Origin of the sequence: Phenylobacterium sp. (assembly GCF_030697925.1) — a bacterium.
GTDB lineage: Bacteria > Pseudomonadota > Alphaproteobacteria > Caulobacterales > Caulobacteraceae > Phenylobacterium.
Genome location: NZ_JAUYOJ010000152.1, coordinates 1 through 40868, shown reverse-complemented (window position 1 = coordinate 40868; position 40868 = coordinate 1). Strand labels below are relative to the sequence as shown.

Sequence of the window (40868 nt, the reverse complement as noted above, 5' to 3'; positions counted from 1 at the left end):
GCCCAAGGCCGCCGCGCCGAGGCCCGCAGCGCCGCGCCGCGCCGCGCCCGCGACCCCGCCGCCGGCCGCCGCCCCGACGCCCGAGCCCACGCCGCCTCCGCCGGAGGTGCCGTTTTGAGCCTGGCCGGCGCGCGTCCCCTGAACCCGGTGATGTGGCTGGGCCTGCCCATGCTGCAGGCCCTGGCGCTCACGGTGCTGTTCGGCATCCCCTTCCGGGTGTTCGGGCTGCAGCTGCCGGAACCGATCTTCGCGCTTGCCCCGGCCTTCGCCTGGGCGGTGATCCGGCCTTCGATCCTGGCCCCCTTCGGAATCCTGGCCATGGGGCTGTTCCTGGACCTGTTCTGGGGCGGGCCGGTCGGCCTGTGGGCCCTGTCGCTGCTGACCGGGTACGGCGCGGTGCTGGCCGGACGCACCCTGATCGTGGGGCAGAGCCGGTTGATGATGTGGGTCTGGTTCGGCGCCTGCTGCGCCATCACCCAGCTCGCCGCCTACCTGTTCACCATGGCCGACGCCGGGGGCATGGCCAGCATGGTCTCGGTCGGCTGGCAGTTCCTGGCCACTGTAGTCCTCTTTCCGTTCGCCGATCGCCTGATCGACCGGTTCGAGGACGCCGACGTGCGATTCCGCTAGGATCGGACCCATGAGCGAACCGTCGATCTTCTTCTCCGAGGTGAACGAACGGCAGGGGGTCTTCCATCGCCGGACGTTCCTGCTGGGCGGCTTCGCGGGGCTGGGTCTGGCGGCGCTCGGCGGACGGCTCGCCCACCTGCAACTCGTCGAGACCCAGCGTTACGAGAAGCTCTCGGCCTCCAACCAGTTCAACTTCCGCCTGGTGGCCGCGCCGCGCGGCCTGATCGTCGACCGCAACGGCGCGATCCTCGCGTCCAACCGCCCCAACTTCCGGCTGCTGGTCAGCCGCGAGGAGGACCTCGACCCCAAGACGACGCTCAAGACCCTGGCGGCCTTCGTGCCGCTGGACGAGGCGCGTCAGGCGCGCCTGGCCAAGGACATCGCCCGGGCGCCCAAGCGCTCGCCGGTCTCGGTCATGGAAGACATGAGCTGGGAGGAGTTCTCGGCGATCAATGTCCGCGCGCCGGAACTGCCCGGGGTGACCGCCGACATGGGCGAGGTGCGGGTCTATCCGCACGGTGGCGCCTTCGCCCACGTGATCGGTTACGTGGCCAAGGTCAACAAGGAGGACCTAGCGCCCACCGGACCGAACTCCGATCCCATCCTGCTGCATCCGGGCTTCAGGATCGGCCGCCAAGGTGTTGAAAAGGCGTTCGATCTTGACCTGAGGGGCAAGCCTGGAGCCCGCAAGGTGGAGGTGGACGCCAACGGCCGCGAGGTCCGCCAGGACGAGGGCGGCGACATCGCCGCCATTCCCGGCAAGGAGATCCAGCTCACCCTCGACGTCGATGTCCAGAACCGCGCACTGGAGGTGATGGGCGACGAGAGCGGCGCGATCGTCGTCATGGACTGCCGCACCGGCGACTTACTGTGCATGGCCTCTTCGCCCAGCTTCGACGCCAACCGGTTCGTGCGTGGCCTGTCGGGTCCGGAGTACCGGGCGCTCGCCCTCTACGACCGCAAACCGCTGCTCGACAAGGTCATGAACGGCACCTATCCGCCCGGCTCGACTTTCAAGCCGACGGTGGCCCTGGCGGCCCTGGGGGCCGGTATCGATCCCGAGGCGCGGGTGAACTGCTCGGGCGGCTGGTACTATGGCGGGCGCACCTGGCGGTGCTGGAAGCGTGGCGGACATGGTTCGCAGAACATGCACGACGCCATCAAGAACTCCTGCGACGTCTATTTCTACCAGACGGCGCTGAAGATCGGCCCCGACCACATCGCCAAGGCCGCCCATGCCATGGGCTTCGGCCAGACCTTCGACATCGGCGTTCCGGGTAACCAGAAGAAGGGCGTGGTCGGATCCACCGAGTGGAAGCGCAAGGCGGTGAAGCGCGAACCGGTCTGGCAGCCGGGCGACTCCGTCAGCTACGGGATCGGCCAAGGCTATGTGGCGGTGAACGCCCTGCAGCTGGCGGTGATGACCGCGCGCCTGGCCAACAGCAAGAAGGCGCTCAATCCGCGGCTCATCAAGTCGGTGGGCGGGGTGGAGATGCCCCGCGGCGACGCCGCGATCGATCTGCCGTTCGCCGCCGAGCACCTGAAATATGTCCGCGGCGGCATGGAGGCCGTGGCCAACGACACGAGTGGCACCGCCTTCCGCCAGAGCCAGCTGGGCCTCGGCGACATAAAGATGGCGGGCAAGACCGGGACGGCCCAGGTCCGCAGCTTCGACAAACTGGCCTCGCGCAGCAGTGTCGGCGTGACCTGGAAGCTCAAGGACCACAACCTGTTCATCGCCTTCGCGCCATATGACGATCCGCGCTACGCCCTGTCGGTGATCATCGAGCACGGTGGAATGGGCGGCGCCACCGCCGCCGCGCCCCGCGCCCGCGAGGTGATGCGCGTGGCCTTGCTGAAGGACCCCGAACTACGGGCCCGGATCGAGAAGCCGCTGCCCCTGCCCGAGGTCCCCGAAAGCGTGATCATGGAGGGCGCGGCGCCCGAAGCCCCGATTGTCACCCCACCACCTCCGGCCCCGCCGGGAGAGCCCACATGACCGTCAGCGCCCTGACCCGGCCCGGCGAACGTGACCGGGCCATCGTCAAGTTCAGCGAGATCGACTGGCTGTTCGCCCTCGCGCTCTGCCTGATCGCCGGGACCGGCGCCCTGATGATGTTCTCCATCGCCGGGTCGTCCTGGGAGCCGTGGGCCGGCAACCACCTGATCCGCTTCGGCCTGTGCTTCCTGGCGATGGTCATGCTGGCCATGGTGGACCTGCGGGTCTGGTCGGCCCTGGCCTATCCCATCTATGGCGTAGGACTGCTGCTGCTGGTGGCCGTCGAGGCGGTTGGCGACGTGCGGATGGGCGCCCAGCGGTGGCTGGCGCTCGGCCCGTTCAGTTTCCAGCCGTCGGAGGTGATGAAGCTGGGCATCGTGCTGGCGCTCGCCCGATTCTATCACGGCATGTCGGCCGACAGCGCCCGGCTCTCCTGGTGGCTGCTGATCCCGCTGGCGATGATCGCCGCGCCCGTGGTGCTGGTGGCCCACCAGCCCGACCTCGGCACAGCCATGCTGATCGCCATGACCGGGCTCTCCATGGTCGTCCTGGCGGGGTTGTCCTGGAAGGTGATCGCCGCGGGCGTGATCAGCGTGGTCGCCGCTGTGCCGCCGATGGTGATGTTCGTGCTGCACGACTATCAGCGCAAGCGGGTGCTGACCTTCCTCGATCCCGAGAGCGACCCTTCGGGCTCCGGCTATCACATCATGCAGTCGAAGATCGCGCTCGGTTCGGGCGGCTTCTTCGGCAAGGGCTACGGCCTGGGTTCGCAGAGCCAGCTCAACTTCCTGCCCGAGAAGCAGACCGATTTCATCTTCGCCACCCTGGCCGAGGAGTTCGGATTCCTGGGCTGCATCTCGGTGCTGTTCCTCTACGGGGCGGTGATCTTCATGGCCCTGCGCATCGCCTCCATCTCCCACTCCCACTTCGGGCGGCTGGCGGCGGCCGGCACGACGGCCACCTTCGCACTCTATGTGCTGATCAACGGCGCCATGGTGATGGGCCTGGCGCCGGTGGTGGGCGTGCCGATGCCGATGCTGTCCTATGGCGGCACGGTCATGGTGACGGTGATGATCGGCTTCGGCCTGGTCCAGGCCGTGCGCGTGCACCGCTATTCCGAGGTCACCAGCGGCAGCGGCGCGCTGCTCTAGACCCGCAGCGCTTGGTCCGTCGCCCGGACCAGGCCGTCGACGATGCCGGGCTCGGTCGAGGCGTGGCCGGCGTCCCAGACGATGTCGAACCGCGCCTCCGGCCAGGCGCTCTTGAGCGCCCAGGCGCTTTCCATCGGCGTGACCACATCGAAGCGTCCCTGAACGATCCAGCCAGGGATATTCCGTATCTTTTCGATGTTCTTCAGGATCCAGCCGTCCCCATCGAAGAAGCCGTGGTTGGCGAAGAAGTGGCACTCGATCCGGGCGAAGGCGATGGCGAAGTCGATCTCGTTGAACTTCGAGGGCCGAGCCTCCGGTCCACGGATGGAGATGGTGTCGCCCTCCCACTGGCTCCAGGCGGCGGCGGCCTCGGCCTGGACGGCGCGGTCGGTGGAGGTCAGGCGGCGGTGATAGGCGCCCATTAGGTCGCCGCGCTCGGCGGCCGGGATCGGGGCGGTGAAGCGGGCCCAGGCGTCGGGGAACAGGATCGAGGCGCCATCCTGGTAGAACCACTTCAGCTCGCGCGCGGTGAGCAGGAAGATGCCGCGCAGGACCAGGCCGTCGACCCGCTCGGGATGGGTGATGGCGTAGGCCAGGGCGAGGGTGGAGCCCCAGGAGCCGCCGAACACGGTCCATTTCTCGACGCCCAGATGGACGCGCAGGCGCTCGATGTCCTCGATCAGCGACCAGGTGGTGTTGTCGTCCAGGCTGGCGTTGGGGCGCGACTTGCCGCAGCCGCGCTGGTCGAATAGCGCCATGCGCCATTTCGACGGATCGAAGAACCGCCGCATGGTCGGGTTGATCGCTCCGCCCGGGCCGCCGTGCAGGATGACGCAGGGCTTACCGTCGGGGGTTCCGCACTCCTCGTAGAAGATCTCGTGCGGGCCGCCGGTGGCCAGCCAGCCCTGGGCGTAGGGCTCATTCTCCCGGAAGAGACCCCGCCTGTGCGCGGACGACGAGACGACGGGCGAGGGCGTGTTGCGTTCCATGCCCCCTGTTTACTGCGGGAAGCGGCGATCCATCCAGTCCAGGATGAGGCGATTGACCTCGTCCGGCTTCTCCTGCTGCGTCCAGTGGCCGGATTCCCTGACCAGGACCTTTTCCAGGTCGCCGATCACCTCCTCCATGCCGTCGGCCATCGCGGGGGAGAGCACCACGTCCTTCTCGGCCATGATCATCAGGCAGGGGATGCCGTCGACTCGAGTCGGGAGGGTCGCCGACTTCTCCCAGTTGCGGGTGAAGTTGCGGTACCAGTTGATCGCGCCGGTGAAGCCGGTGCGTTCGAAGGACTCCACGAAGGCCGCCAGTTCGTCGGGGCTGAGCAGCTGGTGGGCTGTGTCGGACTTGTCCCAGGCCTTGAGCGCGTCGCCGAACGCGAAGGTCGGGGTTTCGGGCGTCGGCTGCCCGGAGAGGGTCAGGCCGGATCCTGCCCCGTCGCCGATCGCGGCCTCCACGGCCGCCGGGGTGCGCATGAAGAAACGCATGGTCTTGTCGACGTCGGCGCCAAGCGCCGCGTCGGCCACGCCCGGCTTCTGGAACCAGACGATGTACATGTCCTCCCCGAACATCATCCGCATGCCGGCGATGGGATCCATGGGCGGGCGGCGCATGAAGGGGGTGTTGAGCCCGACGATCCCGGCGACCCGGTCGGGATGCATCAGGGGCATGGCCCAGACCACGATGCCGCCCCAGTCGTGGCCGACGAATACCGCCTTCTCGACCCCCAGGTGGTCCAGCAGACCCACGAGATCGCCGGTCAGGTGCTCCATATCGTAGTCCGTGATCGCCTCCGGCGCCGAGGTCAGGCCATAGCCGCGCTGGTCGGGGGCGATGGCCCAGCGGCCGGCGGCCTCGCAGGCCTTGAGCTGGTGGCGCCAGGAGAAGGCCACTTCCGGGAAGCCGTGGCAGAAGACGATGGGCACGCCTTTTCCTCGCGGCCCCACCTCGTAATAGGCCATGTCGACGCCGTTGACGGCGGCATGCTGGACGGGGGGCATCTGGCGGGCGAGGGCGGACATGGGCGGCTCCCTGACGGTTCTCGGGCAGACTGGCAGGCTTCCTCGCGCGGAAGGCAAGCGCCGCTTGGCTGTGACGAGAACCGCGCTAGAAGGACGCCATGACCGACCCGCGCCCCGCCGAAGAACCCACGCCCTGGGGGCTGGTGATCCTGCTGGGAGCGCTGACCGCCTTCGCGCCGATGTCCATCGACATGTACTTGCCCAGCCTGCCGGCCATCGGCGTTGCGCTGGGCGCCAGCGCGTCGCAGACCCAGGCGACGGTGGCCGCCTTCTTCGCCGGCATGGCTATCGGCCAGTTCATCTATGGCCCGGCGTCCGACCGTTTTGGCCGGCGCGCCCCAATCATGGTGGGCATCGCGATCTTCATCGCCGCCTCGATCGTCTGCGCGCTCGCGACCTCGCCGGAGATGCTGATCGTCGCGCGGTTCGTCCAGGCCCTGGGCGGCTGCGCCGGCGGGGTGGTGTCGCGCGCCATCGTCCGCGACCAGTTCAACCACACCGAGACGGCCCGGATGCTGTCGCTGATGATGCTGATCATGGGCCTGGCGCCGATCCTCGCCCCGCTGCTGGGCGGGGTGCTGCTGGCGCTCGGCGGCTGGCGGTGGAATTTCTGGGTGCTGGCCCTGTTCGGCCTGGCCTGCGCCGCCGCCGCCTTCTTCCGGTTGAAGGAGTCCCGCTCGGATGAGACCGCGGCCCAGGCCGCTTCGGAGAATCCCCTCCAGGCCTATCTCGCCCTGCTGCGTCAGCCGCGGCTGGTGGGATACGTCCTGGCCGGCAGCCTGAACGGCGCCACCCTGTTCACCTACATCTCGGCCTCGCCGGAACTGCTGATGGTGACCTACGGCATCTCGCCCTCGGCCTTCGGCTGGGTGTTCGGTCTCAACGCCGCGGCGGTGATCGGGGCCAGCCAGGTCAATCGCTACGTCCTGCGGCGCTGGACGCCGGACGAGGTGCTGGCGCGGGCTAGCGTGGTCGCCGTCGCCGCGGCCCTGGCCCTCGCCGCCGCGGTGCTCACCGGCTTCGGCGAGCGCTGGAGCGTGCTGCCGCTGCTGTTCGTGCTGCTGGGCAGCTACGGCTTCATGCAGGGAAACACCGTGGCCGGGGCGCTCAATGTCGATCCGAAGCGGGCCGGATCGATCTCGGCCCTGACCGGCGGGGCCTCGTTCGGGGTCGGCGCCCTGGCCGCGAGCCTGGCGGGCGCCTTGCACGACGGGACGCCGCGGCCGATGGCCCTGGTGATGCTGGCGGCCCTGGTGGGATCGGCGCTGACGCTGCGGTTCCTGGCGCTGCCGAAGCGGGCCTAGGCTCGGTCCACGTCCCGGGCGGCCCAGGCCAAGGTCGCCCAGCCGATCAGGAACAGCAGGCCTCCGATGGGCGTCACCGCGCCCAGCCAGCGCGGCCCGCCCAGGGCCATCACGTAGAGCGAGCCTGAGAACACCACCATGCCGGCGAGGAAGAAGGCCGGAGCGCGCCGGGCCTCCTTCGCACCGATGTTCATGAAGGTGGCGCAGGCGAAGGTGGCCATGGTGTGCATGAAGCCATAGGTCGAGCCGGTGCGCAGCCACTCCTGGGCCTTGGGATCGGAGACCCCGTGGGCGGCGAAAGCCCCGATGGCGACGGCGACGAACCCGCCGACCGCGGCCAGCGTCATCCAGGTGCGGCGGGTCCAGATCATCTCAGCCCCATACCTGGGGCCGGCGATCCTTCCAAGGCGCTTCCTTCTCCAGTTGGGCGGCGAGGCGAAAGAGGGTCGCCTCGTCTGCGAAACGGGCAGTGAACATCATGCCAATGGGCAATCCGTTGGCGGACATCTCGAGCGGCAGGGACATGGACGGCTGGCCCGAAAAGTTGAACGGCGGGGTGTAGGGGAAGGCCGCGCCCTGGCGGCGGTTCACCTCGCGCGGCTCCAGGTTCACCGGATCGATGTGGCCGACCTCGGGAACGGTCGTGCCCAGGACGGGGCAGAGATAGACGTCCCAGTCCTCGAAGAAGGCCAGGGTCTTGCGGTTCAGCACCCGCAGGTCCTGCCAGCCGCGCCAGGCCTGTTCCCCAGTCACCTTGCGCCCGCCCTTCAGCGAGGCCCAGGTCAGGGGCTCCAGCTCGTCGGGCTCGGGCTCGCGGCCGATCTGCTCGATCAGCCGCGCCATGTCGGCGGCGAAATTGGCGCCCGAGACCGGTCCGCGCGCGGCGTAGAGGGCGCGGTAGTCGATGCCGAGGCCCTTCTCCACCACCTCGTGGCCCAGGCGCTTCAGCAGGTCGGCGGTGCGTTCGAGGGCGGCCTGGATCTCCGGGTCGATGGGCCGACCCGAGGCGGTCTCGGACGACCAGGCGATGCGCAGCTTGCCGGGGCTTCGCTCGACCTCCTGGACATAGGGCCGCTCCTTGGGCGGGGCGGCGAAGGGGGCGTCGGCTCGGGGCGTGCCGGTGGCGTCCAGCATGGCGGCGCTGTCGCGCACGGTGCGGGTCACCACATGGTCGACGGTGAAGCCCATGGCGTAGGCGGTGTCGTCCGGACCGTTGGGATTGCGGTCGCGGGTGACCTTCAGGCCCACGAGGCCGCAGCAGGCCGCGGGGATGCGGATCGAGCCCAGGCCGTCGCTGGCGTGGGCCAAAGGCACAATGCCGGCGGCCACCGACGAGGCCGCGCCGCCCGAGGATCCGCCCGAGATGTGATTGGGGTTCCAGGGATTGCGGCAGGCGCCGAGGTGGGCGCCCTCGGTCGTGCCGGTGATGCCGTATTCCGGGGTGTTGGTCTTGCCCAGCGGCACGACCCCGGCGGCCCGATAGCGCGCCGTGAGGTCGCCATCGTCCGTGTCCACCACACTGGCGGCGAACTTGCTGCCATAGCTGCGCGGCCAGCCGGCCACCGGCATGCCCAGGTCCTTGATCAGGAACGGCACGCCCCGGAACGGCCCGTCCGGCAGGGGGCCTTTCGCCACGTCGCGGGCCTCGTCATAGGCCTTGTAGACCACGGCGTTGAGCGTCGGGTTGTGGCGCTCGATCCGCTCGATGGCGGCGTCGACGAGCTCCAGCGGCGTCACATCGCCCTTGGCCACCAGGGCGGCGAGCGAGAGCCCGTCGTGTTCGGAATAGTCGCTGATCGGCATGTCGCTCTACCTCTGGCCGGCGGAAAGGAATGCGAGCTTCTCGACGGGCGCCAGGCCCGCCGCCTCGCGTTTCAGCACCGCGAAGGCGCCCTCGGCGGCCTCCAGGGCCTGGTCGATGTCGGCCTCTGTCATCGCCGCGCAGAGGAACATGTTGTGCCAGGGATGCATGTAGACCCCGCGCGCCAGCATCTGGCTGACGAAGCAGAAGCCTTTCCGCAGGTCCGGGTCGTCGTCGAACAGGTAGAGCGGCATCTGGGTCGGACCCGAGCAGCGCAGGCCAAAGCCCGCGGCGGCGGCGCGTTCGACCAGGCCGCTGGCCAGCCGGTCGCCGAGGGCCTCAATGCGCTCCAGATAGTCGGTGTCGCGGACCAGGCGCAAGGTCTCCAGCGCCGCGGCCATGGGGGCGGCCTGGAACCAGAAGGAGCCGGTGACATAGATCGAGGCCGCGGCCGTGCGGGCCTTCTCCGAGCCGAGCAGGGCCGAGATCGGGTGGCCGTTGGCGATGCACTTGCCCCAGGTGGAGAGGTCGGGCTCGATTCCTAGCAGCGACCAGGAGCAGTCCCGCGCCATGCGCAGTCCCGCGCGGACGTCGTCGACGATCAGCAGGGCGCCGGTCTGGTCGCACAGCTCCCGCGCGCGCCGGGCATAGGCCGGATCCGGCGCGGCCTGGTCGATGAAGGCGTCGTGCTTGAAGGGGGCGGCGAAGATGGCGGCCAGGTCGTCGCCGGCCCGGGCCACGGCGTCCTCGAGGCTGGCCACGTCGTTGTAGTCGCAGAACAGCTGGTGGGCGCGGTCGCTGTCCACCGTCCCGGCGGGCCTGGGCGTGCACCAGGGCGCGGCCCCGTGATAGGCGCCACGGGCCCGGATGATGGTCTTGCGCCGGGTGTGGGCGCGGGCGGTGACCAGGGCCATCGAGGTGGCGTCGGTGCCGTTCTTGCAGAACATGGCCCAGGACGCGTGGGTGACCATGGCGGTCAGCTCCTCGGCCAGCCGTACCATCAGCTCGGTGGGGCCGGTGAGGGTGTCGCCCAGGCTGAGCTGGCGGACATAGGCCGCGTCGATCTCGGGATTGGCGTAGCCGAACAGGTTCGGCCCATAGGCGCACATCAGGTCCAGATAGCGATTGCCGTCGACGTCCCAGATGTGGGCGCCCTCGGCCTTGGCGAAGAACTGCGGATAGTCGTCGGGCAGCAGGCCCACGGCCTGGTGGCCGTACATGCCGCCGGGGATCACCGCGCGGGCGCGTTCCCGCAGGGCTCGGTCACGGCTGTTGGTGCGGTCCATCGCAGTCTCCCTCCGCCCACACATTGTCGAGCGAACGAGACCTTACCCCGACCCCGCGCCTCGGCAACCATGAGGCGCGGGATAGGAGCACATCAGACCGGCTGGGCGCCGGCCAGGAAGTCCATCTTGCCTAGCGGCACGCCCTGATTGCGCAGGACGCCGTAGGCGGTCGTGACGTGGAACAGGAAGTTGGGCAGCGAAAAGCGCAACAGGAAATCGGTCGCCGTGAAGGTCATGGTCCGGCCGGGGGATTTCAGTTCGATGGTGCGGTCCTCGCCGCCGTCGATCTGCTCGCGCTTGATGGTTTCCAGGAAAGTGATGGTCTTGGCGACCCGCTCCTTGAGCTGCGGATAGCTCGTTTCCTCATCTCGGAAGCTGGGCGGGGTGATGGCCGCCAAGCGGGCGCCGCCACCCTTGGCCGCGTCGCTGGCGAGCTGGATCTGGCCGATCAGCGAATGCATGTCGGGCGCCAGCCGAGCCTCGGCGAGGGTTGAGAGAGCAACGCCGTTGGCTTCGGCGTGGGCCTGCGCCTTGTCGAGCATGGCCGACAGGTTGCGCAGCATGTGCAGGTAGCCGGGGATCGAGGCGTCGTAGAGGGACAGGGACAAGGCGTTCTCCAGTGGCAGAGGTTGTGCAGGCCACATAGGGGCTCGCGACCTCCGCCGCCACGCTCGCCTAGAACATCCCGACCAGGGTGGTGAAGAAGGCGATCACCGCGGCCAGGATCGCCTTGGAGAAGATCCACAGCACCGCGATCGAGATGATCGCGAAGATCCAGCCGATGATCGCCGCCAGGCCGTCGCGCTCGGCCCCGCCGATGGCGAAGGCGGCGATGGCGAATGAGGGCAGCATGTTGCCAAACGGGATCGGCAGGAAGACGATCAGCGACAGCCCGAAGCAGAGAAGTCCCACCAGCCGGTCGCCGACGGGATTGTACATGAAGGTCAGCCGGGGCCGCAGACCGCGCTCGATCCGCGCCAGATAGGGCGCCATCTTGGCGGCGAGCGCGCGGAAGTCGGTCATGCTCATCTCCCGCTCCAGCAGCGCCTTGGGCAGCCACAGGGTGCGGCGGCCCAGCATCCACTGGGCGGTGATGAAGATCAGCGGCGCGCCGAGCACGGCCGAGACCCCGGGGGGCATGGGCAGGACCAGAGGGGCGGCGAAGATGAACATCAGGGCGCCGAAGGCCCGGTCCCCGAAGGTCTCCACCACGTGGGCGACCTTGATCTTGCGCGCCGAACGCTTGCCGACCTCCTCGAGGAGTTCGGAAACGCGCGCGGCTCTGGAGGGTTCGGACATCGCAGCTTGGCGCTAGCACGCGTCGAGGGCGTTGCGGAAGACAATGCGCGCGAGTCTTTGGAGATGTCGCAAGAATGGCGCAGACGACTCGCGGTAGCTCACGTGCGACATGAACCAGCCCGTGCGCCTTGGTCTGTTCTACGCCGCCCTGTTCGTCGGCACCGGGGCAAGTTCGCCCTATATCCCGGTATGGTTCGCCAGCCGTGGCCTGTCGGGGGCGGAGATCGGGCTGATCCTCTCGGCGCCCATGCTGGCGCGCGCGGTGACCGCGCCGGCCATGGCCATGTGGGCCGACAGCTTCAAGCTGCGGCGTACGCCCCTGATCCTGATGGCCCTGGCCTCGGCGGGCGCCTACGGCCTGCTGGCCGCGCCGTTCGGCTTCGCCTGGTGGTTCGGCGTCTGGTTCTTCGCCTCCAGCGTGTTCGCCACCGTCGCGCCGCTGACCGATGTCATCGCCTTCGCCCGAGCGCGGCTGGACGGGTTCAATTTCGGCTGGCCGCGTGGGATCGGCTCGGTGGCCTTCGTCATCGCAAACATCGTGGTGGGCGCGCTGCTCGTCCGGTTCTCGCCTGAGCTGGTGGTGGTCTGGATCACCGCGGCGGCGATGCTGGCGGCGCTGGGCGCCCGTGCGCTGTTGCCGCCCGATCCCGTGCGCGAGGGCGGGGCTGTGAGCCGGCTCTCCGAGCGGTTCGCGGGCCTCAAGGATCTGCTGCGCGACAGCGACTTCATGCTGGCGGTGATCTCGGCGGGCCTGATCCAGTCGGCCCACGCCTTCTACTATTCGTTCTCCACGCTCGCCTGGAAACAGCAGGCCATCCCCGAGAGCCTGACGGGGATCTTGTGGGGGGTGGCGGTGACGGCCGAAGTCGCCTTCCTCTGGTTCCTGGAGCCGTGGCGCCGCCGCGTGGGACCGCGACACCTGCTGGTCATGGGGGGCGTCGCGGCGCTGGCGCGGTGGACGATCCTGTCGCTGTCGCCCCCGCTCTGGCTGGTGTTCCCGCTGCAGGCCCTGCACGTCTTCACCTACGCGGCGACCTTCCTGGCCTCGCTGCAGATCGTGGAGCGGCTGTCGAGCCCGGCCAACGCCTCCGCCGCCCAGACGATCAATTCGGCCCTGTCCGGCGGCCTGCTGATGGGGGCGGCCACCATCGGCTCAGGCTGGCTGTTCGACGCGGTCGGGGCCAAGGGCTATCTCGCCATGGCCGTCATGTCGGGCCTGGGCCTGATCGGCGCCCTGCGGCTCTACGGCGTTCGGCGACTGGACGCCTGAGCTTACGCGGGGACAGTCTTGCGGGCGCCGGCGAAGGCGCGACTATGACCCAGCGAACATGCTGGGAGACGAACCATGCGGGCCTTGCAAGCCGCCGCGCCGTGGGGCGCGGACAATCTGAAGGTCGCCGAGCTGCCCGATCCGACGCCAGGGGCGGGCCAGGTCCTGGTCCGTATGAAGACGGTGTCGCTGAACTTCCGTGACCTGCTGATGATCAACGGCATGTACGGCCGCGGATCCACCGACACGAAGGACGTGATCACGCCCTTCTCCGACGGCTGCGGGATCGTCGAGGCGATCGGTCCCGGGGTGAACCGGGTTGCGGTCGGAGACCGGGTGGCCAGCCTGTTCTTCCAGAACTGGACCTCGGGGCGTCCGACGCTGGAAAAGCTGTCGTCGGCCCTGGGCTTTCCGATCCCCGGAGCGGGCCGCGAACTGGCGGTATTCAGCCAGGAGGGGGTCTCCAAGGTTCCCGACTTCCTGACGGACCAGCAGGTGGCGACCCTACCATGCGCGGCCCTGACCGCCTGGCGCGGGCTCTTCGAGGACGCCGATCTGGAGCCGGGCGACACGGTGGTGCTGCAGGGGACGGGCGGGGTGTCGATCTTCGGCCTGCAGTTCGCCAAGGCGGCCGGCTACCGGACGATCATCACCTCGTCCTCCGACGAGAAGCTCGAGCGGGCGCGGGCGCTCGGCGCCGACCACCTGATCAACTACAAGACCACGCCGGAATGGGGCCGGGCGGTCCGCGAGATCGCGCCCGACGGCGCCGATTTCATCATGGAGGTCGGCGGCGGCGGCACCATCCAACAGAGCCTGCGCGCCGTCCGCATCGGCGGCCACATCGCTGTCATCGGTGTTGTCGCCGGGGCGGGGGACATCAATCCCGCCGTCCTTATCGGCAATTCGGCGAGGCTGCAGGGCCTGTCGGTCGGCTCGCGCGAGATGTTCGAGGCCATGTGCCGGGCGATCGAGCTGCACCGCATCTCGCCCGTGGTGGACAAGGTCTTTCCCTGGACCGAGGCGAAGACGGCCTTCGCGGCCATGGCCGCCGGCGAGCACTTCGGCAAGATCGTGTTGGAGTTCTGACCGGCCGCGCCAGACGGTTTAGTTGTTGCTACAGTGATCTTGCCTGCGAGCGCGGGGGGCGTTAGTGAAGTCGTCCCTTAAGCAAAGGAGCGTGACATGACCCTTCGCCTGCACCAGCACCCGTTCGCCTCGTACTGCCAAAAGGCGATCATGGCCTTCTACGAGAACGAGACGCCGTTCGAGGCGGTCCCCGTCGACCTGGGCGACGAGGCCGGGCGGGCGGCGTTCTACGCCCTGTGGCCGATGGGCAAGATGCCGGTCCTGGAGGACACGGCGCGGGGCGTCGTCCTGCCCGAGGCCAGCATCGTCATCGAGCACCTGGACACCTTCTATCCAGGCAAGGTCAGGCTGCTGCCGGAGGATCCGGCCCTGCGGCTGCGCGCGCGGCTGCTCGACCGGCTGTTCGACAACTATGTTCAGGACCCTCTGCAGCGGATCGTCGGCGACCGGCTGAGGCCGGAGGGCGCGAAGGACCCGGCCGGCGTCGTCCTGTGGCGCGGCATGCTGCGCACCGCATACGGCGTCCTCGACGACCAGATCGGCGAGGGCCCCTGGGCACTGGGCGGGGTGTTCAGCTTCGCCGACTGCGCGGCCGCGCCGGCGCTGTTCTATGCGGACGCCCTGGAGCCCATCGCCCAGACCCACCCGCGGCTGGCGGCCTACTACAAGCGCCTGCGCGCCCGCCCGTCGTTCGCGCGCGTGGTCGAGGAGGCGCGGCCGTTCCGGGGGTTCTTCCCCGGCCCGGAGCTGGCTCAGATCGAGTAGTCGAGTTCGCCCTCCAGCCAGGCGACGATGCGCTCGGCCGCCTCGGTCGGCGACATGGCGGTGGTGTCGACCACGATCTCCGGGTGCTCCGGGGCTTCATAGGGACTGTCGATGCCGGTGAAGTTCTTCAGCTCCCCCGCGCGGGCCTTCTTGTAGAGGCCCTTGACGTCGCGCTGCTCGGCGACCTCCAGCGGGGTGTTCACATAGACCTCGACGAAGTCGCCCTCGGCCTGCAGCTCCCGCGCCATGCGCCGCTCGGCGCGGAAGGGCGAGATGAACGAGACCAGCACGATCAGGCCGGCGTCGACCATCAGTTTGGACACTTCGGCCACCCGGCGGATGTTCTCCACCCGATCCTCGTCGGTGAAGCCCAGGTCCTTGTTCAGGCCATGGCGGACATTGTCGCCGTCCAGCAGGGAGGTGTGGCGGCCGTTGGCGTGCAGGCGCTTCTCGACCAGGTTGGCGATGGTCGATTTGCCCGAGCCCGAGAGGCCGGTCAGCCAGACTACGCGCCCGCGCTGGCCCTTCTGCGCCGCGCGGGAGGTCTTGTCGACGTCGAGCGCCTGCCAGTGGATGTTCTGGCTGCGGCGCAGGGCGAAATGCAGCATGCCCGCCCCGACCGTGCGGTTGGAGATCCGGTCGATCAGGATGAAGCCGCCCAGATCGTGGTTGTCGGCATAGGCGTCGAAGGCGATGGGGGCGTCGAGGGAGAGGTTGCAGACCCCGATCTCGTTGAGCTCCAGCCGCTTGGCGGCCAGGTGCTCAAGGGTGTTCACATTGACCTTGTACTTGGGCTCCGTGATCTGGGCGGCGACCGTACGGGCGCCCAGCTTCATGAGATAGGGACGGCCCGGCAGCATGGCCTCATCGTCCATCCAGACCACCGTGGCCTCGAACTGGTCGGCGACCGGCGGCGGCGAGGCGGTGGCGGCGATGACGTCGCCGCGGGAGATGTCGATCTCGTCGGTGAGGGTGAGCGTCACCGACTGGCCGGCTACCGCCTCGGGCAGATCGCCGTCCTTGGTGACGATGCGGTCGATGAGGCTCTCGCGACCGGAGGGCAGGGCCTTGATCTTGTCGCCCGGCCGGATGACGCCGGCCGAGACGAAGCCCGAGAAGCCGCGGAAGTCGAGATTGGGCCGGTTGACCCATTGGACCGGCATGCGGAAGGGCTTCCCCCGCTGGTCGTCCTCGACGGGCAGGCTCTCCAGCAGTGGCAGCAGGGCCGGGCCATCGTACCAGGGGGCGGCGTCGCTCTGGGCGGTGATGTTGTCGCCCTTCAGCGCCGACATGGGGATGGCGGTGAAGTCCTTGATGCCGATCTGGGCCGCGAACGCCCGATACTCGGCCAGGATCGTGTCGTAGGTCTCCTGGCTCCAGCCGACCAGGTCCATCTTGTTGATCGCCAGGACCACGTGGCGGATGCCGAGCAGGCTGACGAGATAGGAGTGGCGCCGCGTCTGGGTCAGCACCCCGCGGCGCGCATCGATCAGGATGACGGCGGCGTCGGCGGTCGAGGCGCCGGTGACCATGTTGCGGGTGTACTGTTCGTGGCCGGGGGTGTCGGCGACGATGAACTTGCGCTTGTCGGTGGAGAAGAACCGGTAGGCGACGTCAATGGTGATGCCTTGCTCGCGCTCGGCGGCCAGGCCGTCGACCAGCAGGGCGAAATCGATCTCGCCGCCCTGGGTGCCGACCTTCTTGCTGTCGGCTTCCAGAGCCGCGAGCTGGTCCTCGAAGATCATCTTGGAGTCGTAGAGGAGGCGGCCGATCAGGGTCGACTTGCCGTCGTCCACCGAGCCGCAAGTGAGGAAGCGCAGCAGGCTCTTGTGCTGGTGGGCCAGCAGATAGGCCTCGATGTCGGCGGCGATGAGATCGGACTGGTGAGCCATCAGAAATAGCCCTCCTGCTTCTTCTTCTCCATGGAGGCCGCCTGGTCGTGGTCGATCATGCGGCCCTGGCGCTCGCTTGTGGTGGTGAGCAGCATCTCCTGGATGATCTCGGGCAGGGTGGCCGCCGTGCTCTCGACGGCGCCGGTGAGCGGGTAGCAGCCCAGGGTGCGGAACCGCACCGACTTCATCGCCGGGGTCTCGTCGGGACGCAGGGGCATGCGCTCGTCATCGACCATGATCAGGGCGCCGTCGCGCTCCACCACCGGCCGGACTTCGGAGAAGTAGAGCGGCACGATGGGGATGTTCTCCAGGTGGATGTATTGCCAGATGTCCAGCTCGGTCCAGTTGGAGATCGGGAACACCCGGACGCTCTCGCCGGGGTTCTTGCGGGCGTTGTAGAGCTTCCACAGTTCCGGCCGCTGGTTCTTGGGATCCCAGCGGTGCTGGGCCGAGCGGAACGAGAAGATGCGTTCCTTGGCGCGGGACTTCTCCTCATCGCGCCGTGCGCCGCCGAAGGCCGCGTCGAAGCCGTACTTGTCGAGCGCCTGCTTCAGGCCCTCGGTCTTCCAGATGTCGGTGTGCAGCGCGCTGCCGTGGTCGAACGGGTTGATGTTCCGCTCGACGGCCTCGGGGTTCTTGTGGACCAGCAGCTCGAAGCCCAGCTCCTTGGCCATGCGCTCGCGCATCTCGTACATGGCCCGGAACTTCCAGGTCGTGTCCACGTGCAGCAGGGGAAAAGGCGGCTTGGAGGGATAGAAGGCTTTGGCCGCCAGATGCAGCATCACGGCCGAGTCCTTGCCGATGGAATAGAGCATCACCGGGCGTTCGGCCTCAGCCGCCACCTCGCGCATGATGTGGATGCTCTCGGCCTCCAGGCGCTGGAGATGGGTCAGGGTCTCGGTGGAGATCGCCGGCGCCTGCGCCTGCATCAGGGCTGAACCTTGCACATGAACCTCGGGCGGATATCCGCCGCTAATCGCGAAACGTCCGCGCGCCACCTGGCGCTCGGATTGGCCCTGGCGGTGGATTAGGGGACCCGACCCACCGTGACGATAGAGATTTACTGACAGCGTCCCAAGGAAATTGCTGCGGAGCGGTCACGTGGCCCGCGACCACGGTGATGTCCGAAAACCGCGAAACCTCGGCGGGCAATGTCCGAAAACCGCGAGACTTTCGTGTCCGCCGACCCCATCTTCCCGGCATGGATATGGATGACGACGCCTGCTACCGCGCCTTTCAGACCCGCGACGCCCGGTTCGACGGACGGATCTTCTGCGGCGTGAAGACCACGGGGATTTACTGCCGGCCGATCTGCCCGGCGCGGACCCCCAAGCGCGAGAACATGACCTTCCACCGCTCGGCCGCGGCGGCCCAGGAGGCGGGGTTCCGACCCTGCCTGCGCTGTCGGCCCGAGACCTCGCCCGACCTGGGATCGTGGCGCGGAACTTCCAACACCGTCTCGCGGGCCCTGGCCTTGATCGAGGCCGGGGCGATGGACATCGGCGACGTCGACGCCCTGGCCGGGCGGCTGGGGGTAGGCGAGCGTCAGCTTCGCCGGCTGTTCCAGCAGCATGTGGGCGCCTCGCCCGTGGCGGTGGCCCAGACACGGCGGGTGCTGCTGGCCAAGCAGCTGCTGCACGAGACCCGCCTGCCCATGGCCGAGGTGGCCCTGGCCGCTGGCTTCGGCAGCGTGCGGCGGTTCAACGAGACCTTCCAGCAGCTCTTCCGACGTCCGCCCGGCGCCCTGCGGCGGCTGGGCGGGGCCGAGATCGCCGCGGGCGAGGGAGGGGCCGCGACGATCAAGCTGCCCTATCGCGCGCCATATGACTGGCAAGCCATGCTGGCCTTCCTCACCGCCCGGGCCATTCCCGGGGTCGAGGTGGTCGCCAATGGACGCTACGCCCGCACGCTGACTGTGGGAGATGCGCGCGGAGTGGTCATGGTCGAGCCCGGCGAGGGGGCCTATTTGAAGGTCACACTGCGGTTCCCGAAGGTCCAGGCTTGGCCCACCATCATCGCCAAGGTGCGCCGGGTGTTCGACTTGGCCGCCGACCCGGCGATCATCGAGGCGCATCTCTCCGAGGATCCCGACCTAGCGCCGCTGGTGGCGGCGCGGCCGGGCCTGCGGGCCCCGGGCGCGTGGGACGGGTTCGAGTTGTCGGTCCGCGCGGTGCTGGGCCAACAGATCACGGTCCATGCGGCGCGCCAGTTGGCGGGCAAGATCTCCGCGGCCTATGGCGAGCCCTTGCTGGATGAGGCGGCCAACCAGATGGGCCTCACACAGTTCTTCCCGACGCCGGAATGCCTGGCCACGGTGGATGTCGAGACCCTGGCCATGCCGCGCGCCCGCGGTCGGGCCCTGGTGGGTCTGGCGGCGGCCGCCGCGGCCGACCCGGACCTGTTCGGAACCCGCCGTAGCCTGGACGAGGCCGTGGCGGCCTTGCGCGCCTTGCCGGGCATCGGCGAATGGACGGCTCAGTACATCGCCATGCGCGCCCTGCGCGAACCCGACGCCTTCCCCAGCGCCGACATCGGCCTGATGCGGGCGCTGGAGACCCCCGACGGCGTGCGGCCAACCCCGGCCGAACTGCTCATCCGGGCCGAGCGCTGGCGACCCTGGCGGGCCTATGCGGCTTCGCATCTCTGGGCGGCCGATCCTAAGAATCCCTCGGAGACCAAGCATGCCCAAGCCGCCTGAATCCCTGTTCCTCGATCGTATCGACACCCCGGTCGGGGTCGGGCTGGTGGTGTTCGACGCCGATGGCGCGCTGCGCGTCTTCGACTGGGTCAGCCATGAGGCGCGGATGCACCTGCTGCTGCGCCGGCAGAACGGCCCGGTGACCCTGACGGACCGCGCCGCGCCCAAGGCGATCACCGAGGCTTTCGCGGCCTATTTCGGCGGCGACCTGGGCGAGATCGACCGACTGGTCTGCCGCACGGGCGGCACGGTGTTTCAGAAGAGCGTTTGGGCCGCCCTGCGCGCGATTCCGGCCGGCGAGACCGTGAGCTACAAGATCCTGGCCGAGCGGATCGGCAGGCCGGCCGCCGTCCGGGCGGTGGGCCTGGCCAATGGGGCCAACCCGATCGGGATCGTCGTGCCCTGCCATCGGGTTATCGGCAGCGACGGCAGCCTGACGGGCTATGGTGGCGGTGTCGAGCGCAAGCGCTGGCTGTTGGGACACGAGGGCGCCGCCTTCCGCGATCTCGCCGCCTGAGGAGCGGCGAGGCGCCAAGGTCACATGACCGAAATTTCATGTTACCCCGGATCGTCCAACGGCGGCGCTTATCGTATAACGCCGCTCGCCGGAATCGTGTCGGACGACCGGGGAGAGCTCCGATGCAGACCTTGACCGAGATCGTCGCTGCCGTGGTGGTGCATTCCTCCGCCGTCGCCTATGCGCATTTCGGAGTTCCGCTCGAGGCTCACCAGGTCGAGAAGCCCGTGCCCGCAGAGCGGACGATCGCGCGCACCACCGCGCCGAAGCCGGCCGCCAAGGCCTCGGTGAAGCTCACCGCAAAACCCGCGAAGACCGCGACGGGCGCTATCAAGGACTGCCCCGAACAACGCGCCATGGTGATCAAGACCTAGGCCCGCGGCGTTCCGCGACAATCCGACCCTTCCGCCAAGATTCCCACCGATGCCGCTTTGCGCCGACGAGGTTCGCCGGTAATCCTTTCGTCGAGGCGCGAACTCGGGGTGACGCGCAGTGTGGGAAGGCCGCCGAAGTCGGACCATGAAGATTAAAAAGCGGCACCAACCTGTTGATTTTCAAACACTAGATGACGAGGCTCCGGCCCCGTCCAGAGCCTTCGCCGAAATGCCTGAACTGGACATCTCCGCCGAGGAGGAGCTGTTCGCCATGCCGCCCCTGCCGCCGACTCGGGACCCCGAGCCGCAGGCCGCCGCGCCGCTGTCGCCGATTCCGCCGCAGGCCGAGGTCGCCGTCGCCTCGCCGCAGACCTTGGCGCGTCGACCGCAGGCGCCCGAGGCCGCGGCGACCGACGCGCCGTCGGGCTGGCCGATCTACCTGGCCGCCTTCGTGGTCTCGGTGCTGTGGGCCGCGGCGCCCATCGCCTTCGCCTGGGGCTATCGGCGCGCGGTCGCGCCCTTCGACTATGACCCCTTCGCCCTGACCGTCTTCGCCCTGATGGCGGTTGGCCCGGCCCTGTTCGTCTGGCTGGCCGCCTACATGGTCCGCCAGGGTCAGAAGTTGAGCGCCGAGACCCACCGCGCCAAGCAGCTGGCCGACGAGATGGTGACGCCGGTCCTGGCCGCCGGCGCCCAGACCTATGACGTCGTGACCAATATCCGCGAGGAGATCGCCCGGGCCGGCGTGGCCGCGCACGAGGCGCGCGAGACCCTCGTGGCCCTGCGCGACGCCCTGGCTGTGGAGACCGAGCATCTGGTGGTGGCCGCCGCCAACTCCGCCCGCACCGCGGCCGAGCTCGCCGAGATCCTGGGCCGTGAGCGCGACGAGATGGGCGGCCTGTCCAAGACCCTCGACGCCCAGGCCACCGCGGTCTCCGACACTATCACCCAGCAGGCGCGCATGGTGGCCGAGGCCTCCGACCTGGCCGAGACCCAGCTACGCGAGGCCGAGGCGGCGCTCGCCGCCCGCGCCGCCGACCTGGCCGCCGCCGCGGGCGAGACTAGCGACGCCGCACGGACCGCCGCCGAGGATCTCACTCGCCACATCGCGCGCCTGGAGACCGCGGGCCTGGGTGTGGCCGAGCAGATCAGCGCCGTGGAGACCGGGCTCACCGAACAGCGGGCCGGCCTGGTCACCGCGGCGCACGCCCTGCGCGGCGACCAGGAAACCTTCGCGGTCCAGGCCGAGGGCCACGCCGCGCAACTGGCGGAATTCATCAGCCAGGCGCGGCTGTCGACCGTGGAGATGGGCGACCGGGCGGTGAAGGGCGGCGAGAGCCTCCGCCAGATGATCACCGAGGCGGCGGAGCAGTTTCGAGAGCTGGCCGAGCAGGCCAGGGCCGAGCGCGACGAATTCGGCCAGTCGACCCTGCATGCCATGGAGGCGGTCTCCCAAGCCGCGGCCGCCGAGCGCGCGCGGCTGGAGGAGCAGACCCGGGTGACCATCGAGGCCCTGGGTCGCGCCGCCGAGGAGACCCGTCAGGCCGCCGAGCGCCACGCCGAAACCGCCCGCAACCAGGTGGACCAGCTATCTGAGGCCGCCTTCACCGCGGGCCAGCAGGCCAACAAGGTGTTCGAGACCCGGCTGGCCGAGGCCCGCGCCCTGATCGAACAGTCGACCCAGATGGTGGAACAGGCCGGTGCGGCGACTGCCGGTAAGCTGGAGGAGGGCGCCAGAACCGCTCGCGCCACGCTGGACGAGCTCGCCGCCATGCTGGTGGAGGTGGAGGCCCGCGCGGCCCAGATGCCGGCCACGGCGCGCGGCCAGGCCGAGCAGGTCCGCAAGGCGGTGGCCGAGAGCATCGACGACATGATGGACCACGCTCGGCGCACGGCCGACGAGACCCAGGCCATCGACGAGGTGTTCCAGGAGCGCGTCCGGCGGAATTACGAGATGCTGAGCGAAGCCGTCCGGATGATGGGCGCGGTGGCCAGCACCAGCGCCATGCCTCCGCCGGTCGCGACCCTGCGCGAACGGCTCGCGCGCCCCGAACCCAAGGCCGCGCCGGCTCCCGTGCCGGAACCGGAGCCGGTCGCGGTCGCCCCGCCCGTGACCGAACCCGCGCCCGTGGTGGAAGTGGTCGCGGAGGCGGAGCCCGACCTGGAATTGACCGAGCCGGTGAAGGCGGCGGACACCCAGGCCAGCCTGCGTCAACGCCTGCGCCTCACCCCAACCGCCACCGACTCGGAGTTCAGCCAGGTCTTCGGACAGGCCGGCGGGCGGACCGGGGACGGCCAGGGCGGCGATGGCTGGACCTGGAAGGACCTGCTCTCGGCCATCGATGAGCAAGATGTCGAGACGCCCCAGCAGCATGCGCCGCTCGAGGACATCCTGGCCGGCGAGATCGGGGCCATGGGCATCGATCCTGCGGCCCTGCTGCCGCGCAGCCGCGTCGACGAACTGGCCGCCGCCATCCAGGCCCGCGACCTGGACGGCGCCCGCGAGGTCGTACGCCGCCTGGCGCCGGCCGCCACCCGCCGCCTGGCGCGGCGACTGGCCACCGACGAGGCTTTGAAGGGCCAGGTGGTGACCTATCTGGCGCGCTACCATGGCTTGCTCGACGACGCGGCGAGCCGTGACCATGAGGGCTTCCAGGTGGCGAGCCTGCTCAGTTCCGAGGCTGGCCGGACCTATCTGCTGTTCGACGCCGCGGTCGGCGACCTGGCTTGAGGCGACGGCTCAGCCTTCGCGACGAGCGTTGGCCGACCCGCGACGCCTTCGTCATCGCCCGTGGGGCGAAGACCGAGGCCCATGTGCTGCTGGCGCAGATCGAGCAGGATGGCGTCGTGGGCCGCGGCGAGGCGGTGCCCTATGCCCGTTACGGCGAGACCATGGCCGGCGAACTGGCCAGCGCGGAGACCCTGCGCGACGCCATGGAGCGAGGCGCGAGTCGGCAGGACCTGCAGGATCTCGCGCCGGCCGGCGCCGCGCGCAACGCCCTGGACTGCGCTCTATGGGACCTGGAGGCCAAGCTGACGGGGACGCCCGCCTGGGCGCTGGCGGGGCTCCGGGGGCTGGAGCCGGTCACGACGTGCTTCACCCTCAGCCTGGACGAGCCCGCCGCCATGGCCGCGGCGGCGCGGGCGGCGGCTCACCGGCCGTTGCTGAAGCTGAAGATCGGCGGCGCGGGGGACTTCGACCGGGTCGCGGCGGTCCGCGAGGCCGCGCCTGCGAGCCGGCTGGTGGTCGACGCCAACGAGGCGCTGGGGTTCGAGGATCTGCGGCGGCTTGCGCCGGAGCTGGCGAAACTGGGGGTCGAGCTGATCGAGCAGCCCCTGCAGGCCGGCGAGGACGCGGCGCTGGAAGGCTACGACTGCCCGGTCCTGCTGTGCGCCGACGAGAGCCTGCACACCCGCGCCGAGCTGGCCGACTGCGCGCGGCGCTACGGGGCGGTGAACATCAAGCTCGACAAGTGCGGCGGCCTGACCGAGGCCCTGGCCTTGGCGGCCGGGGCCCGCGCCATGGGCCTGCAGGTGATGGCTGGCTGCATGGTCGCCACCTCGCTCGCCATGGCGCCCGCCATGATCCTGGCCCAGGGCGCCGAGGTGGTGGACCTGGACGGTCCCTTGCTGCTAGCCCGCGACCGGGAGCCGGGACTGGTGTTCACCGGTTCGGAAATCGCCCCGCCCTCGCGGGACCTCTGGGGGTAGCGTCGGACGGCGTCCCAGGCGCAAGGTGGAGCCTCACGCGGAGCTCGGCGTTCTCGCACCATGGAAGTCTCCAAGGACAGGGCTCATCGAGCCTGGCGGCACGCCGAACGCATCAAACGCCTCTCCGACCGGCTGGTGAGCGTCGGGCCGATCGGCGTCGGCCTGGACGGCGTCCTGGCCTGGGTTCCCGTGGCGGGGACGGTCTATAGCCTCGGCGCCGGGGCGCTGCTGATCGCGGAGGGGATCGCGGTCGGCGCCAAGCCCGTCACCCTTGCCCGGATGGCCGCATATATCGCGCTCGACTCGGCCAGCTCCGTGCCGCCGGTGGTGGGCTGGATCGTCGACACCCTGTTCCCCGGTCACCTGATGGCGGCCAACGCGTTGCAAAAGGACATCGAGGCCCGCCACGGGCCGTCCGAGTTGGCTGAAGACTGGCGGCGGGGGACGAAGGGGCGGCGCGGCTGGCGGGCGCTCTCGCCGAAGCTCTAGTTTTCAGGCGTCACGATTTGCGGCAGGTCAAGGCCCGTTGACCCGCCACGGCGATGCTTGCCTACTGGCTGGCGACACTCAGGAGACAGGGATGGCCGATATCGCGGCGTCGCGCGGAGCGAAGCTGTTCACCCCGAAACTGGCGGACATGCTGCGCGAGGGCTATAGCGGCGCCCAACTGCGGGCCGACGCCATCGCCGGCCTGACCGTGGCCATCGTGGCCCTGCCTCTGTCCATGGCCATCGCCATCGCTTCGGGCGTGTCGCCGGATCGCGGGCTCTATACCGCCATCGTCGGCGGGTTCCTGGTGTCGGCGCTGGGAGGAAGCCGGTTCCAGATCGGCGGTCCGGCCGGGGCGTTCATCGTGCTGATCGCCGCCACCGTGCACCAGCATGGGGTCGAAGGCCTGGTCCTAGCGACCTTCCTCTCCGGGCTGATGATCGCCACCGTCGGCGCACTGAGGCTGGGCGCCTTCATCCAATACATCCCCTATCCCGTGACGGTGGGCTTCACCGCCGGCATCGCGGTGATCATCCTGGCCAGCCAGATCAAGGACCTGCTGGGTCTGCGCCTGGGCGGACCCGAGCCCGGGCCCTTGCCGGACAAGCTTGGCGCGCTGGCCCAGGCCCTGCCAACGGTCAGCCTGCCGGCGGTCCTGGTCGCTGGCGGGGTCATCGCCACGATCCTGGCGGCTCGGCGCTGGCGGCCCCATTGGCCCGGCATGTTGATCGCGGTGACGCTTGCGGCGGCGGGCGCGGCGCTGTTGGGCCTTTCGGTCGAGACCATCGCCACGCGGTTCGGCGGCATCCCCCGGGGGCTGCCGCTTCCGGGCCTGCCGGAGATCACCCTGGCAAAGGTCCAGGCGGTGCTGCCAGCGGCGTTGTCCTTCACCCTGCTGGGCTCCATCGAGAGCCTGCTCTCGGCGGTGGTCGCCGACAGCATGACAGGACGGCGGCACCGTTCCAACATGGAGCTGGTGGCGCAGGGCGTGGCCAATGTCGGGGCCTCGATGTTCGGCGGCATCCCGGTCACGGGAACCATCGCGCGGACCGCAACCAATGTGCGCTCAGGCGCGGCCGGACCGATCTCGGGCATCCTGCACGCTCTCTACCTGCTGGTCTTCATGATCGTCGCCGCGCCGCTGGCCGGCTACATCCCGCTCGCCGCCCTGGCCGGCGTACTGGTGGTGGTGGCCTGGACCATGGCGGAGAAGCACGAGTTCGTGGGCCTGCTGCGGGCGTCGCGGGGCGACGCCGCGGTGCTGCTTATCACCTTCTTCCTGACCATCTTCCGCGACCTCACGACCGGCATCGTGGCCGGGTTCTCGGTGGGCGCGCTGCTGTTCCTGCATCGGCTGGCGACGGCGGTCGAGGTGGGGCGGGCGGCCTCGCAGGGGCGCGATGAGGACGACGGCTATGACACCGCCCTGACCCACGACCCCGACGTGGCGCTGATCCGGATCTCCGGCGCCTTCTTCTTCGGGGCCGCGGCGGCGGTGGGCACGGCTCTGGACGAGATCGGAGAGCAACCCAAGGCGTATGTGCTGGACCTGACCGACGCGCCGATCCTGGACTCGACGGCCGCCGCGGCGGTGGCCAACTTCGCCCGGCGGGCCAAGGGGCGAGGCGCCTTCGTCTACCTGGCTGGCGCCCGCAAGGCGGTTGTGCGGACCCTGCTGGCCAACGGGGTGCGACCGCCTTTGGCGCGGTTCAAGGCCGAGGTGGCCCAGGCGGTGGTTTCCGCGCGGCGATCCATCGCAGAGGGACGGCTGGTCGCCTGAGGAGCTACTGAGGGGTCTCGACCTGGGCGTAGCCCATCTGTTCGTTGAGCCGCTCCATGACCTCGATGGCGGCCTCGGGCACCACCGTTCCGGGGGTGAATATGGCGGCGACGCCGGCGTCCTTGAGGGCCTGGAAGTCCTCGGGCGGGACGACCCCGCCGACCACCACCAGGATGTCGGCGCGGCCCAGCTTGGCCAGCTCTTCCTTCAGTTCGGGGACCAGGGTCAGGTGGCCGGCGGCGAGCGAACTGGCGCCCACCACATGCGCGCCCTCGGCCACGGCCTGGGCGGCGGCCTCGGCCGGGGTCTGGAACAGGTTGCCGATATCGACCTCGAAGCCCAGGTCGGCGAAGCCCGAGGCGATGACCTTCTGGCCGCGGTCGTGGCCGTCCTGGCCCATCTTGGCGATCAGCACGCGAGGTTTGCGCCCGTCCGCCTGGGCGAAGGCCCCCGTCATCGCCTTGGCGCGTTCGGCCTGGGGCGTGGATCCCGCCTCGCGCAGGTAGACGCCGGTGACAGCGGAGGCCTCCGCGGAATGGCGGTTGAACACCTTCTCCAGGGCCAGGCTGATCTCGCCGACCGTGGCCTTGGCGCGGGCGGCGTTGACCGAGAGTTCCAGCAGGTTACCGTTCCCGCGCGCGCCGTCGGTGAGCGCCGCGAGCGCGGCCTCGACCTGCGCCGGATCGCGCTCGGCGCGCAGGCGGGCGAGCTTTTCGAGTTGGCGCTCGCGCACCGCGCTGTTGTCGACCTTGAGCATCGGGATGACCTCGGCGCCATCGGGACGATAGCGATTCACCCCCACCACGCTCTGGCGACCGCTATCGATGCGGGCCTGGGTGCGGGCGCTGGCCTCCTCGATACGGCGCTTGGGCAGGCCGTCCTCGATGGCCTTGGCCATGCCGCCCAGGGCCTCGACCTCGGCGATGTGTTCGAGCGCGCGGGCGGCGAGATCGGCAGTCAGGCGCTCGACGTAGTAGGAGCCGCCCCAGGGGTCGATAACCCGGGTCTGGCCGCTCTCGAGCTGCAGGAAGAGCTGGGTGTTGCGGGCGATCCGGGCGGAGAAGTCGGTGGGAAGCGCCAGGGCCTCATCCAGCGAATTGGTGTGGAGGCTCTGGGTCTGGCCGCCGACCGCGGCCATGGCCTCGACCAGGGTGCGCGGCACGTTGTTGTAAACGTCGTGGGCCGCGAGGCTCCAGCCGCTGGTCTGGGTGTGGGCGCGCAGGGCGAGCGAGCGGGGATCCTTGGGATCGAACTCGTCCCGCATCAGCTTGGCCCAGAGCAGGCGGGCGGCGCGCTGCTTGGCGATCTCCATGAAGGCGTTCATGCCGGCGTTCCAGAAGAACGACAGGCGGGGCGCGAACTGGTCGACGCTCATCCCGGCGGCGACCCCGGCGCGGACATATTCGATCCCGTCGGCCAAGGTATAGGCCAGCTCCAGGTCCAGCGTCGCCCCGGCTTCCTGGATGTGATAGCCGCTGATCGAGATCGAGTTGAACTTCGGCATTTCGCGCGAAGTGTATGAAAAGATGTCCGAAATGATCCGCATCGAGGGGCCGGGCGGATAGATGTAGGTGTTGCGGACCAGGAACTCCTTGAGGATGTCGTTCTGGATGGTGCCCGACAGTTTCTCGTGGGGAACGCCCTGTTCCTCGGCGGCGACGATATAGAGCGCCAGGATCGGCAGGACCGCGCCGTTCATGGTCATAGACACGCTCATCTTGTCGAGCGGGATGCCGTCGAACAGGGTCCGCATGTCCAGGATGGAGTCGATGGCGACGCCGGCCATGCCGACATCGCCCTTCACCCGGGGATGGTCGCTGTCATAGCCGCGGTGCGTGGCCAGGTCGAAGGCCACCGACAGGCCCATCTGACCGGCCGCCAGGTTGCGCCGGTAGAAGGCGTTGGAGTCCTCGGCCGTGGAGAAGCCCGCATACTGGCGGATGGTCCACGGGTTGGTCAGGTACATGGTCGGATAGGGGCCGCGCACATAGGGCGCGAGGCCGGGGAAGCCGGAATCCAGGCCCTCGATGTCGGCCGGGCTGTAGGCGGGTTTCACCGCGATGCCTTCCGGCGTCTCCCAGACCGGGCCGGCCAGCAGCGGCGACGCGGCGCGGGGACGGTCGAAGGGCAGGGCGGCGAAGTCGGGGAACGGGCTCATCGGGCGGCCTCATGGGGCTCGGCGAGACGGATGGGGGCCAGCGACGGGCAAGCGCCGTCGGGACCCGGCAGGCGGACGGACGGCGCCTCGGCGGCGCGCGGCGCGGCGGACGCGACCTCGACAGCCGCGGCCTGGGTCGGGGGAAAGGCGGTGACGCCGACGATCTTGGGCAAGCCGGCGGCCTGGCGGGCCTCGCGGACCTTGGCGACCTCGGCGGCGATGTGGCCGCCGGTGAGCGCGCCGATCAGGCCGCCCTGGGCCTCGATGGCCTGGAACTCCGCCCAGGCGGCGCGGGCCATTTCATCGGTCAGGGCCTCGACATAGCCGGACCCGGCGGCGGGATCGGCGACACGCCCAAGGTGGGCCTCTTCCATCAGCACGAACTGGGTGTTGCGGCTCTGGCGCCGCGCGAAGGCGATGGGCAGGCCGATGGCGTCGGTGAAGGTCCCGAGCACCACCGCGTCGGCGCCCCCGACACTGGCTCCGAAGGCGGCGGCGGCTAGACGCAGCATGTTGGTCCAGGGATCCTGCACCGTGAGCATGCGGCCCGATGAGCGGCTTTCGATGCGGGCTGGGACGGTCACACCGCAGGCCTGGGTGACGCGGGTCCAGAGGACACGGGCGGCGCGGTGCTTGGCCAGGGTGGCGAAGTAGTCGGTGTCGGCCGAGAGGCCCAGGACGATCCCGGCGAAGGCTTCGGCCATCGGAACGCCGGCGCGGACCAGGGCCTTGGCGTAGGCGACAGCGGCGGCGATCGCGAAGGCCAGTTCGCCGGCCTCGCCGCCGCCAGCCTCGTGGACGACCCGGCCGGAGGCCAGGAAGAGGCTCGCCTTGGGGTGGGCCTGGGTCAGCCGCGCGGCGACCGTGGCGGCCGAGATCAGATGGCTCTCGATGGGGCCAGGGCTCACGCCGGTCCGCGCGAAGGCGCTCAGCGGATCGAGGTGGAGGGCGAGCAGGGCGGTGGGCGAGCCCTTGGCGGCGGCGGCCAGCCAGTCGGCGGCCTTGGGGCCTAGGAACCCGGCGTCGAGCGCGATCGGCGCCATCTCAAGCAGGACGCCGTCGAGGACCCGAGCGAGGTCGCCGGCCGATCCCACGGCGATTCCGGCCTGGCCGGTCGGGTCGAGGGAAACGACCGCCGAGGTCGCGCCGCCCGCTAGGTCGGCCAGCAGGTCGGCGTTGGCGCGGGCCGGCTCCGGATGGGCGACGGCGGCGCGGACGTCCCAGGGCTGTTCGGGATCGTGGGCGCGGGGCGTGAACGCCGCCTGGGTCAGGGCCGCCGGATAGAGCGGCTCGATGGCCAGGCCCTCGGCCGTGGTCCGGCGCAGGGTCTCGAAGGAGGCGTCCTTGAGGGTCTTGGCCACCAGCGCGCGCCAGTCGGCGTCGCTGGCGGACGGAAGGGCGTCGGCGAGTTGCGTCATCGTGCGCCATTGGGCCGCGTGGGTCGCGTGCGTCAAGTTCACGCGGCGTGAGCGGTGACGGCGGCTTGCGCGTCGGCTATTCTTGTATATACGTTGTAAAAATTAGATCGACGCCCATTCAACCAAGGATGCGATTCCCATGGCCCTGCCTCCCGTCCTCGCCGAGCGCCTGCGTATTCCGGTCATCGGTTCGCCCCTGTTCATCATCTCGGGTCCCGAATTGGTCATCGCCCAGTGCAAGGCCGGCGTGGTGGGTTCGTTCCCGGCGCTGAACGCCCGGCCGGTGAGCCAGCTGGACGAATGGCTGGCCCAGATCACCGAGGAGCTGGCCGACTGGGACCGCAAGAACCCCGATCGCCCCTCGGCCCCCTTCGCGGTCAACCAGATCGTCCACAAGACCAATGACCGGCTCGAGCAGGACGTCGAGCTGGCCGTGAAATACAAGGCGCCGATCACCATCACCTCGCTGGGCGCCCGGGAAGACGTGAACAACGCGATCCACTCCTATGGCGGGATCGTGCTGCACGACGTGATCAACGACCGCTTCGCGCGCAAGGCGGTGGAGAAGGGCGCCGACGGCCTGATCCCCGTGGCGGCTGGAGCTGGCGGCCATGCAGGCCACCTGTCGCCCTTCGCCCTGGTCCAGGAACTGCGCGAGTGGTTCGACGGGCCGATCGCGCTCTCGGGCTCCATCGCCAACGGCGCCGCGGTGCTGGGCGCCCAGGCCATGGGCGCCGATCTGGCCTATATCGGCTCGGCCTTCATCGCGACCCAGGAAGCGCGCGCCATGGAGGGCTACAAGGATATGATCGTGGCCTCGCGCGGCGACGACATCGTTTATTCCAACCTGTTCACGGGGGTGCACGGCAACTATCTGCGCCCGTCCATCGAGGCCGCCGGCCTGGATCCGGACAACCTGCCGGAAGCCGATCCCTCTAAGATGAACTTCGGCTCGGGCGGCAACCAGAAGGCCAAGGCCTGGAAGGATATCTGGGGCTGCGGCCAGGGCATCGGCGCCATCAAGGACATCCCCACCGCCGGCCAGCTGGTCGACCGCCTGGCGGCCGAGTACGAGGCGGCCAAGGCCTCGCTGGCCCGCAAGACCTCGCTCACCCGCGGGAGCGCGCTCGCCATGGCGGCGGAGTAGGGCTCAGCTCCCGGTCGAGGTGTATTTCGACACCCCGAACCTCCAGGCCAGGAACGAGACGGCCAGGAAGATCAGTCCTGCCGCTGGGGTCAGCGGCAGGAGCCAGGCCGGCGCGCCCAGGGGGTCGGGCTTGTCCAGGATGGCCAGGACCGGGAAATAGGCGACGCAGCCCAAGGGCACGATGAAGATCAGCAGGTTCCTGAACCAGCCGGCATAGAGGCTGAGCGGGAACTGGGCGGCCTGGACGCCGCCATAGGTGAGCACGTTCATGACCTCCAGGCTCTCGACGGTCCAGAAGGCCAGGGTGGCCTGGAAGACCATCAGGCCCACGAACAACGCCACCCCGCCGACGATGGTCCACAGCGCCAGGCCAACCTTGGCCGCATCCCATTCCAGCGAGAGGCTGGCGGTGGCCAGGCCGATGACGATCAGGCCCTGAGCCAGCCGCCCGATCCGGGCCAGGCGGAAGTCGTAGCCGATGAGCTGCAGGGCGGCCGAACGCGGCCGCAACAGGACGCGGTCGAAGTCGCCGGTCTTGATGAAATGGGCGCCGAACATGTCGAAGCCGCGGCTGAGGAAGTCGGCGATGGCGAACGAGACGCTGATCATGCCGAAGAACATGGCGATGTCGCCGAAGGTCCAGCCCTGGACAGGGCCGAAACGGGCGAACAAGGCCCAGGCCGCGACGATGTCGATGATGGTCGTGAAGAACTGGCCCGCCGCCAGCAGGATGGTCGAGCCAGGGTACTGAAGCTGGCCGCGGACCGAGGCGGAGAAGTAGCGAGTGAGCAGGAAGAGCGCGGTCATCGCACTAGCCACCCTGCATCTGGAGGCGCGCCATGACCCGGACCATCCAGGCGCGGCCGATCACGATCATCACCACGGTCCAGAAGGCCTGCAGGGCCAGGCCCGCGGCGGCGCCCCAGCCGGTCAGGCCGCCGAAATAGATGCGGAACGGGATGTCCAGGAAGCTGGCGAAGGGCTGGATCAACAGGAAGGTCTGCATCCAGTCCGGATAGAGCGCCAGGGGCAGGAGGTTGCCCGAGAACGCGATGAGCAGCGAGGCGACCAGGGTGTTGATCCCCCGCTCGTCCAGGGTCACCACCGCACTGATGTTCAGCAGCATGACGAAGGCCGAGGAGACCAGGACCACCAGCACCATCGAGAGGGCGAAGAGCGCGAAGGCCAGGGCGTCGGCGGGCGGTCGCCAGGACCAGGCCTCCAGGCCCAGCAGGGGAAAGGCCACGCCGGCCACGGCCAGCATCAGCAGGGCGCGGGGCAGGGCCCGGGCGGTCATCCAGGCCGCGGCGCGGACGTACCACCAGTTATAGGTGTCGATGGGGCGCAGGCGCTCATAGCCGATGGCGCCGGTGCGGACGGCCTGGCTGATCTCCGGATCGCCGCTCCAGGGCGAGAGCACGAGAAGGGCTTGGGCCAGCCAGGTGTAGGTGATCACCTGCGACAGGGTGATCGGCGTTTCCCCTGGGGCCGCATTGGCGAAGAAGGCCGCATAGACCATGACCTTGATCCCGCCCCACCAGCATTGGGTCGCGAAGCCGGCCACGGCGGCGGCGCGGTACTGCAGCATGAGCTGGAACCGAGCGGCGAAGGCGGCGGCGTAGGGGCGGATGGCGTCGGGCACGGCTCAGGCCTCCGCCGCGCCGTGCAGGTCGTAGAACTTGGCGATCACCTCTTCGATCGCCGGCTGCTCGACGTGGATGTCCTCAACCGCATAGTCGGCGGTGATGGCGGCGATCAGCCGGGGCGCGCCGACGACGGCGGGATCGAAGGCCAACTCCAGGGATCGGCCGTCGCGGGCGCGGACCTCCACCCCGGGCAGGTCGATTTCGGGCGCCTGGTCGACGAAGTCGATGAACAGCCAGCGTTCGCGCAGGACATCGCGCCGCAGAGCCTCGAACGGGCTGTCGGCCAGCACCTGGCCATGGCCGATGACGATGACCCGCTCGGCCAGGGCCTCGATGTCGTGCATGTCGTGGGTGGTGAGCAGGACGGTCACGCCGCGCTCGCGGTTCAGGCGCTTGACGAACTCGCGCACCGCCAGCTTCGAGGGGGCGTCCAGGCCGATGGTCGGTTCGTCCAGGAACAGGACATCGGGCTCGTGCAGCAGGGCCGCGGCGATCTCGGCGCGCATCCTCTGGCCCAGGGAGAGCTGGCGGACAGGCTGGTCGAGCAGGCGCTCCAGGCGTAGCAGGGCCACCAGTTCGTCGCGGGTCCGAGCGTAGCAAACCGGGTCGATGCGATAGATGTCGCGCAGCAGGTCGAAGCCGTCGATCACCGGCAAGTCCCACCAGAGCTGGGTGCGCTGGCCGAACACCACGCCGATCCTGGCTACGTGCTTGATCCGCTCCTGGTAGGGCACGAGGCCGCCCACCTCCACCCGGCCGCTGTCGGGACGGAGGATGCCTGAAAGGATCTTGATGGTGGTCGACTTGCCGGCCCCGTTCGGGCCGATGAAGCCCAGCAACTCGCCGGCTTCCAGGGAGAAGGAGACGTCCTTAAGCGCCTCCACCGTGCGCCAGCGGCGATGGACGAGCCCCTTCAGCGCGCCCAGCACGCCGGGATCGCGTTCGGCGACGCGATAGGTCTTCGCCAGGTCCTGAACCAGGATCTGGGGCATGGGACACCGCCGCGATTTCAAAGAGAGAGGGAGGCGGACGCTAGGCGGCGCGAAGGCGAGGGTCAATTGCGGAGCTTGGCCCGGACGCATCCATTCGGCCCGTCGCGACTTTAGGGAGACACGGACAACCGGGAGCCGCGACATGTGGAAGACTTTTTGCGGCCTCGCCCTGGCGGGGTTGCTAGCCAGCGCCTGCGACGATCCCGCCACCCATCCGCCGGAAGTCTATGTCCCGCCCATCCCGGCCCCGCCGACCGATGTCGCGCTCGTGGCCCTGCGCGGCGCGCTCGGGCCCTGCGAGGCGGCCATGGACGAGGCGGCCGATCCGATCGGACAGTTGGCGGCCGGCGGTCGCGCCTCAACGGAAGGACGCGCAGCCATCGAGCGGGCGCGGTTGATCTGCGGCGGGGCGACGGCGGAGATCCGCGCGCTGGGGGTCTGGGGTCGGCTTAAGGATCCCTGCGCCCAGGCGGCCCAGGCGCGGGAGGTGGTGGCCACTGGAGCCCTGGACATCCTCGAACTGCGCGGATCCAAGCTGGGCGTGCCTGCCTTGCGGGACAAGATCGCCGATCAGGCCGCGGTTTCGCGCGCCTGCGCTGGGGAGATCGTGGTGGCCGAGAGGCAGTCTCCGACGGGCTGACGCGCCCTTAGGCATCCAGCTTTTCTAATGGCCCCGCCAGGGCAAAACCGCTGGCGCGCCTGAGGCCGTGCGGCCATGCTCGCCCTCGCGGACGATCAGGAGCTGACATGGCGCAAACGCACGGCAGGCGGCGGGGATTGCTGGGATCCTTCGGATTCCAGGTCCTGGCCGCCATGGTGATCGGGCTGGCCCTAGGGCTGGCGGCGCGCAATCTCGGCACGGAGGAGGGGCAGCAGGGCTATGCGCTGTCCGAAACCCTGAAGCTGGCCGGTTCGACCTTCGTCCAACTGCTGCGGGTGCTGGTGCCGCCGCTGGTGTTCACGGCGATCGTGGCCAGCATCGCCAACCTGCGCGAACTGCAGAACGCCGCGGCCCTGGTCTGGCGCACGCTCATGTGGTTCGCGATCACCGCACTGATCGCCGTCAGCATAGGCATCGCGCTGGGCCTGATCCTGCAGCCTGGCGTCAACACCAGCGTCGCCGTGGCGGCGGCGGAGGCGTCGAACACCCAGGGCTCCTGGATGGATTTCCTCAAGGGGCTCGTGCCGTCGAACATGCTGGGGCTGTCGGCGTCCACCAAGATCGCCGACGGGGGAGCCACTACCTCGCTGTCGTTCAATGTGCTGCAGATCGTGGTGATCTCGCTGGTGACCGGGATCGCGGCCCTGCGCTGCGGCGCAGCGGCTGAACCCTTCCTGGCGTTCAACGCCTCGGCGCTCGCCATCGTGCGCAAGATTCTATGGTGGGTGATCCGCCTGACCCCGATCGGCACCGTCGGCCTGCTGGGCAACGCCGTAGCGCACTACGGCTGGGACGCCCTGGCCCAGCTCGGCGCGTTCGCGGCGGCGGTCTATATCGGCCTCGGACTGGTGCTGTTGGTCGTCTATCCGGCGCTGTTGGCGCTCAACGGGCTCAATCCGGTGAAGTTCTACCTGGCGGCCTGGCCTGCCATCCAGCTGGGCTTCGTGTCGCGCTCGTCCATCGGCACCCTGCCGGTGACCCAAACGGTGACCGAAACCGGTCTGGGCGTGCCGCGCGCCTATGCGGCCTTCGCCGTGCCGCTGGGGGCGACCACCAAGATGGACGGCTGCGCCGCCATCTATCCGGCCATCGCGGCGATCTTCGTAGCGCAGTTCTATGGCGTACCGCTGGCCTTCACCGATTACCTGCTGATCGTCTTCGTCTCGGTGATCGGATCGGCGGCGACCGCCGGCCTGACCGGGGCGATCGTGATGCTGACCCTGACCCTGTCGACGCTCGGCCTGCCGCTGGAAGGCGTCGGTTTGCTGCTGGCCATCGACCCGATCCTGGATATGGGCCGCACGGCCACCAATGTCGCCGGCCAGGCGCTGATCCCGACGCTGGTGGCCAGGCGCCAGGGCATATTGGATCAGGCGGTCTACGATTCAGCGGGCGTCGAGCCGGTGATCGAGGACCAGCCTGCGGCCTAGACCCTTTCCGGTCAGATGGACTCATCTGACCGGATGAAAAGGGTCTATCTTCAAAAGTTTAGACCGTGACGGCCGCCTGAACCGGTATCCACTTCAGGCTGTCACGCCCTAGGCCCACGGGCGTCAACCCGCTAGCATGCCGCGACGTCTGAATCGCGGGAGGCCAGCGCCGATGGCCGACGAAGAGGGCGCCGACCGCTGGTCCGGGATCGGTGGCGCGGCGCTGCTGAAGGCGATGTTCGACGCTGCCGACGTGGTCGCCGGCGTGTTCGAGCTGCTCGACGACGACTACCGATATGTGACTGCCAATCGCAACGCCGCGGCGTTCTACGGCCGGGGCGAAGGCGGCCTGGACGGCCTGACCGGCCGCGATTTGGGCCTGACGCCGGCACAGATCGAGGCGCGGCTAATCACCCTGCGCGCCTGCTGGACCGCCCAGGAGACGCAAACGGCCGAGTATCCATTTTCGCTGGAGGGCGGCCGGCGAGGCTGGTTCCTGGGCACGTTCTCGCCCATGCCGGGGGACCGGCCACGGGTCGCCTTCGTCGTTCTCGACGTAACGGCGCGCCACCAGGCCCAGCGCGACGCCGACCGTGAGAAGGCGCGGCTGACCCTCGCGCTCGACGCCACCGCGCTCGGGCTTTGGGAGTACGACCTGGCGGCAGATCAGGTGGAATGGGATGCGCGGACCCGAATCCTGTTCGGCGTGGAAGCCGAGGCCACCATCGACTTCGCCACCTATGCGGCGGCGGTCCATCCCGACGACTTCCATCTGGTCGAGGCGGCCTATGGCGGCGCCTTGGCGGGTAAGGACGGCGGGGCCTATGTCGTGGAGCATCGGACCACCGCAGGCGGCGCGCGCGGCTCGGCGGCCTGGGTGCGCGGCGCCGCCCGGGTCGTGTTCGCGAAGGACGGTCGCCCCCGCCGAGTCATCGGCACCGCCCAGGACATCACCACCCAGGTCGTGGCGCGGGAACGCCAGGAGCTGTTGCTGGCGGAGCTGAATCACCGGGTGAAGAACAACCTGGCCACCGTGCAGGCCATCGCCGCCCACGCCTTCCGCAGCGCCGGGGACGATCCGGCCGCATTCCGAAGGGCGTTCGAGGAGCGTCTGCAGTCCCTGGCGCGCGGGCATGACCTGCTGACGCGCAACGTCTGGGAGACCGCCGAGCTCACCGAGATCTTCGCCGCGGCCCTGGCGCCCTTCGACCAGGCCCACGTTCGCCTGCATGGTGAGGCGGGCTTCGTCCGCTTGAAGCCGGACTTGGCCGTCAGCCTGGTGATGGTGCTGCACGAGTTGGCCACCAACGCCGCCAAATACGGCGCACTGTCGGCGTCGGGCGGAAAAGTGGAGATCGACTGGAGCCTGGAGCCGCAAGGCCTGCGGATCGTCTGGCGCGAGACTGGCGGGCCGCCGGTCTCGCCACCCGAGCGCGAGGGTTTCGGATCTCGACTGATCAGGACCGCGCTCGGCTCTTTCGGCGGTGCGGCGACCCTGGCCTTCCCCGCCGAGGGACTGGTCTGTCAGATGAGCGCGCCGCTCGACGCATAGGCCGCCGGTTCGGCTAGGCCTTGAGCCGGCCGTTCATCTCGTCGCCGGCGTCCTTGGGAAGCGGCATGAAGAAGAACAGCGAGACAAAGGTGAGTAGGCCGATCACCATGAAGGCCGGCGAGATCGCCCCAGCGGTCAGATGGGCCTCGCCGCGGGCGACCATGAAGAAATGCATCAGGGTGGCGGCCAGCCCGATGCCGATCGACTGGACGAGCTGCTGCATCATCGAGGAGGTGGTGGAGGCGCGGCTCATTCGGTCCTGGTCGATGTCGGCATAGGCCATACCGTTCAGGCTGGTGAAGTGCAGGGAGCGGAAGAACCCGCCGACGGCCAGGACGATCATGATCAGCCAGTGCGGCGTGGTGGGGGTGAACAGGCCGTAGGCCATGAAGCTGACCCCCACGATGACGGCGTTGACCACCAGCACCGTCCGGAAGCCGAAGCGGCGCAGGATGGGCGGGGCGGTGGTCTTCATGACCAGGGCCCCGGCCGCGGAGATGAAGGTCATCAAGCCGGCCTGGAACGGCGACATGCCGAAGCCGATCTGCAGCAGCATGGCCAGCATGAAGGGCGTCGCCCCCATGGCGATGCGCATGAAGGCCCCGCCGACCACGGAGGCCGTGAAGGTCTGGATGCGGAACACAGAGAGATCGATGATGGCGTGCGGATTGCCTCGCGCGTGCCGCCAGTAGAGGCCGAGCGCCGTGAACCCGCCCAGGAACAGTCCCGCCACCAGGCCGTCGGGCAGCATGCCTCGGCCCAGATTCTCGAAGCCGAAGATCAGGCCCGCGAGGCCCAGGCCGGTCAACAGGATGCCGATCCAGTCGATGGGCGAGACCTGCTGCTCGCTGACATTGGGCACGTAGCGGAAGACCAGGAATACGCCCACCACCGCTACGGGCAGGTTCATGAAGAAGATCCAGCGCCAGTCGGCGAAGGTGACGATGGCGCCGCCTACCACCGGGCCGATCACCGGGCCCAGCAGGGCCGGCATGGTCATGACCGACATGGCCCCGATCAGCTCGGCCTTGGGCGTGGTGCGCAGCAGGACCAGACGGCCGACGGGGGCCATCATGGCGCCGGCCATGCCCTGGAAGATGCGCGCGATGACCAACTGGGTCAGGTCCTGGGCCAGGCCGCAGGCCGCCGAGGCCAGGGCGAAAAACACCATGGCGATCATGAAGATGCGCTTGGCGCCGAACTTGTCGGCCACCCAGCCGCTGATCGGCAGGAAGACCGCCGAGGCCAGCAGGAACATGGTGATGGCGAGGTTCAGCCGCAGCGGGTCCTCGTGCAGCGCCACGGCCATGGTCGGCAGGGCGTTGGAGAGCACCGTGGCGTTCATGGTCTGCATCAGCATGGCCGTGCCGATAATGGCCGGGATCACCCAGCCGCGCGCCATGGCCACGTCGGTCTGGCGCTCGAGAGGACTGTCGACCGGGCTCACGGCTCGAGCGCCAGGAGCTGAAGGAGGGGCGCGATGGCGCCGCTCAAGTCCTCGCGCGCGGCTGGGTCGAGCTTGGCGATGCGGGCGGCGAGCCAGTCGTTGCGGTGCTGGCGGATGGCCTCCAGCTGCCGGGCGCCGGCCGGGGTGACCGCCAGGCCGGAGCGCCGTCCGTCGTCGGCATGGTCTGCGCGGGCGACCCAGCCGGCCGCCTCCAGGCGTTTGACATGGCTGCTCATGGTGGGCCGGGACATCTGTTCAGCGTCGGCCAGCTCGCAGACTCCCACGCCGGGAACACGCATGATCTGGCCAAGGATTAGGGCGTCCAGGGCCGAAACCCCCGCGCGCTGGGCTTCCTGCCGCAGGCGGCGCGAGACGCGCAGCAGGACAGGCCGCAACGCCTCGGCCAGTTTCGTCGGTTCGGGACTGTCGAGCTGCGCGGTCATCCGGTCTCAAAAATAGTTAGGTTGCCGAACTACCTATCTGAACCGCATTGAACCGGCGGTCAAGCGAGGCGGCGGCGCCTGCCCGGTTTGCGGGAACTTCAGGCCGAATTCCCCGTTGAGGCGAGTGGGCCGAAGCGAGGGCCCAGCAGATGTCAGAGCAACAAGACAGCCTGCCGTCGGAAGCGATGGCGCAAGTGACCGCCGAGATCCGCGCCATGACGCGGCGCATGTCGCGCGACCAGGTCCTGGACCTGGCCGATCTGCTACATGAGGTGGTCCGCGAGCGCCAGTTCGAGCAGATGACCTGGCGTCGCCGCGTCAGTCTCCAGGCCGAGACAGCTCAGCAAGCCTGACGGCGGCGTTGCGAGCGGCCTGGGCGCTAGCCAGAAGCGTATGGGCATGGGCCGCCAGCTCCTCTGCGGCCGACGCGCAGGCGGCGGCTTCGCCCATCGCATCGCGCGAGCAGGCGGCGCGGGCGCGCTCGGCGGCCTCATGCGCCATGCGGGCTGCGAGCTGCGCCTTCACGACAGCCGACAGGAACCCGCCCGCCGCACCCTCCAACCAGGCTTGGCGTCGTGCGAGCTTGTCCTTGGCCTCGTTCAGGAGCGCGTCGCGGTCACGGGGTTCATAGGGCGCCGGACCGAGTCCGGACCAGCAGACACCGGCATGGCGAGCGGCAGCCTGACGCGCCCACGCCTCGCGCCGCTGCTCCGCCTGCAACTCTGCGGCGAACAGGGTGGCGATTTCCGTAACTTCGGACGCATGCATCGGCGAAATGTATTTCACATACACATGATCGCCAACTTGAATCGTAGAAAAATTACACCAGACCCTAACGGTCGCGAGTGATGATGCGGCGGGCCTGGTAGGGCGGGATAATCGCGGTGATATGGGCTGCCCAGCGGAGCCGCGCGTCGCGCCGGGTGGGGCCAGCGATGCTCTCCAGGCCATAGAGGCCGGGTCTGCTGCCGCGCAGCAGGCGCTTGACCAGGACCTCATCGGTGTCGGTCTCCAGGACCACCACATCGCCCAGCATGTCGGCGCTGGGGGCGCTGCGCTGATCTTCGAAATAGATCAGGGCTCCGTCATCAGCCAGGCCGCGCATGGAATGGGTACATGTCAGCTTCGATCCCCGATCCCGGCGCCAGGTCCTCACCAAGGCGCCGGGCGGCGGATACCAGAAGGGACTGACGCGATGATGAGCGCCCGCCTGGCCCTGTCCCTCGGCGCCCTGGCCGCCGTCGTCCTGGTCTGCCTCGGCTTCTACTGGAGCGGTCGCCGCGATGGCGCCGCCGCGGAGCGGCCACGCACGGAAGCCGCGCTCGCCCGAGCTGAGCTCGCCGACCGCGAGACCGAAGGCGCGCGCGCCGGCGCCGCTCGCGTCGATGTGGTGGCGCAAAGGCGCGAAGCCGTGGCCGAGATCGCGGCGAATATTATCCCCCAAGCCCTGCAAGCGGAGGACGCCGATGCGCCCCTGGATGCCAATCGCGCCGCTCGCCTTGGCCGCGCTGACCGCGAGCTGTGCGAACTCGCCCCGGATCTCGACGGATGCGCCGCGGATCGAAATGCCCGCTGAGGCCAGGCGACCCTGTGGCCTACGCGTTCTGCCGCCGAGCCCCTCGGCGGCAGACTTGGAAATCGCGTACGTGCAGCGCGGCGTTCAGATCCTAAATTGCGACGCCGCTCGGCGGCTCGCCGTCGAGACGCATGACGCCGAGCACGAATTGGAGGCGAGGCCGTCCGGTCGGCGACGATAGGTGTCTAGAGCGTGACCGCTCTTAGCTGAATCGGGATTCCGGATATCTGCGGATCATGATTCAAGGTCCAGGCTGGGCAGGAGGCCAGCTTGGATGGGTCGGCCGTATTCTCTGGATCTTCGGGATCGCGTGGCTCGGTTCGTG

At 69.3% G+C, this 40868-nt stretch carries 38 protein-coding genes; 20 read left to right on the top strand and 18 right to left on the bottom strand.

Translation table 11 applies throughout. The features are described from left to right. The 3 genes from Q8Q88_RS14585 to rodA form a co-directional block, all read left to right on the top strand. The coding region (locus Q8Q88_RS14585) for a hypothetical protein (protein WP_371129866.1) at window positions 1-630 on the top strand (630 nt) is incomplete at its 5' end. A 10-nt stretch (window positions 631-640) separates the two neighbouring features. Next, window positions 641-2629 (top strand): penicillin-binding protein 2, encoded by a 1989-nt coding sequence (gene mrdA / locus Q8Q88_RS14580; protein ID WP_305675912.1) that lies wholly within the window; start codon window positions 641-643, stop codon window positions 2627-2629. Beyond that, window positions 2626-3780, top strand: coding sequence for a rod shape-determining protein RodA (gene rodA / locus Q8Q88_RS14575; protein ID WP_305675911.1), 1155 nt, complete (start codon window positions 2626-2628; stop codon window positions 3778-3780). The genes mrdA and rodA overlap by 4 nt, the downstream gene beginning before the upstream one ends. Here the strand turns inward: rodA and pip are convergent. Then, a complete protein-coding gene (pip, locus tag Q8Q88_RS14570; protein WP_305675910.1) occupies window positions 3777-4769 on the bottom strand; it encodes a prolyl aminopeptidase in 993 nt (330 codons plus the stop codon). The genes rodA and pip overlap by 4 nt on opposite strands. Before the next feature lie 9 nt (window positions 4770-4778). Next, on the bottom strand, window positions 4779-5798 hold the full coding sequence (locus Q8Q88_RS14565; RefSeq protein ID WP_305675909.1) for an alpha/beta fold hydrolase: 1020 nt from the start codon (window positions 5796-5798) through the stop codon (window positions 4779-4781). A 98-nt stretch (window positions 5799-5896) separates the two neighbouring features. On the opposite strand from Q8Q88_RS14565, the gene Q8Q88_RS14560 reads away from it, so the two are divergent. Then, complete coding sequence (locus Q8Q88_RS14560) at window positions 5897-7102, top strand: multidrug effflux MFS transporter (protein WP_305675908.1); 1206 nt, start codon at window positions 5897-5899, stop codon at window positions 7100-7102. Here Q8Q88_RS14560 and Q8Q88_RS14555 read toward each other — a convergent pair. The 5 genes from Q8Q88_RS14555 to Q8Q88_RS14535 form a co-directional block, all read right to left on the bottom strand. Then, complete coding sequence (locus tag Q8Q88_RS14555; RefSeq protein ID WP_305675907.1) at window positions 7099-7473, bottom strand: DUF423 domain-containing protein; 375 nt, start codon at window positions 7471-7473, stop codon at window positions 7099-7101. The two genes, Q8Q88_RS14560 and Q8Q88_RS14555, sit on opposite strands and share 4 nt — an antisense overlap. Before the next feature lies 1 nt (window position 7474). Continuing rightward, the gene (locus tag Q8Q88_RS14550) at window positions 7475-8905 is read right to left on the bottom strand and encodes an amidase (RefSeq protein WP_305675906.1); all 1431 of its coding nucleotides are present in this window, start codon (window positions 8903-8905) and stop codon (window positions 7475-7477) included. Between the two features lie 6 nt (window positions 8906-8911). Further along, on the bottom strand, window positions 8912-10189 hold the full coding sequence (locus Q8Q88_RS14545; RefSeq protein ID WP_305675905.1) for an aminotransferase class III-fold pyridoxal phosphate-dependent enzyme: 1278 nt from the start codon (window positions 10187-10189) through the stop codon (window positions 8912-8914). A gap of 92 nt (window positions 10190-10281) precedes the next feature. Continuing rightward, window positions 10282-10797 (bottom strand): DUF1993 family protein, encoded by a 516-nt coding sequence (locus Q8Q88_RS14540; RefSeq protein ID WP_305675904.1) that lies wholly within the window; start codon window positions 10795-10797, stop codon window positions 10282-10284. Between the two features lie 67 nt (window positions 10798-10864). Then, window positions 10865-11488, bottom strand: coding sequence for an exopolysaccharide biosynthesis protein (locus Q8Q88_RS14535; protein WP_305675903.1), 624 nt, complete (start codon window positions 11486-11488; stop codon window positions 10865-10867). Between the two features lie 109 nt (window positions 11489-11597). Here Q8Q88_RS14535 and Q8Q88_RS14530 point away from each other — a divergent pair, with 109 nt between their 5' ends. The 3 genes from Q8Q88_RS14530 to Q8Q88_RS14520 all read left to right on the top strand — a co-directional run bounded on the left by Q8Q88_RS14530 (window position 11598) and on the right by Q8Q88_RS14520 (window position 14612). Next, the gene (locus Q8Q88_RS14530; RefSeq protein WP_305675902.1) at window positions 11598-12758 is read left to right on the top strand and encodes an MFS transporter; all 1161 of its coding nucleotides are present in this window, start codon (window positions 11598-11600) and stop codon (window positions 12756-12758) included. Between the two features lie 75 nt (window positions 12759-12833). Beyond that, window positions 12834-13847 (top strand): NAD(P)-dependent alcohol dehydrogenase, encoded by a 1014-nt coding sequence (locus Q8Q88_RS14525; RefSeq protein ID WP_305675901.1) that lies wholly within the window; start codon window positions 12834-12836, stop codon window positions 13845-13847. A 96-nt stretch (window positions 13848-13943) separates the two neighbouring features. Continuing rightward, a complete protein-coding gene (locus Q8Q88_RS14520) occupies window positions 13944-14612 on the top strand; it encodes a glutathione S-transferase family protein (protein WP_305675900.1) in 669 nt (222 codons plus the stop codon). On the opposite strand, the gene cysN is transcribed toward Q8Q88_RS14520, so the two are convergent. Together cysN and cysD are read right to left on the bottom strand one after the other, a co-directional pair. Further along, on the bottom strand, window positions 14600-16504 hold the full coding sequence (gene cysN / locus Q8Q88_RS14515) for a sulfate adenylyltransferase subunit CysN (protein ID WP_305675899.1): 1905 nt from the start codon (window positions 16502-16504) through the stop codon (window positions 14600-14602). The two genes, Q8Q88_RS14520 and cysN, sit on opposite strands and share 13 nt — an antisense overlap. Further along, on the bottom strand, window positions 16504-17433 hold the full coding sequence (gene cysD, locus Q8Q88_RS14510; RefSeq protein WP_305675913.1) for a sulfate adenylyltransferase subunit CysD: 930 nt from the start codon (window positions 17431-17433) through the stop codon (window positions 16504-16506). The genes cysN and cysD overlap by 1 nt, the downstream gene beginning before the upstream one ends. 278 nt (window positions 17434-17711) lie before the next feature. Between cysD and Q8Q88_RS14505 the strand changes: the two genes are divergently transcribed. The 7 genes from Q8Q88_RS14505 to Q8Q88_RS14475 all read left to right on the top strand — a co-directional run bounded on the left by Q8Q88_RS14505 (window position 17712) and on the right by Q8Q88_RS14475 (window position 26073). After that, complete coding sequence (locus Q8Q88_RS14505) at window positions 17712-19202, top strand: AlkA N-terminal domain-containing protein (RefSeq protein WP_305675898.1); 1491 nt, start codon at window positions 17712-17714, stop codon at window positions 19200-19202. Beyond that, window positions 19186-19719: a methylated-DNA--[protein]-cysteine S-methyltransferase gene (locus Q8Q88_RS14500; protein WP_305675897.1), complete on the top strand. Its 534-nt coding sequence runs from the start codon at window positions 19186-19188 to the stop codon at window positions 19717-19719. The genes Q8Q88_RS14505 and Q8Q88_RS14500 overlap by 17 nt, the downstream gene beginning before the upstream one ends. 131 nt (window positions 19720-19850) lie before the next feature. After that, window positions 19851-20093: a hypothetical protein gene (locus Q8Q88_RS14495; RefSeq protein WP_305675896.1), complete on the top strand. Its 243-nt coding sequence runs from the start codon at window positions 19851-19853 to the stop codon at window positions 20091-20093. A gap of 229 nt (window positions 20094-20322) precedes the next feature. Next, the gene (locus tag Q8Q88_RS14490; RefSeq protein WP_305675895.1) at window positions 20323-22824 is read left to right on the top strand and encodes a polar localization protein TipN; all 2502 of its coding nucleotides are present in this window, start codon (window positions 20323-20325) and stop codon (window positions 22822-22824) included. Then, entirely contained in the window at window positions 22821-23804 is a 984-nt protein-coding gene (gene dgcA / locus Q8Q88_RS14485) for an N-acetyl-D-Glu racemase DgcA (protein WP_305675894.1), read from the top strand. The genes Q8Q88_RS14490 and dgcA overlap by 4 nt, the downstream gene beginning before the upstream one ends. Window positions 23805-23864: 60 nt before the next feature. Then, on the top strand, window positions 23865-24293 hold the full coding sequence (locus Q8Q88_RS14480) for a DUF4112 domain-containing protein (RefSeq protein ID WP_305675893.1): 429 nt from the start codon (window positions 23865-23867) through the stop codon (window positions 24291-24293). Window positions 24294-24384: 91 nt separating this feature from the next. Next, on the top strand, window positions 24385-26073 hold the full coding sequence (locus Q8Q88_RS14475) for a SulP family inorganic anion transporter (RefSeq protein WP_305675892.1): 1689 nt from the start codon (window positions 24385-24387) through the stop codon (window positions 26071-26073). Window positions 26074-26077: 4 nt separating this feature from the next. Here Q8Q88_RS14475 and scpA read toward each other — a convergent pair whose 3' ends face one another. Next, window positions 26078-28231 (bottom strand): methylmalonyl-CoA mutase, encoded by a 2154-nt coding sequence (gene scpA, locus Q8Q88_RS14470; protein WP_305675891.1) that lies wholly within the window; start codon window positions 28229-28231, stop codon window positions 26078-26080. Continuing rightward, complete coding sequence (locus tag Q8Q88_RS14465) at window positions 28228-29649, bottom strand: methylmalonyl-CoA mutase family protein (RefSeq protein ID WP_305675890.1); 1422 nt, start codon at window positions 29647-29649, stop codon at window positions 28228-28230. Before Q8Q88_RS14465 ends, scpA begins: the two co-directional genes overlap by 4 nt. A gap of 139 nt (window positions 29650-29788) precedes the next feature. Here Q8Q88_RS14465 and Q8Q88_RS14460 point away from each other — a divergent pair, with 139 nt between their 5' ends. Beyond that, complete coding sequence (locus tag Q8Q88_RS14460) at window positions 29789-30796, top strand: nitronate monooxygenase family protein (RefSeq protein WP_305675889.1); 1008 nt, start codon at window positions 29789-29791, stop codon at window positions 30794-30796. Between the two features lie 3 nt (window positions 30797-30799). Here Q8Q88_RS14460 and Q8Q88_RS14455 read toward each other — a convergent pair whose 3' ends face one another. The 3 genes from Q8Q88_RS14455 to Q8Q88_RS14445 are packed head-to-tail and all read right to left on the bottom strand — an operon-like array spanning window position 30800 to window position 33434. Next, window positions 30800-31603 carry an ABC transporter permease gene (locus Q8Q88_RS14455; protein WP_305675888.1) on the bottom strand — a complete coding sequence of 268 codons (804 nt, stop codon included), beginning with the start codon at window positions 31601-31603 and terminating at the stop codon, window positions 30800-30802. 4 nt (window positions 31604-31607) lie between these two features. After that, complete coding sequence (locus Q8Q88_RS14450; protein WP_305675887.1) at window positions 31608-32438, bottom strand: hypothetical protein; 831 nt, start codon at window positions 32436-32438, stop codon at window positions 31608-31610. Window positions 32439-32441: 3 nt separating this feature from the next. Further along, window positions 32442-33434, bottom strand: coding sequence for an ATP-binding cassette domain-containing protein (locus tag Q8Q88_RS14445; protein WP_305675886.1), 993 nt, complete (start codon window positions 33432-33434; stop codon window positions 32442-32444). Between the two features lie 142 nt (window positions 33435-33576). Between Q8Q88_RS14445 and Q8Q88_RS14440 the strand changes: the two genes are divergently transcribed. From Q8Q88_RS14440 to Q8Q88_RS14430, 3 genes are all read left to right on the top strand, one after another. After that, complete coding sequence (locus tag Q8Q88_RS14440) at window positions 33577-34074, top strand: hypothetical protein (RefSeq protein WP_305675885.1); 498 nt, start codon at window positions 33577-33579, stop codon at window positions 34072-34074. 107 nt (window positions 34075-34181) lie between these two features. Beyond that, window positions 34182-35525: a dicarboxylate/amino acid:cation symporter gene (locus Q8Q88_RS14435; RefSeq protein ID WP_305675884.1), complete on the top strand. Its 1344-nt coding sequence runs from the start codon at window positions 34182-34184 to the stop codon at window positions 35523-35525. Window positions 35526-35697: 172 nt separating this feature from the next. After that, the gene (locus tag Q8Q88_RS14430; protein WP_305675883.1) at window positions 35698-37077 is read left to right on the top strand and encodes a sensor histidine kinase; all 1380 of its coding nucleotides are present in this window, start codon (window positions 35698-35700) and stop codon (window positions 37075-37077) included. Between the two features lie 13 nt (window positions 37078-37090). On the opposite strand, the gene Q8Q88_RS14425 is transcribed toward Q8Q88_RS14430, so the two are convergent. Next, window positions 37091-38524, bottom strand: coding sequence for an MFS transporter (locus Q8Q88_RS14425; RefSeq protein WP_305675882.1), 1434 nt, complete (start codon window positions 38522-38524; stop codon window positions 37091-37093). Continuing rightward, entirely contained in the window at window positions 38521-38967 is a 447-nt protein-coding gene (locus Q8Q88_RS14420; protein WP_305675881.1) for a MarR family winged helix-turn-helix transcriptional regulator, read from the bottom strand. The genes Q8Q88_RS14425 and Q8Q88_RS14420 overlap by 4 nt, the downstream gene beginning before the upstream one ends. Window positions 38968-39116: 149 nt before the next feature. On the opposite strand from Q8Q88_RS14420, the gene Q8Q88_RS14415 reads away from it, so the two are divergent. Then, window positions 39117-39320: a hypothetical protein gene (locus tag Q8Q88_RS14415; RefSeq protein WP_305675880.1), complete on the top strand. Its 204-nt coding sequence runs from the start codon at window positions 39117-39119 to the stop codon at window positions 39318-39320. Here the strand turns inward: Q8Q88_RS14415 and Q8Q88_RS14410 are convergent. Both Q8Q88_RS14410 and Q8Q88_RS14405 read right to left on the bottom strand, forming a co-directional pair. Then, window positions 39286-39753, bottom strand: a complete 468-nt coding sequence (locus Q8Q88_RS14410; RefSeq protein ID WP_305675879.1) for a hypothetical protein — start codon at window positions 39751-39753, stop codon at window positions 39286-39288. The genes Q8Q88_RS14415 and Q8Q88_RS14410 overlap by 35 nt on opposite strands. Window positions 39754-39799: 46 nt before the next feature. Then, on the bottom strand, window positions 39800-40072 hold the full coding sequence (locus tag Q8Q88_RS14405) for a hypothetical protein (protein WP_305675878.1): 273 nt from the start codon (window positions 40070-40072) through the stop codon (window positions 39800-39802). A gap of 93 nt (window positions 40073-40165) precedes the next feature. Between Q8Q88_RS14405 and Q8Q88_RS14400 the strand changes: the two genes are divergently transcribed. Beyond that, window positions 40166-40543, top strand: a complete 378-nt coding sequence (locus Q8Q88_RS14400) for a hypothetical protein (RefSeq protein WP_305675877.1) — start codon at window positions 40166-40168, stop codon at window positions 40541-40543. The last annotated feature ends 325 nt before the right edge of the window (window positions 40544-40868 follow it).

What these genes read in the sequence shown, in the direction of transcription:
- mrdA (WP_305675912.1), top strand. Translation starts at nt 641, where the DNA reads ATGAGCGAACCGTCGATCTTCTTCTCCGAGGTGAACGAACGGCAGGGG.
- rodA (WP_305675911.1), top strand. Translation starts at nt 2,626, where the DNA reads ATGACCGTCAGCGCCCTGACCCGGCCCGGCGAACGTGACCGGGCCATC.
- pip (WP_305675910.1), bottom strand. Translation starts at nt 4,769, where the DNA reads ATGGAACGCAACACGCCCTCGCCCGTCGTCTCGTCGTCCGCGCACAGG.
- Q8Q88_RS14565 (WP_305675909.1), bottom strand. Translation starts at nt 5,798, where the DNA reads ATGTCCGCCCTCGCCCGCCAGATGCCCCCCGTCCAGCATGCCGCCGTC.
- Q8Q88_RS14560 (WP_305675908.1), top strand. Translation starts at nt 5,897, where the DNA reads ATGACCGACCCGCGCCCCGCCGAAGAACCCACGCCCTGGGGGCTGGTG.
- Q8Q88_RS14555 (WP_305675907.1), bottom strand. Translation starts at nt 7,473, where the DNA reads ATGATCTGGACCCGCCGCACCTGGATGACGCTGGCCGCGGTCGGCGGG.
- Q8Q88_RS14550 (WP_305675906.1), bottom strand. Translation starts at nt 8,905, where the DNA reads ATGCCGATCAGCGACTATTCCGAACACGACGGGCTCTCGCTCGCCGCC.
- Q8Q88_RS14545 (WP_305675905.1), bottom strand. Translation starts at nt 10,189, where the DNA reads ATGGACCGCACCAACAGCCGTGACCGAGCCCTGCGGGAACGCGCCCGC.
- Q8Q88_RS14535 (WP_305675903.1), bottom strand. Translation starts at nt 11,488, where the DNA reads ATGTCCGAACCCTCCAGAGCCGCGCGCGTTTCCGAACTCCTCGAGGAG.
- Q8Q88_RS14530 (WP_305675902.1), top strand. Translation starts at nt 11,598, where the DNA reads ATGAACCAGCCCGTGCGCCTTGGTCTGTTCTACGCCGCCCTGTTCGTC.
- Q8Q88_RS14525 (WP_305675901.1), top strand. Translation starts at nt 12,834, where the DNA reads ATGCGGGCCTTGCAAGCCGCCGCGCCGTGGGGCGCGGACAATCTGAAG.
- Q8Q88_RS14520 (WP_305675900.1), top strand. Translation starts at nt 13,944, where the DNA reads ATGACCCTTCGCCTGCACCAGCACCCGTTCGCCTCGTACTGCCAAAAG.
- cysN (WP_305675899.1), bottom strand. Translation starts at nt 16,504, where the DNA reads ATGGCTCACCAGTCCGATCTCATCGCCGCCGACATCGAGGCCTATCTG.
- cysD (WP_305675913.1), bottom strand. Translation starts at nt 17,433, where the DNA reads ATGCAGGCGCAGGCGCCGGCGATCTCCACCGAGACCCTGACCCATCTC.
- Q8Q88_RS14505 (WP_305675898.1), top strand. Translation starts at nt 17,712, where the DNA reads ATGGATGACGACGCCTGCTACCGCGCCTTTCAGACCCGCGACGCCCGG.
- Q8Q88_RS14500 (WP_305675897.1), top strand. Translation starts at nt 19,186, where the DNA reads ATGCCCAAGCCGCCTGAATCCCTGTTCCTCGATCGTATCGACACCCCG.
- Q8Q88_RS14490 (WP_305675895.1), top strand. Translation starts at nt 20,323, where the DNA reads ATGCCTGAACTGGACATCTCCGCCGAGGAGGAGCTGTTCGCCATGCCG.
- Q8Q88_RS14480 (WP_305675893.1), top strand. Translation starts at nt 23,865, where the DNA reads ATGGAAGTCTCCAAGGACAGGGCTCATCGAGCCTGGCGGCACGCCGAA.
- Q8Q88_RS14475 (WP_305675892.1), top strand. Translation starts at nt 24,385, where the DNA reads ATGGCCGATATCGCGGCGTCGCGCGGAGCGAAGCTGTTCACCCCGAAA.
- scpA (WP_305675891.1), bottom strand. Translation starts at nt 28,231, where the DNA reads ATGAGCCCGTTCCCCGACTTCGCCGCCCTGCCCTTCGACCGTCCCCGC.
- Q8Q88_RS14465 (WP_305675890.1), bottom strand. Translation starts at nt 29,649, where the DNA reads ATGACGCAACTCGCCGACGCCCTTCCGTCCGCCAGCGACGCCGACTGG.
- Q8Q88_RS14460 (WP_305675889.1), top strand. Translation starts at nt 29,789, where the DNA reads ATGGCCCTGCCTCCCGTCCTCGCCGAGCGCCTGCGTATTCCGGTCATC.
- Q8Q88_RS14455 (WP_305675888.1), bottom strand. Translation starts at nt 31,603, where the DNA reads ATGACCGCGCTCTTCCTGCTCACTCGCTACTTCTCCGCCTCGGTCCGC.
- Q8Q88_RS14445 (WP_305675886.1), bottom strand. Translation starts at nt 33,434, where the DNA reads ATGCCCCAGATCCTGGTTCAGGACCTGGCGAAGACCTATCGCGTCGCC.
- Q8Q88_RS14440 (WP_305675885.1), top strand. Translation starts at nt 33,577, where the DNA reads ATGTGGAAGACTTTTTGCGGCCTCGCCCTGGCGGGGTTGCTAGCCAGC.
- Q8Q88_RS14435 (WP_305675884.1), top strand. Translation starts at nt 34,182, where the DNA reads ATGGCGCAAACGCACGGCAGGCGGCGGGGATTGCTGGGATCCTTCGGA.
- Q8Q88_RS14430 (WP_305675883.1), top strand. Translation starts at nt 35,698, where the DNA reads ATGGCCGACGAAGAGGGCGCCGACCGCTGGTCCGGGATCGGTGGCGCG.
- Q8Q88_RS14420 (WP_305675881.1), bottom strand. Translation starts at nt 38,967, where the DNA reads ATGACCGCGCAGCTCGACAGTCCCGAACCGACGAAACTGGCCGAGGCG.
- Q8Q88_RS14415 (WP_305675880.1), top strand. Translation starts at nt 39,117, where the DNA reads ATGTCAGAGCAACAAGACAGCCTGCCGTCGGAAGCGATGGCGCAAGTG.
- Q8Q88_RS14405 (WP_305675878.1), bottom strand. Translation starts at nt 40,072, where the DNA reads ATGCGCGGCCTGGCTGATGACGGAGCCCTGATCTATTTCGAAGATCAG.
- Q8Q88_RS14400 (WP_305675877.1), top strand. Translation starts at nt 40,166, where the DNA reads ATGAGCGCCCGCCTGGCCCTGTCCCTCGGCGCCCTGGCCGCCGTCGTC.